52 protein-coding genes and 1 pseudogene (2 of these 53 running past the window's edge) are annotated in these 55,954 nt (G+C 64.3%); 22 read left to right on the forward strand and 31 right to left on the reverse strand.

The features are described 5' to 3' along the window. From F6X37_RS19695 to F6X37_RS19750, 12 genes are all read right to left on the reverse strand, one after another. Positions 1-548: the 5' end (the start) of a CaiB/BaiF CoA transferase family protein gene (locus tag F6X37_RS19695; protein WP_184073037.1), read on the reverse strand. The gene continues 661 nt to the left of window position 1, outside the view; only the first 548 of its 1,209 coding nucleotides appear in the window; its start codon is at positions 546-548; its stop codon lies off the left edge, out of view. 192 nt (positions 549-740) lie between these two features. Next, positions 741-1,643 (reverse strand): LysR family transcriptional regulator, encoded by a 903-nt coding sequence (locus F6X37_RS19700; protein WP_187612470.1) that lies wholly within the window; start codon positions 1,641-1,643, stop codon positions 741-743. 136 nt (positions 1,644-1,779) lie between these two features. After that, positions 1,780-3,087, reverse strand: coding sequence for an MFS transporter (locus tag F6X37_RS19705; RefSeq protein ID WP_187612471.1), 1,308 nt, complete (start codon positions 3,085-3,087; stop codon positions 1,780-1,782). Positions 3,088-3,258: 171 nt separating this feature from the next. Continuing rightward, entirely contained in the window at positions 3,259-4,179 is a 921-nt protein-coding gene (locus tag F6X37_RS19710) for a LysR family transcriptional regulator (RefSeq protein WP_187612472.1), read from the reverse strand. Between the two features lie 49 nt (positions 4,180-4,228). After that, positions 4,229-4,933 (reverse strand): EthD family reductase, encoded by a 705-nt coding sequence (locus F6X37_RS19715; protein WP_187612512.1) that lies wholly within the window; start codon positions 4,931-4,933, stop codon positions 4,229-4,231. A 2-nt stretch (positions 4,934-4,935) separates the two neighbouring features. Further along, positions 4,936-5,457 carry a 4-hydroxyphenylacetate 3-monooxygenase, reductase component gene (hpaC, locus tag F6X37_RS19720; RefSeq protein WP_187612473.1) on the reverse strand — a complete coding sequence of 174 codons (522 nt, stop codon included), beginning with the start codon at positions 5,455-5,457 and terminating at the stop codon, positions 4,936-4,938. Positions 5,458-5,477: 20 nt separating this feature from the next. Then, entirely contained in the window at positions 5,478-6,695 is a 1,218-nt protein-coding gene (locus F6X37_RS19725) for an acyl-CoA dehydrogenase family protein (RefSeq protein ID WP_187612474.1), read from the reverse strand. Positions 6,696-6,730: 35 nt separating this feature from the next. Then, positions 6,731-8,086, reverse strand: a complete 1,356-nt coding sequence (locus F6X37_RS19730) for an MFS transporter (RefSeq protein WP_187612475.1) — start codon at positions 8,084-8,086, stop codon at positions 6,731-6,733. A gap of 321 nt (positions 8,087-8,407) precedes the next feature. After that, entirely contained in the window at positions 8,408-8,584 is a 177-nt protein-coding gene (locus F6X37_RS19735) for a hypothetical protein (protein WP_187612476.1), read from the reverse strand. A gap of 137 nt (positions 8,585-8,721) precedes the next feature. After that, positions 8,722-9,240, reverse strand: a complete 519-nt coding sequence (locus F6X37_RS19740; protein WP_187612477.1) for a hypothetical protein — start codon at positions 9,238-9,240, stop codon at positions 8,722-8,724. A 253-nt stretch (positions 9,241-9,493) separates the two neighbouring features. Continuing rightward, positions 9,494-9,973, reverse strand: a complete 480-nt coding sequence (locus tag F6X37_RS19745; protein ID WP_187612478.1) for a DUF1348 family protein — start codon at positions 9,971-9,973, stop codon at positions 9,494-9,496. Between the two features lie 13 nt (positions 9,974-9,986). Beyond that, complete coding sequence (locus F6X37_RS19750; RefSeq protein ID WP_187612479.1) at positions 9,987-10,652, reverse strand: TetR/AcrR family transcriptional regulator; 666 nt, start codon at positions 10,650-10,652, stop codon at positions 9,987-9,989. Between the two features lie 123 nt (positions 10,653-10,775). Between F6X37_RS19750 and F6X37_RS19755 the strand changes: the two genes are divergently transcribed. Next, positions 10,776-11,426: a YceI family protein gene (locus F6X37_RS19755; protein WP_187612480.1), complete on the forward strand. Its 651-nt coding sequence runs from the start codon at positions 10,776-10,778 to the stop codon at positions 11,424-11,426. 41 nt (positions 11,427-11,467) lie between these two features. On the opposite strand, the gene tdh is transcribed toward F6X37_RS19755, so the two are convergent. Together tdh and F6X37_RS19765 are read right to left on the reverse strand one after the other, a co-directional pair. Further along, positions 11,468-12,499, reverse strand: coding sequence for an L-threonine 3-dehydrogenase (tdh, locus tag F6X37_RS19760; RefSeq protein ID WP_187612481.1), 1,032 nt, complete (start codon positions 12,497-12,499; stop codon positions 11,468-11,470). A gap of 28 nt (positions 12,500-12,527) precedes the next feature. Continuing rightward, positions 12,528-13,733, reverse strand: coding sequence for a glycine C-acetyltransferase (locus F6X37_RS19765; RefSeq protein WP_187612482.1), 1,206 nt, complete (start codon positions 13,731-13,733; stop codon positions 12,528-12,530). Positions 13,734-13,870: 137 nt separating this feature from the next. Here F6X37_RS19765 and F6X37_RS19770 point away from each other — a divergent pair, with 137 nt between their 5' ends. From F6X37_RS19770 to F6X37_RS19780, 3 genes are all read left to right on the forward strand, one after another. After that, entirely contained in the window at positions 13,871-14,518 is a 648-nt protein-coding gene (locus F6X37_RS19770) for a helix-turn-helix domain-containing protein (RefSeq protein ID WP_184052720.1), read from the forward strand. A gap of 67 nt (positions 14,519-14,585) precedes the next feature. Further along, positions 14,586-14,996, forward strand: a complete 411-nt coding sequence (locus tag F6X37_RS19775; RefSeq protein WP_187612483.1) for a DUF2471 family protein — start codon at positions 14,586-14,588, stop codon at positions 14,994-14,996. A gap of 115 nt (positions 14,997-15,111) precedes the next feature. Beyond that, the gene (locus tag F6X37_RS19780; RefSeq protein ID WP_187612484.1) at positions 15,112-16,194 is read left to right on the forward strand and encodes a tyrosine-type recombinase/integrase; all 1,083 of its coding nucleotides are present in this window, start codon (positions 15,112-15,114) and stop codon (positions 16,192-16,194) included. Positions 16,195-16,272: 78 nt separating this feature from the next. Here F6X37_RS19780 and F6X37_RS19785 read toward each other — a convergent pair whose 3' ends face one another. Next, entirely contained in the window at positions 16,273-17,502 is a 1,230-nt protein-coding gene (locus tag F6X37_RS19785; RefSeq protein WP_187612485.1) for a DNA-binding protein, read from the reverse strand. A 2,024-nt stretch (positions 17,503-19,526) separates the two neighbouring features. Here F6X37_RS19785 and F6X37_RS19790 point away from each other — a divergent pair. After that, positions 19,527-20,876 (forward strand): replication initiation protein, encoded by a 1,350-nt coding sequence (locus F6X37_RS19790; protein WP_184057688.1) that lies wholly within the window; start codon positions 19,527-19,529, stop codon positions 20,874-20,876. A gap of 58 nt (positions 20,877-20,934) precedes the next feature. Here F6X37_RS19790 and F6X37_RS19795 read toward each other — a convergent pair whose 3' ends face one another. Next, complete coding sequence (locus F6X37_RS19795) at positions 20,935-21,990, reverse strand: ParB/RepB/Spo0J family partition protein (RefSeq protein WP_187612486.1); 1,056 nt, start codon at positions 21,988-21,990, stop codon at positions 20,935-20,937. Between the two features lie 24 nt (positions 21,991-22,014). Next, positions 22,015-22,677 carry a ParA family partition ATPase gene (gene parA, locus F6X37_RS19800; RefSeq protein WP_013092840.1) on the reverse strand — a complete coding sequence of 221 codons (663 nt, stop codon included), beginning with the start codon at positions 22,675-22,677 and terminating at the stop codon, positions 22,015-22,017. Positions 22,678-23,404: 727 nt separating this feature from the next. Here parA and arsC point away from each other — a divergent pair. Then, the gene (gene arsC / locus F6X37_RS19805; protein WP_187612487.1) at positions 23,405-23,764 is read left to right on the forward strand and encodes an arsenate reductase (glutaredoxin); all 360 of its coding nucleotides are present in this window, start codon (positions 23,405-23,407) and stop codon (positions 23,762-23,764) included. Between the two features lie 54 nt (positions 23,765-23,818). Here arsC and F6X37_RS19810 read toward each other — a convergent pair whose 3' ends face one another. Next, a complete protein-coding gene (locus tag F6X37_RS19810) occupies positions 23,819-24,802 on the reverse strand; it encodes a sulfonate ABC transporter substrate-binding protein (RefSeq protein ID WP_187612488.1) in 984 nt (327 codons plus the stop codon). 246 nt (positions 24,803-25,048) lie between these two features. Between F6X37_RS19810 and F6X37_RS19815 the strand changes: the two are divergent. Next, positions 25,049-26,387: pseudogene (locus tag F6X37_RS19815) on the forward strand (gluconate:H+ symporter). Positions 26,388-26,530: 143 nt separating this feature from the next. Here the strand turns inward: F6X37_RS19815 and F6X37_RS19820 are convergent. Both F6X37_RS19820 and F6X37_RS19825 read right to left on the reverse strand, forming a co-directional pair. Continuing rightward, on the reverse strand, positions 26,531-26,743 hold the full coding sequence (locus F6X37_RS19820; RefSeq protein WP_187612489.1) for a zf-HC2 domain-containing protein: 213 nt from the start codon (positions 26,741-26,743) through the stop codon (positions 26,531-26,533). After that, positions 26,724-27,332, reverse strand: coding sequence for an RNA polymerase factor sigma-70 (locus tag F6X37_RS19825; RefSeq protein WP_184052738.1), 609 nt, complete (start codon positions 27,330-27,332; stop codon positions 26,724-26,726). Before F6X37_RS19825 ends, F6X37_RS19820 begins: the two co-directional genes overlap by 20 nt. A 463-nt stretch (positions 27,333-27,795) precedes the next feature. On the opposite strand from F6X37_RS19825, the gene F6X37_RS36990 reads away from it, so the two are divergent. Then, positions 27,796-27,930, forward strand: coding sequence for a hypothetical protein (locus F6X37_RS36990; RefSeq protein ID WP_018424013.1), 135 nt, complete (start codon positions 27,796-27,798; stop codon positions 27,928-27,930). Positions 27,931-28,085: 155 nt separating this feature from the next. Here F6X37_RS36990 and F6X37_RS19830 read toward each other — a convergent pair whose 3' ends face one another. Further along, complete coding sequence (locus F6X37_RS19830) at positions 28,086-28,301, reverse strand: hypothetical protein (RefSeq protein ID WP_026226445.1); 216 nt, start codon at positions 28,299-28,301, stop codon at positions 28,086-28,088. Positions 28,302-28,592: 291 nt separating this feature from the next. Between F6X37_RS19830 and F6X37_RS19835 the strand changes: the two genes are divergently transcribed. After that, a complete protein-coding gene (locus F6X37_RS19835) occupies positions 28,593-29,147 on the forward strand; it encodes an NADPH-dependent FMN reductase (RefSeq protein ID WP_187612490.1) in 555 nt (184 codons plus the stop codon). A 104-nt stretch (positions 29,148-29,251) separates the two neighbouring features. Here F6X37_RS19835 and F6X37_RS19840 read toward each other — a convergent pair whose 3' ends face one another. Both F6X37_RS19840 and F6X37_RS19845 read right to left on the reverse strand, forming a co-directional pair. Further along, the gene (locus F6X37_RS19840; RefSeq protein ID WP_187612491.1) at positions 29,252-30,421 is read right to left on the reverse strand and encodes a hypothetical protein; all 1,170 of its coding nucleotides are present in this window, start codon (positions 30,419-30,421) and stop codon (positions 29,252-29,254) included. A gap of 225 nt (positions 30,422-30,646) precedes the next feature. After that, a complete protein-coding gene (locus F6X37_RS19845) occupies positions 30,647-32,941 on the reverse strand; it encodes a hybrid sensor histidine kinase/response regulator (protein ID WP_187612492.1) in 2,295 nt (764 codons plus the stop codon). Positions 32,942-33,547: 606 nt separating this feature from the next. Here F6X37_RS19845 and F6X37_RS19850 point away from each other — a divergent pair. The 7 genes from F6X37_RS19850 (at position 33,548) to F6X37_RS19880 (ending at position 40,668) form a co-directional block, all read left to right on the forward strand. After that, positions 33,548-33,913 (forward strand): response regulator, encoded by a 366-nt coding sequence (locus F6X37_RS19850; RefSeq protein ID WP_090808122.1) that lies wholly within the window; start codon positions 33,548-33,550, stop codon positions 33,911-33,913. Beyond that, entirely contained in the window at positions 33,906-34,529 is a 624-nt protein-coding gene (locus tag F6X37_RS19855; RefSeq protein ID WP_184031036.1) for a chemotaxis protein CheC, read from the forward strand. The genes F6X37_RS19850 and F6X37_RS19855 overlap by 8 nt, the downstream gene beginning before the upstream one ends. Then, positions 34,526-35,476: a diguanylate cyclase gene (locus F6X37_RS19860; RefSeq protein ID WP_090808118.1), complete on the forward strand. Its 951-nt coding sequence runs from the start codon at positions 34,526-34,528 to the stop codon at positions 35,474-35,476. Before F6X37_RS19855 ends, F6X37_RS19860 begins: the two co-directional genes overlap by 4 nt. A 233-nt stretch (positions 35,477-35,709) precedes the next feature. After that, the gene (gene hpnD / locus F6X37_RS19865; RefSeq protein ID WP_187612493.1) at positions 35,710-36,558 is read left to right on the forward strand and encodes a presqualene diphosphate synthase HpnD; all 849 of its coding nucleotides are present in this window, start codon (positions 35,710-35,712) and stop codon (positions 36,556-36,558) included. Between the two features lie 4 nt (positions 36,559-36,562). Further along, positions 36,563-37,831, forward strand: a complete 1,269-nt coding sequence (hpnE, locus tag F6X37_RS19870) for a hydroxysqualene dehydroxylase HpnE (RefSeq protein ID WP_187612494.1) — start codon at positions 36,563-36,565, stop codon at positions 37,829-37,831. After that, positions 37,828-39,906 (forward strand): squalene--hopene cyclase, encoded by a 2,079-nt coding sequence (gene shc, locus F6X37_RS19875; protein ID WP_187612495.1) that lies wholly within the window; start codon positions 37,828-37,830, stop codon positions 39,904-39,906. Before hpnE ends, shc begins: the two co-directional genes overlap by 4 nt. Before the next feature lie 3 nt (positions 39,907-39,909). Further along, on the forward strand, positions 39,910-40,668 hold the full coding sequence (locus F6X37_RS19880; protein WP_187612496.1) for a phosphorylase: 759 nt from the start codon (positions 39,910-39,912) through the stop codon (positions 40,666-40,668). Positions 40,669-40,941: 273 nt separating this feature from the next. Here the strand turns inward: F6X37_RS19880 and F6X37_RS19885 are convergent, their stop codons facing one another. Further along, entirely contained in the window at positions 40,942-41,352 is a 411-nt protein-coding gene (locus F6X37_RS19885) for a hypothetical protein (RefSeq protein WP_187612497.1), read from the reverse strand. 343 nt (positions 41,353-41,695) lie between these two features. On the opposite strand from F6X37_RS19885, the gene F6X37_RS19890 reads away from it, so the two are divergent. Next, complete coding sequence (locus F6X37_RS19890) at positions 41,696-42,181, forward strand: acyl-CoA thioesterase (protein ID WP_090808106.1); 486 nt, start codon at positions 41,696-41,698, stop codon at positions 42,179-42,181. 126 nt (positions 42,182-42,307) lie between these two features. Here F6X37_RS19890 and F6X37_RS19895 read toward each other — a convergent pair whose 3' ends face one another. Together F6X37_RS19895 and F6X37_RS19900 are read right to left on the reverse strand one after the other, a co-directional pair. Then, entirely contained in the window at positions 42,308-43,327 is a 1,020-nt protein-coding gene (locus F6X37_RS19895; protein WP_187612498.1) for a VacJ family lipoprotein, read from the reverse strand. 2 nt (positions 43,328-43,329) lie between these two features. Next, positions 43,330-45,945: an MMPL family transporter gene (locus F6X37_RS19900; protein WP_187612499.1), complete on the reverse strand. Its 2,616-nt coding sequence runs from the start codon at positions 45,943-45,945 to the stop codon at positions 43,330-43,332. Between the two features lie 211 nt (positions 45,946-46,156). Between F6X37_RS19900 and F6X37_RS19905 the strand changes: the two genes are divergently transcribed. Continuing rightward, on the forward strand, positions 46,157-46,759 hold the full coding sequence (locus tag F6X37_RS19905) for a phospholipid-binding protein MlaC (protein ID WP_184057725.1): 603 nt from the start codon (positions 46,157-46,159) through the stop codon (positions 46,757-46,759). A 146-nt stretch (positions 46,760-46,905) separates the two neighbouring features. Here the strand turns inward: F6X37_RS19905 and hpnH are convergent, their stop codons facing one another. Together hpnH and ispH are read right to left on the reverse strand one after the other, a co-directional pair. Further along, positions 46,906-48,060 (reverse strand): adenosyl-hopene transferase HpnH, encoded by a 1,155-nt coding sequence (gene hpnH / locus F6X37_RS19910; RefSeq protein WP_018423996.1) that lies wholly within the window; start codon positions 48,058-48,060, stop codon positions 46,906-46,908. A gap of 10 nt (positions 48,061-48,070) precedes the next feature. Beyond that, positions 48,071-49,015, reverse strand: a complete 945-nt coding sequence (ispH, locus tag F6X37_RS19915) for a 4-hydroxy-3-methylbut-2-enyl diphosphate reductase (protein WP_090808097.1) — start codon at positions 49,013-49,015, stop codon at positions 48,071-48,073. A 376-nt stretch (positions 49,016-49,391) separates the two neighbouring features. Between ispH and hpnC the strand changes: the two genes are divergently transcribed. Together hpnC and F6X37_RS19925 are read left to right on the forward strand one after the other, a co-directional pair. Continuing rightward, complete coding sequence (hpnC, locus tag F6X37_RS19920; protein ID WP_187612500.1) at positions 49,392-50,258, forward strand: squalene synthase HpnC; 867 nt, start codon at positions 49,392-49,394, stop codon at positions 50,256-50,258. After that, on the forward strand, positions 50,258-51,430 hold the full coding sequence (locus tag F6X37_RS19925) for a glycosyltransferase (protein ID WP_090808094.1): 1,173 nt from the start codon (positions 50,258-50,260) through the stop codon (positions 51,428-51,430). The genes hpnC and F6X37_RS19925 overlap by 1 nt, the downstream gene beginning before the upstream one ends. A 90-nt stretch (positions 51,431-51,520) precedes the next feature. On the opposite strand, the gene F6X37_RS19930 is transcribed toward F6X37_RS19925, so the two are convergent. Next, a complete protein-coding gene (locus F6X37_RS19930; protein ID WP_187612501.1) occupies positions 51,521-52,087 on the reverse strand; it encodes a hypothetical protein in 567 nt (188 codons plus the stop codon). Positions 52,088-52,221: 134 nt separating this feature from the next. Then, complete coding sequence (gene hpnA / locus F6X37_RS19935; protein WP_187612502.1) at positions 52,222-53,232, reverse strand: hopanoid-associated sugar epimerase; 1,011 nt, start codon at positions 53,230-53,232, stop codon at positions 52,222-52,224. Between the two features lie 138 nt (positions 53,233-53,370). Between hpnA and F6X37_RS19940 the strand changes: the two genes are divergently transcribed. Then, positions 53,371-53,664: an acylphosphatase gene (locus tag F6X37_RS19940; RefSeq protein ID WP_090808088.1), complete on the forward strand. Its 294-nt coding sequence runs from the start codon at positions 53,371-53,373 to the stop codon at positions 53,662-53,664. Positions 53,665-53,767: 103 nt separating this feature from the next. Here the strand turns inward: F6X37_RS19940 and egtD are convergent, their stop codons facing one another. After that, positions 53,768-54,751 (reverse strand): L-histidine N(alpha)-methyltransferase, encoded by a 984-nt coding sequence (egtD, locus tag F6X37_RS19945; protein ID WP_090808087.1) that lies wholly within the window; start codon positions 54,749-54,751, stop codon positions 53,768-53,770. A 560-nt stretch (positions 54,752-55,311) separates the two neighbouring features. Here egtD and rarD point away from each other — a divergent pair. Further along, positions 55,312-55,954 carry the 5' portion of an EamA family transporter RarD gene (gene rarD, locus F6X37_RS19950; RefSeq protein ID WP_184057740.1) on the forward strand. It continues 254 nt past the right edge of the window, so the window shows 643 of its 897 coding nt (coding positions 1-643); it begins with the start codon at positions 55,312-55,314; its stop codon lies beyond the right edge, outside the window.

The following is a 55,954-nucleotide window of genomic DNA, read 5'->3' on the forward strand; positions in this document are numbered from 1 at the left end:
ACGCCGGCCTTCACGGGCTTGCCGCCTTTGTAGCCCGTCACGCTCATGACGCCGGACATGGCCTGCGCCATCAGGTCGAAGCCGGGGCGCTGCGACCACGGGCCGCTCTGACCGAAGCCCGAGATGCTCGCGTAGACGATCTTCGGGTTGATTTCACGGATCGTCTCGTAATCGATCCGCAGCCGCTGAACCACGCCGGGCCGATAGTTCTCGACGATTACGTCGGCGGTCCTGGCCAGCTTGTAGAAAAACTCGCGCCCTTCGTCGGTCTTCAGATCCAGCGCGACCGAGCGCTTGTTGCGGTTCATGTTCAGAAAGCCCATGCTGTCCGGGCCTTTCATCTTGAAGCCCATGGCGCCGCGCGTCTGGTCGCCTTCGAGGGGTTCGACCTTGATGACGTCCGCGCCGAGATCGGCGAGCATCATGCAGGCGAACGGGCCGGCCATCACCTGGCTGACGTCGAGCACACGGATGCCCTGCAGCGGCAACGGCCGGTTGTCCGTATCCGCGTCGTCGCTGGATGGTGTTTGTGCGTGGCTTTGCGTCATGTCGTCTCCTGTTTTTCCTGCCGGGCCGCTGTCGCGCGGCCGGCCGTTGCAGCACCGTGTAGGCGTGCGTCAACTGTCGCGCACGCGAGGGTGCCGCCGCAAGAATGCGACGGTCATACCTGGTTTCGCAAAAGACGAAGGGGGTGCTTTGCAGTCGAGGGCGTCGAGCGCAGGAACTGCTGCGCCCGCGCTTCAGCGGCCGGCCACGCGCCGTCCGGCCGTGAGCGCGGCTTCGACGTTGCGCAGCGTCTGCGCCTGCGCATGTCCTTCCACACAAGACAGTACGTAGCTACGTTGATGCCAGTCACCCGCGAGCTCGACGACGCCGAGGCCGTCCTCGGGATGGAAGCTGCGCAGCACGTCGGGCGGCATCAGACCCACGCCGAGCCCGTGGCGCACGACGGCGAGCATCGTGTCGAAACCATTGACCAGATAGTCGCAATCGAAGCGGCGGCCGCGGCTGTGAAACGCGCGCTGCACGGCGGCAAGGATTGCCGAGCCCTTGCCGAGGCTGACGAGCGGAAGCTCGAGCAAAACGTCGAGCGTGATCGGCTGCGGATCAAGATGGAAATGTGCACGGCTATAAACGAGCACCAGCCGGTCCTCGCGATAGCGCATTTGCGGCAGATCGAGAAAGCCGCTCTTCTTTTCGTAGATGCCGATGTCGATCATCTTGTCGCGCAACATCTGCTGCACGATGCGGCTGTTTTCTTCGACGATCTTCAGCGAGATGCCCGGATAGGCATTCCGGATCGCAGCGATATCCGCGGCGAGAAACTCGATGATCACGGCTTTCGGCGCGCCGATCACGATGCGTCCGTCGAACCCGCTCACGAGTGCCTGCGCCTCGCTCGCGAGCCGGTCCACCAGCGTGTCGACCTGCTGCAGATAGCCGAGCAGCTTGCCACCCGACTCGGTCATTTCCACGCCGTGCGGTACGCGCCTGAAGAGCTTCGTGCCGAGTTGCTCCTCGAGATCCGACACGCGCCGCGACGCCGCCGCCACCGCGAGCCCCAGCCGGTTGGCCGCCCGCGAGATGCTGCCCTCTTCGACCATCGCGACGACGAGACGAACGGTGGTGGTGTCGACTTTCATGCGCTGACATGAGGACCGGGTCTTGGGGGAGTGCCATGTTACCGCACTCCTTTACCTCAGACTGCGCGGGCCAAAGCGAAGCCTTCGCGCGATACACGTCACCGCACGAAGGCTTGCACGCCAGGCAGGCGAAGCATTACGGCTGATGCGTTTCGTGCGTGAACTTCAGCGTGACGACTGTGATGAGACCGAGCACGATCAGGAACACGGCAACCGGCCAGTAGGCCTGATAGTGCGCGAGCAGCGCGGTCGCGATCAGCGGCGACAGGCCGCCCGCGAAGATCGACGCGACTTCGTGACCGAGCGCCACGCCGGAATAGCGGACTTCGGTGCTGAACAGTTCGCCGACGAGCGCGGGCAGCGTGCCGATCATCGCGCCGTGGCAGACGGCCGTGCCGAGCAAAAGCGCGAGCCAGATCAGCGGCGTGGACTGCGTGTTGAGCAGCCAGAAGAACGGAAACGCCATCACCACGAGCGACACCGCGCCGATCATATACACCGGCTTGCGCCCGATGCGGTCCGACAGCTTGCCCCACGCGAGCATCGCGCCCATTTCGACGACCATCGCGAGCATCACGCCGGTCAGCATCACCGAATTCGAAATGCCGACGAACTTGCCGTACACGAGCGAGAACGCGAGAAAGATATAGGCGCCGCCGTTTTCCGCGACCCGCAGACCCATCGCCATCAGGATCTCTTTCGGGTGACGCTTGATCGCTTCGAGCACCGGCATACGCGCGGTCTTGCCGGCTTTCTCCGCGTTCTCGAAGTCGCGGCTCTCCGGCAGGTTGTGACGGATGTACACGCCGAGCGCGAAAATCACGATGCTCGCGAGAAACGGCAGACGCCATCCCCATGACATGAACTGATCGTGCGGCAGCGCTTGCACCGCGAGGAACGCGCCCGCCGACAGCACGAAGCCGCCGCCCACGCCGAGCTGACTCCACGCCGCGAAATAGCCGCGTTTTTCGGGCGGAGCGTTCTCGCTGATCATCAGCACGCCGCCGCCCCATTCGCCACCTGATGCGATGCCTTGCAGCAAGCGCAAGCCCGCGAGCGCCGCGGGGGCGGCCAGACCGACGTGCTCATAGGTCGGCAACAGCCCGATGCCGAAGGTCGCAAAGCCCATGATCAGCAGCGTCCAGACGAGCGACGCGCGGCGTCCATAGCGGTCGCCGATATGCCCGAACACGATGCCGCCCAGCGGACGCGCGACGAAGCCGATCGCAAACGCGGCAAACGCCCCGATCGTGCCGATCAACGGGTCCGCGTGCGCGGGAAAGAACAGTTGCCCGAGCACGAGCGCAGCCGCGGTGCCGTACACGAAAAAGTCGTACCACTCCATCGCGTTGCCGGCCACCGACGCAATGATGATTTTCCTGAGTGCGCGATCCGACTCTGCTGTGGCGCGCCCGGCCGCGATCGGGGATTGAACGGAGGACATGTCTGCTCGCATTTGAATTGGGGAGATGGCGGCCTTTCAGAAAAGGCTTCGCACGATACGCAGTGTCGAGGCGACAGATAGTGGCGTCAAATTAGCCGAAAAGCAGGGCGGGTATCAGTGCAGCTAATATGCCCGGCGTGCCCGGGCACCCGCGGGCAAGCTCACGGGCGCTCAGCGTGCCGGCTGATGAAACATCGTATGGATAGTCTCGCGCAGCCACGCGATGCCGGGGTCCGCCGCGAACTGCGAGTGGGAGTGCACCTGAATTTCGATCGGCGGCAGCGGAAACGGCAGCGGCAGAATCCGGAACGCCTTGCCGCGGTTGAAGCGCTTCGCGATGCTTTTCGGAAAGATCACGGCAAGATCGGTATTCATCACGATCTCGGGCGCGACGACGAAATGCGGCAGCCGCAGCACGACCTCGCGCTTCAGGTTCAGCTCGTCGAGCCATTGCTCGACCATCCGATGCCCGGTCGCATTGGTGCTCGCGTACACGTAGCGTAGCGCGGTCAGATCTTCGCGGCTCGGCCTCGTCTTGCGCAGCGGATGACCGGCGCGCACCACGCACACGTGCTCGTCGACGAACAGCGTCCGGCTCACGCAGCCCGCGTCGAGACCCGGCACATAGCCGAGCGCGAGATCGACTTCGCCGGCGCGCATCGCCGCGCTGACCGACTCGACCGGCACATTGGCAACCTCGATGCGGATGCCGCGCGCTTCGCGATCGAGCAGCGCGGCGAGCGGGGGCAAGAAGTAGAACTCCGACATGTCCGACATCGACACGCGAAACACCCGTCGCGCGGTCGACGGCTCGAACTTCGCCAGCTGCTGCACGGCTTCGTTGATGATCGCGAACGCTTGCGCGAGCGGCGGATAGAGGCGGTACGCGGCATCGGTGGGGACCATGCCATTGGGCGTGCGCGAAAACAGCGGGTCTTCGAACAGAGTGCGCAGACGGCGCAGCGCATGACTGACCGCCGGTTGCGTGAGACCGAGCCGATCGCCGGCCGCCGTCAGACTGCGCAGGTCCCAGATCGCGAGGAACACGCGCAGAAGATTCAGATCGGCGATGCCGGGATTCAGCTTGTTCATGCGCAGCTCTCGCAAACTAAGGCATGTCGCTGGCCGCGCGACGCGCCGGTCAATATGCGGCGAGGTTACCGTAGATGCTGCGCATTGCAAAATGCGGCGTCGCCCCGCTGTACGGCGGCAGCGCGTGGAAGTCGCGGCGCATCGCATCGCGCACCGGCGACGCGAGCGCATCGGTGAGCGCGCTCGCATCGTCGAACACGACCTTGTTGCGTTGCATCGCGCTCGCGCGCGCAAACGGCAAACCGCTGCGGCTGTCGATGCGCGTGTAGATCTCCATTTCGCGCAGCGCGGGCAATTGCAGCATCAACGGCGGATGATGCGCCAGATAGTGCGTAAGCCACGCGTTGAAGTCTTGCGCGACGCCTTCGTATGCGACCAGATAGGTGCAGCGTTGCGCGTTGTCTTCGACCGACGCAGCCTGCGGTGGCGCGAAGATGCGCACGGCCATCACCTGCTGCGAGAAGCTTTGCGGGCTGAATTCGGCGCGCGCGGCCGAATGCAACGCGTGCGCGATCGCGCCGTCAGGTTCGAGCGCGGCTTCGAGCGGCTCGAGTTCGTCGAAGTACCACTGCAGCACGCAAGACGGCGCATCGGCCGCCGGCGCGATACGCGCATCGACCTGTCCCGCGATCGGCTCGTGCACGATCAGCTTGCGCAGCCCCGCGACTTGCGTGGCGGCCCGCAGCAGCGCGCGCGGGTCCGTGAGCGATTGCCGCGCGTCGCTCGTGCCGATCAGAAAGAGACAGACCTGCATCGTCATGCCGCCTCGCAAGCCGCGACACCGGCACGCGCAAGCCGGTGGAACTGCCTGCCGAAGTAGACGAGGCCATCGCCGTCATCGCGCGTGGCGATCCGCTCGATCCGCACGAACATCACCGAGTGCGAGCCCACCGTCTTGCTGTCGACGATCTGTCCTTCGAGGCTCGCGAGCGCGTCGCCAAGCACCGGAGCGCCGAGCGTTCCCGGCTGCCACGCGCATTGATCGAAACGCGCGTCCATCGAGCAACCCGTCATGCCCGCGAACACGCGCGCCAGGTCCTGGCAGTGCGCGCCAAGGATGTTGATGCACAGGTTCGCGTTTTCGTGCATCACGTCATGCACATAGCTCGATTGATTGATGCACACCAGCATGGTCGGTGGCGTATCGGTCACCGAACAGACCGCGCTCGCGGTGATGCCGCAGCGCCCGCGCGGACCATCGGTCGTGATGATGTTGACGGCCGCGCCGAGGCAAGCCATCGCGTCGCGGAAGTGCGTGCGCGTTTCGTCGTGCGTCATGACAGTCGCTCCTACGTCGCTCAGGGATAGGGCGTGACCGGCGGTATGCCGACGAACAGCGCGCCCGACGCGTCGTAGGTGCCTTCGCCGAGAAACGCGTGCTGCGTGACGACGATCGAATCGCGCACCATCCGCTGCATGCGGCTCTCGCGATAGATCGCGCCGATGCCAGCCATCTTGTACGCCTGCATGACCACCTCGGCGCACGTATGCGCGGCATGCGTCGCAGAGAGCCGCAGCAGATTGGCCTCGCTGGGCGACACGGGGTCGCCCGCCATGACCGTGCGCCACGAAGTTTGCGCCGACTCGAAGAAGAACGCGCGCGCGCTGCGCAGATTCGCTTCCGCCTGCGCGAGACCCGAGCGATAGTACGCGCGGTCGGCAAGACGCGGCGCGCCGGTCGTCGTTCTGGTTACGCCGGACATACCGGCCAGCAGGTCGAGCGCCGCGCGCGCGAGCCCGAGGTTCACAGCCGCATGCACCTGTGCCTGATATGCGACGGCGGGGTAGCGGTAGAGCGGCTCGTCGATCAGCGGCGCACCGCCGCGCACGAAGGTCCATTGCTCGTCGACGAACTTGTTTTTCAGGCGCAAATCGTGGCTCCCGGTGCCTTGCATGCCGACCACGTTCCAGTTGTCGACGATCTCCACTTCGCTCGCCGGAAACACGGCCGTGAACGGCTTGCCCGCGTTCGTGTCGCCGACCTTGCCCGGCGCGCCACCGATGCCGACGCCGATCCAGTCCGCGCCCTTGCAGCCGCTCGCGAAACGCCATTGACCCGACACGACGTAGCCGCCGGGCGCACGCTCGGCCGGTTGCAGGGGATACAGGCCGCCCGCGAAAACCTGGTCCGGACCGGACGCGTAGATGCGGGCCTGAGTCTCGACCGGCAGCGACGCAAGATACGTGTTCGCGGAGCCAAAGGCCGCGACCCATGCGGTCGAACCATCGGCGATCGCGATGCGTTCGAGCATCGCCAGAAACTGTGGCGGCGGCAGCGCGTCGCCGCCGAAGCGTTTCGGCGTGCTCGCGCGGAAGATGCCCGCGCGCTTCATCTTCGCGATCATGTCGCGCGGGACGTGTGAAACCGCATCGAACTCGTCGCGGCGACGCTCGACTTCGGTGATCAGGTCATCGAGCGACAGCGGGCCCGTGTATTCGGGGTAGTCCTCCTGCGTGTCGATGATGGGTGCGTCGGCGGTGCAAGCGCGGGCGCTGGCGGTATGAACGGCGTGCATGCGCGTTACCTCTTGATTCGGTGATGTGAACGATGTCATTCGGTTTCCTGATGCGCTTCGATGCGCATCGCTTTCGGATAGGTCTCCCGGGCGAGCAGGGTCGCGATCACGGTGATCAGACCGAGCACGCCGAGATACAGAGCGACCGGCGTCGCGCTGCGATAGTGCGCGAGCAGCGCCGCGGCGATCATCGGCGACAGGCCGCCGCCGAGCACCGAGGAGATTTCGCGCCCGATGCCAAGCCCTGAGAAGCGCAGATGTACCGGCAACAGTTCGCTGATGAACGCGGGCTGCGCGCCTTCGAGGATGCCGAGCGTGAGGCTGTTCGCCAGCACGAGGGCCGTGATCACTTTCCAGTATTCGCCGGAGCCGAGCAGCGCAAAGTACGGCCATGCGACGAGCACCAACGCAATCGCGCCGGCGAGATACACGGGCTTGCGTCCGACCTTGTCGGTCAGGTAGCCGAAGAACAGCGAGAACGGAATCATCAGCAGCATCGAAAGAGTCAGGCCGCCGAGGATCCAGCTCGATTTGATGCCGAGGAACTGGCCATACGCGATCGAGAACGCGAAGAAGATGTACGACGCACCGCCTTCGCCGAAGCGCAAACCGAAGATCGTCAGCACTTCGCGAGGACATTGCCGCAACACTTCGATCACCGGCATGCGGGTGTCGCGACGCGTTGCCTTCGCTCGAGCGAACGCGGCGCTTTCGCCGACCGAGCGGCGCATCCACAAACCCAGTGCGACGAGTGCGGCGCTGCAGAGGAACGGAATGCGCCAGCCCCAGCTCAGGAAATCGGCAGACGACAGGTTCTGCACCAGCAGGAACGCACCGGTCGACAGCACGAAGCCGAGCGCCGCGCCGCACGGACTCCATGCGGCGAGCGCGCCGCGCTTCGATTGCGGCGCGTTCTCATGGATCAGCAGGATGCTGCCGCTCCATTCGCCGCCCGCGGCGAGCCCCTGCACGATGCGCAGACACACGAGCAGCGCCGGCGCGGCGAGGCCGATCTGCTGGTAGGTGGGCAGCACGCCCATCAACATAGTCGCCGTGCCCATCGCGAACAGCGTCAGCATCGTCACGAGCTTGCGCCCGTAGCGGTCACCGAGATGTCCGCACAGCACACCGCCGATCGGCCGCGCGATGAAGCCGACCGTGAAGCCGCCGAACGCGGCGATGGTGCCGGTGAGCGGATCGCTGCCGACGGGGAAGAACAGCTTGCCGAACACCAGCGCGGCGGCCGTTCCATACAGGAAGAAGTCATACCATTCGAGGATTTGACCCAGCACGGCGGTCGTGACCGCGCGTCGTACGCCGCTCGTCGCGGCGGCGGATCGGCGTGATGCGAGCGGGGCGCTCAGATCGGAATTCACGGCGTCAGAGTTCATGGCTCAGGGAGAACGAAGATTGAGGTTCCCGCATGACGATGGCTCTACGCAGCGGGGCGAATCACATCCGGACGACATGGCTGCACGATATGAGCGGCGATGAACGCGGTCAAATTCGGGCCAAAAATGGTCGATATGAATGGCGTGCATGGGCGACGCCCGGATCGAGCGACGCGCGAATGGTGAGGAGTTCCAGGAGGTGGCACTACGGTGAGGGTTTACGGGAGCGGTGGGCAGGATGCGCAACGGCTCACGCGGTGTGCGTCGGAACGGCGATGGGGATGAGGTGCATCGAAGCGCGCAGCGCGTGCTTCGCTGGCTTCAGCGTTGCGGTGAACGATTGCGTTTCGGACCAGCGAGCGCGGAGCGCGTCGGCGTCCAGTGCGCGAAAAACACGCTGGAATGCAGGGCTAAAAGTTGAAGCGAGCCTGTTGAGGTGAGGTCTTCCAGGATGGTGAGGATTTCCAGGAGTCGAGAGAACGACGCTTTGTGCGCCATGGTGAGGAGTTCCAGGAGGTCGGCCCCGCATTCGAGACCTCGCGCTCGCGGCAATTGCTCAATCCGGGTAGAACGGAAGCCTTTGGCTCCCGAAAAACCTCACCTGGGGGCGATCGCCCACGTTGCTTACGGCTCCGTCAGAACTTTACCTTCAGCTGAAAACCAATCGTAAAGGGCAGATTGTCCGATGGGATCGGCGGAATGACGATGAAGTTCGCGCCGACGCGCTTGTATTCGAGCATCACGATCGGCGCGACCACCGGGCCGATCGTGTGATTGCTGCCAAGCCCCCAGTTGCCGTAGTTATAGCCGGAGATGATCCCGCCGATCGCCGCGATCCGCACGATTCCCCAATGCGCGAACTCCGGCGCCCACACGCCGCCGCCGTAGTAGGACGGCCGACGCAGCGAGTTGCGAAAGCCGCCGGCCGTCAGCGCCCACTGGTTGTTCAGCCAGCATTCGACGCCAAGCCCGGGATTGAACTGCTCGAAGTGCGTATCGGGATCGGGGTTGATGTGATACGAGCCGAGCATCGCGTCGACCCATACACCGCCGTCACACCAGTTGCGCGCGTGCGCCGCGGGGAGCGCCGCGAAGCTGGCGAAAAGCGCCACCGCGGCGCGCCGGATATTCTTGTTCATCTGCCTGAAGTGCATTTCTTCTCCGTCACCGGTCGAGCGCCGGTGTCATGGTGTTCTGGCGATCCGCGTGCCGCCCGTCGCGCACTGTACCTGAAGCCGTGCTGTCGATGTCGAGGACTCGCTCGCTCGGCCGGCCGGGCACGCGACGTGCCCCCGCAGCCGGAACCGCCACCATAACGGAGAACCGATGGCGCCGTGATGAACAAGCGGTGAAGAAGTTCGCGGCGCGCATCGGGTGCGCCGCCGGCGATGAATGTGGTGGGAACGTCTACAGACCGAGATCGGACAGGCTGGGGTGATCGTCGGGCCGCCGGCCGAGCGGCCAGCGATACAAGCGGTCGGCTTCGCGGATCGGCAGGTCATTGATGCTTGCGTGACGATGCGCCATCAGACCATGCTCGTTGAACTCCCAGTTCTCGTTGCCATACGAGCGGAACCAGTTGTTCGAATCGTCGTGCCATTCGTACGCGAAGCGCACCGCGATGCGGTTGTCGGTGAACGCCCACAGTTCCTTGATCAGCCGATAGTCGAGCTCCTTCGCCCACTTGCGGCGCAGAAAGCCGACGATCTCCGCGCGGCCATGCACGAATTCGGCGCGGTTGCGCCACACGCTATCCGTCGTGTACGCGAGCGATACGCGCTCGGGTTCGCGGGTGTTCCACGCATCTTCCGCGGCGCGCACTTTCTGGATCGCGGTATCGCGAGTGAATGGCGGCAGCGGCGGGCGGGCTTCGATCGTATCGGCCATGATGGTTCCTCGGTCAGGTGATGGTGCGCCGCGATGGCGGCCGTTTGGTTGCGGCGGGTTTCGCTGCCGCATCGAGCAAGGTCTTGCCAACCGCCTGCGCGTCGAGCGCCGCATCGGCTTCGCCGCTCACGAGCGCCACCGCGATCGCGCCGTCGAGCAGCACGAGCCATTGCCGCGCGAGCGGCGCCGCGCGACGCGCATCGATTTGCGCTTCCGCTACGAACGCGACGCATTCGGCACGCACGAAACCGAGCAGCCGTGCCTTGTGTTTGCGCGCGACGACGCGGATCGGATCGTCGGCGGATTCGATTTCGCCGGCCGCGTTCAGAAACGCGCAGCCATGAAAATCCGCCGCTGCGAACCACTCGCGCAGCACGTCGAACATGCCGAGCAGGCGTCTGCGCGCGCCCTTGCCGCGCCGTTGCGTGCCGGCGATAAACCAGTTCATCCAGCGCTCGTCGCGCCGTTCGAGCGCGGCCGCGATTAGCGCATCTTTCGACTCGAAATGCGTGTAAAAGCTTTTGCGCGCGGTGCCGGACTGCCGCACGATCGCATCGACGCCGGTTGCATGGATGCCGCCGGCGTAGATGAGCGCCTCGGCGGCATCGAGCAGCCGCTCGCGCGCCGTGCCGCACTGGGCCGCGTCATTTGGATCGGTCGGAATCGTTTCGTGTGTCATCGACGAAAAGGTAGAACGATCATTCTCCCTCGTCAAGTTTTTCTTCGAGCTGCGGCGCTGTGGGTGCGCTTGCTGCTATCGTGATGGAGATCGCTTGATCACCGCTCAACCGGAATCGCTTCGATGAAACCATCCTCCGTTCGCACCGCGTGGATGCGCGCGCTGCTCGGCGCAACGCTGCTGGGCGCGGTGGCCTGCACGCCGATCCAGGTGCTCACGCATTCGGTCAGTCAGAACGAGGCGCGCGTGCCGCCCGGACGCTACGACATCGATCAGGACCATACGAGCATCACGTTCGATATCGATCACTTCAAATACACGCGCTTTACGATGCGTTTCGATCGCAAGCAGGGGGAGCTCGACTGGAACGACGGCGGCCTCGAGCGCAGCACGGCGTCGGTCGCGATCGACGCCGCGAGCATCGACACGAACGTGCCGCTGCTCGACAAGATGGTGAAAAGCGACAGCATGCTCGACGTCGCGCGCTATCCGCAGATCCGCTTCGCGAGCACGCGTTTCGAGCACACCGGCGAAGCGCGCGGCACGCTGAGCGGCGATCTGACGATCCGCGGCGTCACGCAGCCGGTCACGCTCGACGTCACGTTCAACGGCTTCGCGCCCGATCCGCTAACGAAGAAAGACACGCTCGGCTTTTCCGCGGACGGTCATTTCAGCCGCGCGAAGTTCGGTCTGTCTACCTGGTATCCGGCCGTCGGCGACGATATTCACGTGCGCATCCAGGCCGAGTTCGTGAAAACGCCCGCAGGCGCGTAAGCGCGCTGCGGGCGTCAGCGTTCAGACGGTGAGGTGCCGACTCAGGCAGAGGTCCAGTCGAGAATCACCTTGCCGCTTTCGCCGGAGAGCATCGTCGCGAAGGCTTCCTGATAGTCGTCGACCTTGAAATGGTGGGTGAGGATCGGCGACAGATCGAGGCCGCTTTGCAGCATCGCCACCATCTTGTACCAGGTCTCGAACATCTCGCGCCCATAAATGCCCTTGATTTCAAGGCCTTTGAAGATCACCTGGGTCCAGTCGATCGCGGTTTGCGCGGGTGGAATGCCGAGCAGCGCGATCTTGCCGCCGTGGTTCATCGCTTCGAGCATGCCCGTAAAAGCACTCGGCACGCCCGACATTTCGAGTCCGACGTCGAAGCCCTCGGTCATGTGCAGATCGTGCATCACGTGGCGCAACGATTCGCGCGACACGTTCACCGCGCGCGTCGCGCCCATCTTGCGCGCGAGTTCGAGGCGATAGTCGTTGACGTCGGTGATCACCACGTTGCGCGCGCCGACGTGCCTGGCGATCGCGACCGCCATGATGCCGATCGGCCCGGCGCCGGTAATCAGCACGTCTTCGCCGACGAGGTTGAACGACAGCGCCGTATGCGTCGCGTTGCCGAACGGATCGAAGATCGCGGCGAGATCGTCGGAGATTTCAGGCGGGATCTTGAACGCGTTGAAGGCCGGAATCACCAGGTATTCGGCGAACGCGCCCTCGCGATTCACGCCGACGCCGATCGTGTTGCGGCACAGATGGCGGCGGCCCGCGCGACAGTTGCGGCAGAAGCCGCAGGTGATGTGTCCTTCGCCCGACACCCGATCGCCGATCGCAAAGCCGCGCACTTCCTGCCCCATCTCGACGATTTCGCCGACGTATTCATGGCCGACGTGCATCGGCACCGGAATCGTCTTCTGCGCCCAGTCGTCCCACTTCCAGATATGAATGTCGGTGCCGCAAATCGCGGTGCGCTTGATGCGGATCATCACGTCGTTATGACCGACTTCGGGCTTCTTCACGTCGGTCAGCGTGAGGCCCGGTCCGCGTTCGAGTTTTGCCAATGCTTTCATCTGCTTCTCCATTCGAATCACGCGGCGATCACGTGGTGATGACGCCGAGCTCGCGGCCGACGCGCGCGAACGCCTCGACGGCACGGTCGATCTGCTCCGGCGTGTGCGCGGCGCTCATCTGCGTGCGGATGCGCGCGCGGCCACGCGGCACCACCGGGAACGAAAAACCAATCACGTAGACGCCTTGCTTCAGCAGCGCATCGGCCATCTTTCCCGCGAGTTGCGCGTCGCCGAGCATCACCGGAATGATCGGATGTTCGCCCGGCACGAGCGTGAAGCCGAGCGCGCTCATCGCGCGGCGGAAATGCGCGCCGTTTTCGCGCACGCGTGCGCGCAGCAGCGCCCCTTCATCGCTGGCGAGCAATTCGAGTACCTTCAGCGACGCCGCCGCGATGCTCGGCGTCAGCGTGTTCGAGAACAGATACGGGCGGGAGCGCTGCCGCAACAGTTCGACGACTTCCTTGCGCGCCGCGACGTAGCCGCCCGATGCGCCGCCGAGCGCCTTGCCGAGCGTGCCAGTAATGATGTCGACGCGCGCCATCACTGCGCAATGCTCGGGCGTGCCGCGACCGTGTTCACCGATGAAGCCGACGGCGTGCGAGTCGTCGACCATCACCAATGCGCCGTACCTGTCGGCCAGATCGCAGATGCCGGCGAGGTTCGCGATGATGCCGTCCATCGAGAACACGCCGTCGGTCGCGATCAGTTTGAAGCGCGCGCCCGCCGCATCGGCTTCCTGCAGGCGCGCTTCGAGTTCGCCGAGGTCGTTGTTCCTGTAGCGAAAACGCTTCGCCTTGGACAGCCGCACACCGTCGATGATGCTCGCGTGATTCAGCTCGTCGCTGATGATCGCGTCGTTTTCGTCGAGCAGCGTTTCGAACAGGCCGCCGTTCGCGTCGAAGCAGCTCGAGTAGAGAATGCAGTCGTCGGTTTGCAGGAACGCGGCGAGCGCCGCTTCGAGTTGCTTGTGCACGGTTTGCGTGCCGCAGATGAAGCGCACCGACGCCATCCCGAAGCCGTCGCTGTCGAGGCCTTGCTTGGCGGCTTCGATCAGCCGCGTGTCGTCGGCGAGACCGAGATAGTTGTTTGCGCAGAAGTTCAGCACGTCGCTGCCGTCGGCAAGACGCACGTCAGCCGACTGCGGACTCGCGATCACGCGCTCGCTCTTGTAGAAGCCGTCGGCGCGGATCTGGTCGAGGGTGCCGCGCAAATGGGCAAGGTATTGGTCACGCATGAACGGGACTCCTGAGAGAGATGGCGCCCGCATTCGCATGCGCGCGGGAAGGGCGGCCTGTTATAGTCGGTTGTCAGCTTTATCGGATATTTTCGTTTTTCCGAACTAAAATCCGGTATATCGAACAACTCTAAACGATGGGTCAGGAAATGGCAAGTTCGGGTACACGCCGCACCGCGTCCAATGCGGCGCCCACCTCCGCCAGCGCGGCATTACCGCCGAGCGCGGCGATTGCGGCGCCGCCGCGCGTCGGCGAACAGATTCAACGGCTGCGCGCCGAGCGGCGCATGACGCTCGATGATCTGTCGCGCGCGGCCGGCGTGTCGAAATCGATGCTCTCGGAAATCGAGCGCGACAAGGCCAATCCGACGATCGCGGTTGCATGGCGGCTGACCAATGCGCTCGGCGTAAGTCTCGATTCGCTGTTTGCGCCGCCGAAGTCGCCTGAGGCAATTGCCGTTTCCGGACCGCGCGATATTCCTACGCTAAGCGGTCACGAAGCGAAATACCAGTTGCGTGTGTGGGGACCGATCGAGCTGGCCGGCAAGTTCGAGTGGTACGAGTTGACGCTGCAGCCAGGCGGGGCTCTCGTGTCGAACGCGCACGAGCCAGGCACGCGCGAGCATCTGACCGTGCTGCACGGCTCGATCGAAATCGAGGCGGCCGGCGCGACGAAGCGGCTCAAGGTCGCGGACACCGCGCGCTACGTCGCGGATGTTCCGCATGCGATCCGCAACGTCGGCAAGAGCGAGGCGAAAGCGCTGCTGGTCGTGATTCACGGTTAGGCCGTTCGGCCAGGTTGCGCCTGGTACTGTATGTTTGTACAGTATCGGGTGTCGATTGGAGCCGAGAATGAACAACCTGAAAGCCGACCCTACCGATCAAACTCTCGCCGCGCTGCGCTTCCAGACCGCCGCGCGCGATCTCGAACATATCGTGCGCAGCATCGCCGCGCGCTACATCGTCAGGCAGGTGCCGCTCACGTGGCGTCTGCTCCATGCCATCGAAGCCGAGGCGCTGGCCGATCTCGGTTTTGCCAGCCGGCACGACGCGCTGATGCTCGGGCTGTTCCAGCGCCCGTCCGATCTGCCTTATCCAGAAACCGATGACGGCGTGGATTTCGGCACCTCCAACGCATTGCCAGCCGTTTTTGCGTTTGCCGTCAATGCGTACGAAGAAGCGGCGCGGCAAGCGGCGCGCCGGGCGGCGCTGCCACGGCCGGCCGATGCGCCCTTAAAGCGCGCCCGGGCGTGGGGCGGCTAATGGCGGCACCACGTCGGGATGGCTCGAATCCTCTTCCATTCCTCGCGGTCGGCCTTGCGGCGCTCAGCGCCTACAATACGCGGACCAAACGGTGCAACTAACGGAAGGATTGCCCATGTCACCTCCTCATCTGTCCGACCCCGTTCCCCGTCCCGCGCCCTCTACCGATCTGTTCGATCAGCAACGCGAAGACTGGCGTCGCGACCCGCAGGTCGCGTTCGATGCGTGGCTCGCGAAGCAGCACTTCCGTCGCTCTTCGGCGTTGGTCTATCAGGCGCAGTGGGGGCAGTTTCTCGATTGGCTCGGCGCGCGGCAACAAAGCCTCGCGACGGTCGACACGCCCGCGATCGCCGAATTCGTCGCCAGCCTCGAGATTCGCAGAACGCAGCGGATCCGCTATTTGCGGCTTATCGAGCGCGTGCTCGATCACGTGCGCGAGATCGAATCGGCGTCGACCAATCCGGCTCGTTTCATCGCTCAGGACGGGGAAGCCGCGTGGCGCAATGCGCGCGACAATGAGCCGACCGGGTTTCTCACGCATGCGGAACGCACTGCGTTGATCGCGCGGCTGTTCGCGCCGTTGCCGGCGTTGTCGACCGCGCAGCGCTGGAGAGAGCGACGCGATCGCGCATTGATCGCGGTGTTTCTGGGCGCAGGACTGAAGACGGGCGAAGCGGGAGCGCTTACGGTTAGTTGCGTGAGAGAGGGCTCGCCGTGGGTCACGATCGAGTCCGCGAATCCAGTGCTGACGCGGCGCACGCGACTCGCGCCGTTCGCAACGGCGATTCTCGACGCCTGGCTAGCCGAACGCCGGCTGACGCAGCTGGCCGGCAAGCTTGTGTTTCCCGCGTCGCCGTCGGGCAGGCCGATGCATAAGGCCACGATGCTGCGCGCGGTGGATGCGCTCGTCGATGCAGCGGGGATTGCCACGTCGCGCCAATCGCGCGCGAGTCCGCAGACCTTGCGCAACACGTTTGCGGCGGAGCTTTTCGAAAGCGAGGTAGAGGCCGAACAGGTCGGTCAATGGCTCGGCTTCGTGCAGGCGGTGTCCGCGAACCGGCTATATCGCGCGTGGCAAACCTGGATTGATCAGCAGGATTCGCCCGCGACAGAGGAGCCGGATCCTGCTGCGGCACCGTTGGCCGAGCCCCGCCGTGACGGGCGTTTGACGAGGGAAACGGGAGCCGGCGAACCCTGAAGAACCTCACCGTTGCGGTCCCGAATTTCCTCACCTTTGACGTTTTTCCCGTTGGATTGGCCGCCTCTGCGCCTCTGGTTAACGTATCGCGTGGACGGAGCGGGACGACGGCGCGGTGGCGCCATCGTTCGACAGGAACTGGTTCACCGCCGCGAGCCTCGATTCGCCGAGGCCGGAAGAGTGCTCGCATTCCGGGCACAACAGTTCGAAACGGTGATCGACCTGCGACAGCTCCGGCTCACCTTCCTCGCATTTCGGGCATCTCGCGGGCAGCGTCACGTGGCCGTCAGCCGCGGTGCCGATCATGCTCAACTCTTTGCTCGTGAGCCGCCCCTCAGTAACCAGCGAGCACAGCAGTACCGCGATGGCCGGATCGATGCCCTGCTGGCCACGCAGGGTGGCGACTTCTTTCGTCAGCGCGTCGACTTCGTCCGACTGCTCGCGCAGCTGCGCGTCGAGCCGATCGGCGCGCGCCTTGGCGGCGGCAATCTGCTGAATGAACTCGAATTCCTTGCGGCTCGCATCACGCACGCCGGACTGATACGTCGCGGCCATGCTACGCAGCGAGTCGAGTTCGACCAGCATCGGCTTGACGCGCCGCTCGGCTTCGGCCACCGCATCCTTGATCTGCTGTGCATAGTGCTCCGTGCTTTGCCGCAATTCGACGTGCAACGCGTCGATCCGGTCCCGCAACGCAGCATTGGCAGTCTGTTCGTTTTCGAGCCGTTGCCGCAGCGCCTCGTTCTCCTGGTCGAGCCGGCGCGTGGTTGCCTGCATGCCTTCGAGGTGAACGCTGCCGTGCGTAGTCGCGCTCGATAACTGGGTTTCAAGTGCGCGAACCCGCTCCCACGCGGCTTCGGCGCGCGCTTCGCTGCGCCTGATGGCGTCGTCGGCCGCATCCCGACGAATTTCCGCCTCGCGTACGCGTAGATCGGCGGCGCTGATCTGCGCGCGGATCTCTTCGCGTTCGCCATCGAGCGACGCTTTGGCCTGCACGACCGCTTCTTCGAATAGCGCGCCCAGCAGTTCGCCGGCGCGATCTTCCAGTGCCTTTGGTATCGCGCCCGCTCCGACCTTGACCCGCGACACGCTGCGGATGCGCTCCCAGAAATGATCGATGTCCTTCGGGATGTCGCTCGCGCTGCCGGTTTGCGTGAGATCGCGCACGGCCGCCATCGATGGCCGGATGCCGAGATCGAAAAAAAGCCGTTTGCATGCATGCAGCGACAGATCCTGGCGGCGCACGCCCTGCGCACGCATCGATTCAAGCTCGTCGCGAATGGCTTGCCGCTCCTGATCCAGATTCATGTTTACCTCGATGTGGCTCGAATTGGATGGATCATAACAATTTACGTAGTGTTTGCTACCGATTTATCGGTGGCGAACGGATTGGCGTATACCGACAGGCTTTTGCGTGCAAATTGCGATAGTAAACACGCGCCTGCCGTTTTTCTCCGTGAAACAAAACGAAGAATAGCTAATAAGCCATTGTATTAGAAGAATTTTATTTGATTTTCGCATGATCGCGCACTGTTTCACGATTGATCGGCAATGGGCGCGGGGTGGTGGGCCTGTGTTTCACGGGGCTCGCGGGTGTAAGGCTTGAGAGTAATAAAAATAAACACCTTTGAACCCTTGTTAAAGACGTTAACGACTCGGCAAACCCTTATCTGGCGGGGCTTTCAGGCCAGCAAGGTGAAGCTTTGCGGGAGACTTGGTGAGGGTCTGCGGGAAACTCGAGTGATGGGGTTCGGGAAGCTCGGTGAGCGGCTCCGGGACGGAACGTGAGCGGGTTCAGGAACCGCCGTATACGTGGGGTTTGGGCAAAGGTGAGGTTTTGCGGGACTTCGCGGCCGCGAAGCGCCCGACACCCCTCGAAAGTGTCTGTTCGGTTTGGTCTGAGCAAGGTGAGGGCTTTCGGGAGGCTCGCGAGCATGGTTTTTTGCCGGTTTTTTGGGGTGGTTAACCGCTTTGGTGAGCCGTAGCGGGAGAAAACGGAAAACGAAGGTGAGATTTTTCGGGGCGCGGGGTCCAGTTTTGCTTTCTTTTTGAGCATCGATACTGCTGAGGTGAGGTTTTACGGGAGCCAGGATGGAATTCGACGCATCGATTGCCCGAAAGACTGGTCGGCGGGAACCGCTGGCGATTGGAAAGGTGAGGGGATTCGGGGAACTGGCTGATCAGCTAGATCCGCGAGCCGATTTGGCCGGCGATTCCGTCAAAGGTGAGGCTTTTCGGGAAGGTCTGGATAGGGTTTTGCGCGTTAAGGTGAGGAGATTCGGGACTGAAACGCGGGCTATCGGCCGGAGATGCCCGGCGGATGGCAATTTGCGAGCGTCGGTATACCTGGTCTCTGATTGCAAAGGTGAGTCTTTTCGGGAGGTCCGCGGGGACGCAATGAAAAGTGCTGCGGTGCGAAAAACTGGCTTAAGGTGAGATTTTACGGGAACACCGATGGTTCGAGCGCTAGATGGGATTATCGCAAGTCACGGAAATCATTGATTTTTTTCCTGTCCTCCAGCAAAGGTGAGAGTTTTCAGGAGTTCTTTGGGAGGGGGCGCCGGGGCCTCCGTAAAGGTGAAAGGTGACGCTTTTCAGGAGGTTGCATTGGGGAAATGCGGTACTGGCGCGGCATGAGCGCGTGTCGTGTTGTGCCGTTCTGCGGTGCTACGGTGAGGTTTTTCGGGAGCATTGGAGCGGTGAGGATTTGCCTGTGGTTGAATCTCCCCTTTTTCGGCGGCTTCGGACCAGGCTCGAAGTCGAAACAGGTGATTAACTCCGGCAGGTTCTCGGTAGTGAGGGCTGAATTGTCAGCGGAGGTACCAAGCAGTCGAATGGCGCGCCCGGCGATAGGAAGCTTGATGCACCGACAACAGGGCTGACGGGGCGCCCGTCGCTGGCCCGCGCCGCGTTGCGGGCCCAATACCGTGCGGGCATTCCATCTATCGATCCGGGACTGTGCGTCGGCCGGCAGCACGCGACGGTCGACGAAACGATCGCGAGGCCGCACGACGAAGTCATCAGCCGCCCCGGACGCCATCCGTTTACACGAGGTTCTCGAAAAAATCCGCGAAAATTTTTGAGGTGAGAAGATTCGGGATCACATGCTCCCCGTTGCCGCACGCGGCGAAACAAGCCGGATTCGCAGACGCCGCGACCGGCAAGGAGAGCCCGATCCTGGCGGCACGCACACGAGGTGAGGGTTTTCGGGAGTTGCTCGAGGTGAGTTGCGCTTCGTAAACTCGCTTCACCGGCAATGGTGAGATGGGCGCTATAGACGCGTATCACCACAGCCGGTATGCTCTCGCGAAATCCCCTCCTCACCTCGACGCATGGCCACGAAGCGCGCGAAAAAGACCGATGTTGTCAGCCCGAGCTCGGCTGAGCTGCGCAAAGCCGTCGAGGCGATCGCGATCCAGCCCAAGAGCGGCAAGATCACGCTGCTCACGCGCAAGCTTTTTAACGTGTTACTCGCAGTGGCCCAGCAAGCGGATGAGTCGGGCGACACCTATCGGGCGCTGCTGTCCGACATCGTCGCCAATTCCGCGTTCGATTCCAATGACACCGCGCTCGTCAAGGAGCATCTGCGCCGCATGGTGTCGGTGCAGGTCGAGTGGAGCACCGGCACGTCGAGTCAGAAGCCTGGCCGCAAATGGGGTATTTCGACGCTGATCGCGGACGCGGAAATTCTCGAAGATCCGACCACGCGTCGCGTCTGGGTCGAGTTTTCGTTTGCGCCGAAGATCAAGAAGAAACTGCTCGATCCGGTTCAGTATGCGCGGCTGAGTCTGCAGTTCCAGAGCCAGCTGCGCAGCAGCGCGGGCCTCGCACTCTACGAGATCTGCGTGCGCTACCTGACCAACCCCAGCCACCTGACGATGCGCGAGACCTGGGAATGGTGGCGGCCGATTCTGTCGGGCACGCCGGACACTGAAGCCGGCGACGAGGCGAAGCGCGAGTACAAGTATTTCAAGCGCGACTACCTGCGCCCGGCCATCGCCGAGGTCAACGCGGTCACGAACATTTTTGTCGAGCTGATCGAGCATCGCGAGGGTCGGCGCGTCGCTGAAATCCAGTTCCGCGTGACCGAGCGCAAGCAGCCGATGCTCGCGCTCGACGAACATCCGAACGTGTTCGACAGCACGCTGGTCGACCGGATGGTGAAGATCGGCATTCCGCTCAAGGAGGCGCAGACGCTTTATGCGGACAGCGAGGAGAACCGGATCCGCGCGGCGCTGCAGATGACCGAGCAGCGTATGCGCAGCACGTCACTGCCGCCGGTGCGCAGTGCGCCGGCGCTGTTCAAGGATGCGTTGAAGAAAGGCTATGCGCCGCCGGTCGAGGCGCTGCCCGCGGGTGGCGGCACCAGCAAGGCCGCGGCGTCGCCGGCCGACGATCTGAAGGCGCGTCTGCTCGGTGAATACTCGGCTTACCGTCGCAAGCAGGCCTACGAGTTGTACAACGAACAGGGCGAGTCGGAGCGCGATATCGCGCGACAGTCGTTCGAGGAAGATGAATTGCCGGGGCTCGGCACGCACATGCGCGACGACTGGCGGCGTCGCGGGCTCGACTCGAAGATCGTCGAAACGGCGTTCTTCGACTGGCTCGCGCGCAGGACCTGGGGCGAACCGACCGACGGCGACCTGCTCGCCTTTACGCTGAGCCAGTCGCGCGCGGCCTGATGGGTCGATAACTGCCTTTGAAATCCAGGCTGCGGTGCATGCGCACCGCCCTCACGTCTTACTTCAGCATCTTCTCGATCTGCCGCAGGATGTCGTCGCGCTTTTCACGCGTGAGGCCTTTCAGGCGCAACTCGAGCCGGTCGTCCCCATACGACTTCAGATCGCCGACCGACACACCACCAAGCTTGATTTCCAGACGTTGCGCGTAGCGCTGCCGGCCCGCCGGTTTGACGCTTTCCTGCGAGGTCGCTCGGCCTTTGACGATGTCGGCGACCTGGCGTGTGCTCAGATCGTCGGAAAGGATCCGGTTGATCAGTCGCAGTGTCGCCTCCGCGCCGCGAGCCGAATGGTAGCGGCCCACCTGATACGCCATGTTCGAGCCGAAGCGGTCAGGGCGCGCGACCATCTCCTGCATCACGGTTTCCGGGAGTTTGGCGATGGACAGCGCGACTGCGACCGTCGATTCGTCGAGGCCGAGATGTTCGGCCAGTTCCTTCTGGCTCTGGAAATGCCGCTCGTCGAGAAAGCGTCGCCACACGACCGCGTTGTCGAACACCGTCTGCGAGTCGCGCTGCACGTTGAGGTCGTAACCGAGCTTGTAGCTCTGGATGCCGATCGGCAGATCGATGACGATCGCTTTCACCGACTCCTTGTTCGCTTCTTTCAGCGCACGCACCCGTCTGCCGCCGTCACTGACGAAGTAGGTGCCAGGGTTGTCATAGTCGGGAATGACGTGAATCGCCTGCTGCTGCCCCTGCTTCGCCAGATTGACGGCAAGCTCCGCAATCGACGACTTCACATAGAAGTACCGTGGATTGAACGGGCTCGGCTTGATCGTCTTGAGCGCCAGTTCGATGATCTGGCCGGGACGATAGCCGTGCTCGAGCCTCCAAGCGCGGTAGGCTGCCGATTCGTTGTCCGGATCAGGAATCTCCGCGTCCTGCAGACGCGACGGCAAGACGGCCGGAATCGGACGCCCGGCGATCGTGGGAGTTTTCGCCTCGTTTCTGACCAGGCCGTCGATCGCATTCAGCCGGTCGAGCGCGGTGCGCTTTTCGCTGCTGGTCGTGTCAGGACGTGCTTGAAAGCCTTTGGCGAACTGGGACGGTTTCATTCAGGGTCCTTTATGCGCATAAATTCACGGGAGCAAGGCGGCGATCTCGTTGGCGCACGCCCGTACTTCGAGCGCGGCGAGCTTCGCGCCGCGGTCGTTCATCTGAAGCACCGTTTGCCCTAACGCCATTGCCTGCTTGTAGGCTTCGCGCGTGGGAATCTGGGTCTTGAGGAGAGGGAAGCCGAGTTCTTCGAGCGCGCGCTTCAGTTCGCGCGTCAGCATCCGTTTCTCTTCAGTCTTGTTGAGCAGGAACACCGCTCGCAGGTCTTCGTTCATGACCTGCGCTTGCTGGACCAGCTTGACGAGGCCGATGCTCGACCAGTAATCGGCTGGGGACGAGGAAGTTGGGATTACCGCGACGCTCGCCGCGAGCAGAACGACGCCCGAGACTTTTTCGGTGATGGAGGGCGGGCAGTCGACGACGATGATGTCGTAGTCAGCCACGAACTTCTTGATCTCGCGATGGATCTGGCTGCCTGCTTCGGACAGGTTGACGACGGCGAATGGAATACCGATGTCGCCGTCGGAGGCAGCACTGGCCCAGTGAATCAGAGTGTTTTGGCCATCCGCGTCGACGACGAGAACGCGTTTGCCTTTCTCGTGAAATGCAGCGCCGAGATGCATCGCGATGGTGCTCTTCCCGACCCCGCCTTTCTGCTGTGTTACCGCGATGATTTCTGCCGCCAAATTTCACCTCCTCTTTTTAGACGCAAATGGATTTTACCTGGTTGAATTGCGATTTCAAATGATTTGCGTAAGCGCAGTTCGGAAATTGGCCATTCGGCAAAGGGTTTATGCGCATAAAGAGGCATCGGACGCGTGTCCGGGGTCTTGCGGGATATCAGGGCAAGCGTGGACTGGGGCTTAAGCGTTGCTGATCGCTGTCCGGCGGCGGCAAAGGGAAAGTAACGAGTGCTCGCGCACTGCGTGCACAGTCGTCGGTGACTGTTCGCGGTTTTCGGGCTGATGTGTAGAGAAAAGGAGCGCACGCATCTGAGCGACCAAAGGGGTGAGAGGTGCCAGACTTTATGCGCATAAAGTTCGCGTGCCAATTGGCCCGGAGGGACCATTCGTCATGAATTCGTCCGACGCCGATTCTGCCCAGACATGGCGGCAAGCGGCAAACGTGCATCCGGCGCCTCATCAGCGGGGGATATAGGTTGTCGTTTGAATCGCGCCCGCGCGAGCAAATCTCAGGTGCGACTAGAACTCAGGGTGCCAGTATTAAACGATTCCCACTCGCCTCGAAGGCAGCGTCGGTTTATGCGCATAAACCGACCCACCTCGCCGATGGTTCAAACAACGCGGATGCCGCGCAGTCATCCCGCGCCACGTCATCAAGTCACCCGCTAAAATTCCCGAATCGTTCTAACCGTCGCAGCAACCTTCAACGGCGTAAGCCCCGAATCCAGCCATGATCACCATCTACCACAACCCGCGCTGCTCCAAATCTCGCACCACCTGCGAACTCGTCGCGAACACCTACAACTCCGCAAACGAAGCGACGGAAATCGTCGAATATCTGAAGAAGCCACTCACCGTCGCAGAGCTTGAGAAGCTCAATGCTCAACTCGGCTGTCCCGTCCGCGAAATGATCCGCGACACCGAGGCTGAATATAAAGAGCTCAATCTTGCCGACACGGCGCTGACGGACGCCCAGCTCTATGAAGCATTGGCGAAGCATCCGATTCTGTTGCAACGACCGATCGTCGTCAGAAACGGACGGGCTGTCATCGGCCGCCCGCCGGAAAATGTCGCCGCGCTTTTCGGCTGATCGCGCGACCGTCGAAGTAAAACGATGTGGGCAATGCGGACTCGAACTGCTGCGCTACGCTTTGCCGGACAGCGCGGCATCCTTGGTCACGATCTTCGTCGGGATCAGATGCAGTTCGGTGAACGTATCCGCGATGCGCTGTTGTTCCGCAAGCACGTTCGCGTCGACGGGCTTGTAGATATGCGCGTAATGCCGCAAGCCTGATTCGATCACGCTCGCGTCGAGCCCTTGAATTGGCGCGAGTTGGGCGGCGGCCTCGCTGTAATGGCCGCGCACCCACTCCCCTTCCTTGCCGACATCATCGATCACGATCGCAAGGACGTCGCCGTTCTGTTGCGCGAAGGGCCGCGCGCTCAGAAAGAACTGGTGGTGACTCACGATACCCTCGGCATCGGCGAGCTGCCGCGCGTTCGTTTGCCGCCTGGCGGCTTCGAGGAACGGATCCCAGATCGCCCACGCATCGACCGCACCGCGCTCGAAGGCCGCGCGTGCATCGGCGGGCGGCAGATACACGGGTTGGATCTCGCTGAACTTCACGCCGTTCTTCTGCAACGCGGCGACGAGAAACCAGTGCACATCCGAGCCCTTGTTCAGCGCAATCTTCTTTCCCTTCAAATCGGCCAAGGTTTTGATTGGCGCGTCCGGATGCACGAGGATGCCTTCGGCGTGCGGCGTCGGAATTTCATACGCCGTGTAGACGAAATTGGCACCGGCGGCCTGCGCGAACACGGGCGGCGCTTCGCCCACATAGCCGAAATCGATCGCGCCGACGTTCAGCCCTTCCAGCAATTGCGGCCCAGCCGGAAACTCGGTCCATTTGACCGTGATGCCGAGTGGCGCAAGCCGCTTTTCGAGCGTGCCGTGCGCCTTCAGCAATACCAGGGTGCTCGCGGCTTTCTGATATCCGATGCGAAGTTCTTTTGCATGTTCATCGGCGGCAAATGCGGCGGCGGAGAAGACCGGCAACGCGGCGGCGGCCAGCGTTGCGCCTACGCCGGCCAGAAACGTACGGCGCGTCAGCACCGAATCACGGGACATGAGAATACTCGTCGAAAAAGAATTTAACGGACGCCAAAAGATGGTCCGATTGGCTCCGACGATAATTCGTCTGCGAGCCTGGACGAACCGATAAATTCGCATAAGCAAATCATGCGGCAGTAGCGAAGCATTGCCCAAAGCCCAACCTGTCCCCTCCCGCTACCATCGACCGGCAAAACAAGCGCCCGCGACCACCAGCTCGCGGCTGCATCGATCGACTGCAAACGAAGAGAGGAAAAAGCCGCCGTGCCTGTAACGACAACACTGACACCGTGGGCCGCCCACGACACCCAACTGATCCTGTCGTGCGCGCTTGGACTAGCACCGATCATCATCTTCATCGGCATGCTCAAGCTCGCGCCGTTCCTGTCGATCCTGGTCGGCACCTTCGCGGCGGGCTTCACGGCCGGCCTGCCGCTCGAAGCAGTCGCGAGCGCGTTCAGCAAAGGCGCCGGCGCGATGCTCGGTGCGTTGATGGCCGAATCGGGCGCCGCCGACCGGCTCGTGTCGACGATCCTCGCGCACTCGACCCCGCGCACGCTGCCGTGGATGATGGCCGTCGTCGCGCTGCTCATCGGCCTGCCGCTGTTCTTCGAAGTCGGCCTCGTGATGATGGTGCCGATCATCTTCGTCATGGCGCGTCGCGCGCAGCAGCCGATTCTGCGCATCGCGATTCCCGCGCTCGCCGGTATGACGACGCTGCATGCGCTGCTGCCGCCGCATCCGGGTCCGCTGATCGCGGTGAGCGCGTTGCACGCCGATCTCGGCTTGACGTTGGGCCTCGGCCTGATCGTGGCGCTTCCCGCGGTGGTCCTCGCCGGTTTGCTGTATGGCATCTGGCTGTCGAAACGCATGCACGTCGTCGAGCCTGAAGAAATGGGCAAGCTGTTCACCGCCGAGCAGAACGGCTTCGAGCCGCCGGGCTTCGCGATCTCTCTGATCACGATCCTGCTGCCCGTCATTCTGATGCTCGGCCGCACGGTCGCGAAGCTGCTGCTCGAGCCCGAAACGTTGCTCTTCGATACGCTGAATTTTCTTGGCGAGCCGCTGATCGCGCTGGGCCTCACCGTGCTGTTCGCGGTGGTCGCGCTCGGCTGGTCGCGCGGCATGGCGCGCGAGCGCGTCGGGGGCATTCTGCGCAAAAGCCTGCCGCCGATCGCCGCGCTGTTGCTGACGATCGGCGCGGGCGGCGGCCCTGAAGCAGGCGCTCGTCGCAGCGGGCATCAGCGCGACGATCGGCAAGATCGCGGTCGGGGCGCATATGCCGCTGATCTTGCTCGCCTGGTTGCTCGCCGTCGCGCTGCGTCAGGCCACCGGCTCGGCGACGGTCGCCACGACGACGACGGCCGGCATCGTCGCGCCGGTCGTCGCGGGCCTCGGCGCGACGCACAATTCGCTGATGGCGCTCGCGATCGACGCCGGCTCGGTGTTCTTCTGCCATGTGAACGACGCCGGCTTCTGGATGGTCCGCGAATATTTCGGACTCCAGCTTAAACAGACTGTGCTGGTGTGGTCGGTCTTGCAGACGATCGTATCGGTCGTCGGTCTCGCGTTGACGCTCGTGCTGTGGAGCGCGTTGACGTGAGCACGGCGCGCGCGACAGCCTCACCCATTTGGGCCGCGTATTGACGCGCGCACAGCGATGAAGCATCGCATGCTCGCTTTTTCGAACGCTATCGCGACGTGCCGATCGGCGAGCGCTGAACTACGGTGTTGCAAAGCGGCAAATCACTCGCCGCCGCTCACCGCTCCATCCACGCTCGCCGCTCCGCTCGCCACATGCGCGGCGACCCGCAGCAGGCGGATCTGTTTGCGATAGTTCCGGCACCCGCTGCAGGTCGGCAGATGCAGGCGGATCGCGAGCCATTCGCCAGTCGACAGGGAGCGGTCGAGCGCATCGGATAGCAGCCGCGTGATGTCCTTACATTTCCCCATTCGCATCCTCGCTGGATAGGCCTTTTTCGCTCAGGCACGTGCGCAGCCGCAGCCGCGCGCGATAGATCAGCACGCTGCAATGATTCGCGTTGATCTGCAGTTCGGCGCAGATCGCCGCGATGTCGAGGTCGAGAAACTCCCGCATCATGAACACGCGTCCAATGTGCTCGGGCAAATGCTCGAGGCACATCTCGAACAGCGTCCAGAATTGCTGCTGGCGCAATGCAGTTTCGGGTGTCGGCCACGGACGCGGTTTGGTCTCGCGCGACCAGTGGCCGTTGTCCTTGAAGAGCTCGCGATCAAGCAGCGCCTCGCCGTCGAGTTCGGCTTCGAGCGCCGACAGATTGACCGTGCGCTGGCGCGCGCGCAGCGTGTCGACGAGCTTATGGCGCAGGATGCCGAACACCCAGGTCTTGTGCTCCGACTGCGCGGCGAAACGCGTGGCCTGAGTCCACGCGGCGGTCAGCGCTTCCTGCACGGCGTCCTCGGCGGCCGCGGCGTCGCGCAATTGCAGACGGGCGAAGCGCACGAGGTCACGCCGCAATTGCGCGAGATAGATGGGATCGTCCAGCGAGGGAGCGCCTGGCTGCGTCACGGCATGCTCCGTCGCTGCGCTGTCGGCCGCGCGCTGCCCTGCGCGTGTCGTCCTGAAACGTCGTGATTCATGAGCGGATGGTCGTCCTCGCACGGTTTGCGGATGCGTGCGCCATTCTCCCTCACGTTCCTGCCCTAGCGAATCGGTATTGAACATATGCCCCTTGGCAATCGATGCCCGAGGAGCTTCGTCGCGCGGCGCGGCCGCTTATGACACCGGAAATTAATTGTTGCAAGAAATGATATTTCGAGCCTGCGCGACAAGGCGGTCGGATCGCCATACGGGCCGATCAATGCGTCGCGGTCGACCACCAATTCAACGCGACCACGCAATAGCGATTATTTCAATTTATAAAATAATGTCTTCTCATCTTCGCTGTTTGTGGACGCGGGCTCCCTCGCTATTCTTCACGCCATCGATCGCATCAGATCGCGCAACCAACAAACAAACGAGGACGCATACCATGAAACGCATTTTCTCCGCCCTGATCGCTTCGGCCGCGCTGTTCGCAGCGGCTTCGGGTGTCGCTCACGCCGACGCTCCGGCTTCGACCTGCAACGGCCCGGCGTCGTACTGCAACGTATTTTTTGGCAACTGACCGGCACGTCGAAATACGCAGCAAGGAAGCATGAGAAAAGGGCGCCGGCAACGGCGCCCTTTCGTATTCCAGTATTCAGCATTCGGCCTGCATGGGAATACGGCGGCGTCAAGCGGCCCCTTCTAGCCACGGCCGACGGACAACCCGCGAGAGTCCTAGCGGCTCGGCGCCTTCCCTCCGCCATCGAGTCCGGCGCCCGTGCGCCACACCTGTTTGCCTCGCTCCGACAACTCGCCGCAGCTATGCGTGGCGTCGGCTTCGACGCCGTCGACGGCCATCTCGCCGCCCGCCGGCTCCTGCGCGCGCTGCCGCGCCTTCTTGCGCGCGGCGACCGCTTCGTCGTGGGATTTTCCTGCATAGTCGAGACTCATGATCCGGTCCTCCAGAATGTCGATGGTGTCCCATTTGCCTCAGATCGCCCTGGCCCGAAGGCATGCTTGATTGGCAAGGCAAAAGTTCCACTTATCCACAAGGTTATTCAGCGAATCTGTGGATAACTTTTCGAGCCGCGAGGTTATCCACCGACAGGTGCCGCAAGAATCCTTCCCGATCCGCTATGAGCTGGCCAAATCCGCCAGGGCCTGGGCGTTTCGCGCGGCTTTTGCCTATGATGGACAGTTCGTACTCTCTGCGCGTCGAGCGCCTTACCCGAGGAAGCGAACATGGCCTATCACATTGCAGTGGTCGTCGGCAGCCTGCGGCGAGATTCGTTCAATCGTCAGCTGGCTCAGGCGGTGATTTCCCTCGCTCCAGCCGATTTCACCTTCGAATACATCGATATCGGCTCCTTGCCGCTGTACTCCCAGGACTACGACGCCGACTATCCCGAAGCCGGCAAGAAGCTCAAGGCGCGCGTGCAAGCCGCGGACGGTCTGCTGTTCGTGACGCCCGAATACAACCGCTCGATACCGGGCGTGCTGAAAAACGCGCTCGACTGGGGCTCGCGGCCGTGGGGCACCAACTCGTGGGCCAACAAGCCCGGCGCGGTGCTCGGCACCTCGGTCGGTGCGACCGGTAGCGCGCTCGCTCAGCAGCATCTGCGCAACGTGCTCGCCTATCTCGACGTCGCGGCGATGGGGCAGCCCGAGGTGTTCATCAAGCACGATCCAGCGGTGATCAACGAAAAAGGCGAGATCGTCAACGACGGCACGCGCAAGTTCCTGCAGACGTTCATGGACCGCTACGTCACGTGGATCAAGCGGCACGGGGCGGTGTAGCCGAGCCTTAGCGCCGCTGACCGCGTCCTGACCATCCGCCGAAGCAACGCGAACACAGCGCGCGCCGCGTAAGGCGGCCGCGCTCGTGTCGCTCGGCGCATCGCCTACACGTGGTGATGGCCGGTCACCCGCTCCCAGCCGTGACGCACCGCGAGCTTGAAGCGCTCCCACGTGTTGTCCGGCGACGTGGTTTCCCAATGGCGGCGTGCTTCGGGCTCGATCTCATCCCACGGACGATTGCGGAATCGCGCGTCGCGAGCGATCTCCGCGCCGTAGCGATAGGCCGGCACATAGTCTTCGTAGCGCGCGTTCGCGGCGGCGTACTGCTCGTCGTAGTGCGCGCGGAAATCTTCTTCGTACTCCAGATATTCGTTCGGCATCTGCGCGCCGGGACCGGTGCCCGGCTGCCCGCCTTCTGGGACGATGTCGGACGGCTGCATCACCGCGCCCGAACCTGGTACCGAGCCGGCGGCGATCGCGCGGCGTCCCGCATCGCCGGCGAGCGGATCGACGATGGGTTCGTTGACCGGATCGCTCAGCGGCCGTTCGCTGATCGGCGGCGGCGCGAACGGCTTGGCGGCGGCGCCGATGTCCGCCGGCGGCATGGCGGTCAGCGGATCAGGGCGCGGGGTGGCGGGAGGGGGCATGGTGTCGGGTGCGGTCGTACCGGTCGCCGAAGTGGCGCCCGTCGCGCCGGCGATTCCGGTCGATTCGGTCATGGCCGCCGCACCCGCTGCGCCGCTGCTCGAACTCACGCCCGCCGCCCCCGGTGTCGCAGTGGTGTCGCGCATCCCGGGCGTCGCACCCGCCTCGGTCGTTACGCTCGACGTGCGCGGCGTTCCCGGCATCACCGCGCCGATGCCCAGCTCATCGAGTATCGAGTGGTCGCGGTCGGTGGCGGCCGGCGTGTCCGCCTCGGGCGGGCGGTCGCCGATATCCGTCGCGCCGAGCCGCACGAGCGTATTGCGCGCCAGCTCCGCATGCGACTCGCTTGCCGCGTGGACGCACACGAGCACCGCGCCGCGCCGCATCGCCTCGGCATAACGCGCGGTGTCCGATGGGCGCGGCCCGGTCGAGAACAGGCTGGCAAGAAAGCGCTCGATATTCGCGAGCACGCCCGCGTTGGCGACTTCGCTGGTGGCCGAGCCAACCGAAGGTTCGGCGTTCGCCTGCAACTCGATTTTCTCGCGCGCAAAGCCGGTTTGCACGAGCGTGTCGCGGGCGGTTTCGGCCTGCATGTAAGTGTCGAATAAACCAATCACGGTATGTTGCATGGTTGTCTCCCGACATGTTCTGCTGGAACGGGCGACGCTCGCAGCGTCGTCCCCTTGCCGTGTGCAGGCAAGCAACCTTCATGCCGCGCGGCGCCGCCGCGTCCCATGCCCAGCCGCGCTGCCCGGCGTGCTACGCATGACGCGGGTTCACGATGAAAAAAGCGCGGCATGTCAGCGCCGCGCTTTTTACAAGGCCCGGTAAATGACGCCGGCACGGCGCGGACATCAGGTATCGGCCGGATGCGTGGCGGCATCGTTGCTCGTTTGCACGGCGTCGTGCTGGATCGTTTCGAGCAGTTGCTCCAGCAGTCCGATATCGAACGGCTTGGACAGCACGCGCACGTTCGCGTGCCGCGCGCGGTCGAGCTCTTCCGCGTAGCCGGTGACGAGGATGACCGGCAGCTGTGGGTCGAACCTGAGCACCGCTTCGGCCAGATCGATGCCATTCATCTTGCCGGGCATGTGGATGTCCGACAGCACCAGATCGAACGGCAGCGGCTCGCCGGTGCTCGCGCGCTTCGCGCGGGCGTCGTCGAGTACATGCAGCGCCGTGTCGGCGTTGAACACGCAGGTGACCTGATGACCCATCATCTGCAGCAGCGCCTCGGTGCCGGCCGCGACTTCTTCGTTGTCCTCGACGAGCAGCACGCGCAGGCCCTGTGGCACGCCGCTTTCGGTCGCTAGCGCTTCTGCAGGCCCGGCCGTGTGCGGCTCGGTCGACGCGCGCGGCAGATAGAGCCGCACCGAGGTGCCCGCGCCGATCGCGCTGTCGATTGCCGCGAGCCCGCCCGAGCCCTCGCAGAACGCGAAGACCTGCGGCAACCCGAGTCCCGTGCCCATGCCTTTGGGCTTGGTCGTGAAAAGCGGCTCGAACGCGCGCGCGAGCACGTCGGGCGCCATGCCGGCGCCGGTGTCCTCGAGCGACAGTTGCACGAACTCGCCGGTCAGCGGAAAGCCGTCCTCGTGACGGAACACGACATTGCTCGCGCGCACCGTGAAGCGCCCGCCGTTGGCCATCGCATCGCGGGCATTGACGGCGACGTTGATCAGCGCGAGCTCGAGCTCGGCGACGTCGACGCGCACCGGCCAGGTATCGACGCCGCTATTGATCACGAGCGACACCTTCGCGCCGAGCGACGCGCGCAGCAGTTCGCGGCACGACGGCAGCCAGCGTTCGAGCGACAGCGTCTCGGTGCGCAGCGGCTGCTTGCGCGCGACGCCGAGCAGTTGCCGCGTCAGCGACTGGCCGCTCTTCAGCGCGCGCTCCATCGCCGACAGTTCGCGCTCCAGTCCGCCGACGCCGCGCCGTCGCACGATCTGCACGTTGGCCGACAGGATCATCAGCAGGTTGTTGAAGTCGTGCGCGACGCTGCCGACCAGCCTGCCGAGCGCTTCCATCTTGCGCGACTGGCGGTACGCGGATTCGATCGAGCGGCGCATCGATGCCTCGGCCTGCCAACGCTGCCACGCTTCCTCTTCGGCGCCGAGGCGGCGCAGCGACAGCCAGATCACGCACCACAGCGCGATCGACGGCGTGAACATCGACAGGACCAGCACGCTCAGGTGCTTGTACCAGGCGGCCCAGATCGCCGACGTGCGATAGCCGCACAGCACGTAGACCGGATACGAGCCGACGTGCCGGAAGGCGACGATCAGGTTGCCGCCGGCGAAGCTCGAGCGCATCCGCACGACGCCGGAGCGCTGCCCCTGCCTGACCGCTTCGGCGAACGGCGAATCGGACGCGAGCGCGGTCGGCTCGCGTGGGCCGCGCGGGTAATGCGCGAGCACCGCGCCGTCGGTGCGCACGAGGCTCATGATGATCGGCGTAGAGTCGCTGCTGCCGAGCAACTCGCGATAGAACGCGTCGAAATAGCTGGGCCGCAGCGCGATCGACACGACGCCCGCGAACGAGCCATTGGGCGCCTGGCGCTCGACGCCCATGTTGAACACCTGCTCGCCGCTCACATGTCCCGTCATCACTTTCGACACGCGTTCCAGCACGTTGCCGTCGCGGATGCCGACGAAATCGTCGCGCTGGCCGACCGAATTTTCCGGCGACGGATACAGGCGGCTGCTCACGAGCAGCGCGCCCTGCTGGCCGAAGATCGACACCGAGGCCACCTGCGGATAGCCGCCGCCCATCGTGCGCAACTTGTCGTGAATCGTGTGTTCGCGCGCGCGAATGCCGTCGTCGTCGAGGCCGTCGGTCAGTTCGACGATGCGCGAGTTCAGCGTCTCGTTCATGTCGAACACCTTCAACGCGTGTTCTTCGGCGACCCGCACCGTGCGCAGCGCCAGATCGGTGGCGTCGGCCTCGCGCGAGCGCAGATCGGCGAATGCCATCGCCGCGACGTAGACGAACGGCAGCACGATCGCCGCGACCAGCAGCGCGATCAGCGTGATGCGACGCACCTGGAAATTCTGTTCCGGCACGGTGGGAAACGACGCGTCGTCCTGCTCGCGGGCAGGACGACGCGAAAGACGGCCCGCGCGCGCGGAGTCGACCCGGTCTGATGTCATTGTCGTTGACGCGAAAAGTCGTTCGGATGTGGCAGCCCCGTATCGGGCCGTTGCCGGCACCATGCCGCCTTCAGAACAAGCATAGACGCAGCACGGAATAATTTGCCGCAACGCGTTGGAGATGGGCGTCCGCCGTGCCGGCCGTTCTTTAAGAGCGGCTTTAAAACAGCGACGAATCGGGAAGCGCAAACGTACACAAAAGGATAAAGATAAAAGAATGTCCGCCCCGACGATAGATCTATTTCTGAAATTCGCCTAGCAGAGAAACAGATCGTTACCGTCAGCGATTCTGGCGAGTTGCTTTTGCGCGACTTTACTTCGACAATCCTCGTCACGATAAAAAGGGCCGTTGCCACCTCTGTGCGACGGATCGTCAAGGTTCGCCAAACGCGTCCTGCTGCATTCGCACCCCCTCTCGCCAAAGGCAATCGCAATTCGACAGGCGCCACTGTACCTGGTCGCGCATCGGTCGGCATCACGCGAAGGTGTGCCGCCCTCCGCTGTCGTGACGAACGAAATACGCACACAACCAGGCGCGGAAAGCGCGCAGACGAACCAGCCGATTCCTTTATCCGACCCGCCCAAACCGCCCGACCCGCCGTTGCCATGCTCCCCATTGTGATCGCCGACGATTCGCTGCTCGCCCGCAAGTTGCTCACGAAGGCACTGCCGCCCGACTGGGCAGTCGACGTGTCCTACGCGACGAACGGGCACGAGGCGCTCACGCTGTATCGCGAGGGCAAGGCATCGGTGATGTTCCTCGACCTGACGATGCCGGACATGACCGGCTACCAGGTCCTCGAAGCGTTGCAGCACGAGGACCTCAACACCTTCGTGATCGTCGTTTCCGCCGACGTGCAGCCGCTCGCCCAGCAGCGCGTGCGCGAGCTCGGCGCGATCGCGTTCATCGCCAAGCCGGTGACGCCGGAGGCGGTCCTGCCCATCCTCAAGGAGTACGGCTTGTATGTCTGAGCCCGCCTTCACCGAAGACCAGCGCGACGCGCTACAGGAAATCGCCAATCTCGCGATGGGCCGGGCCGCGACGCGGCTAGCGGGCCTGCTCGATTCGTTCATCGAACTGTCGGTGCCGCGCGTGCGGATGGTCGCGGTGAGCGATGCGGCGCGCACGCTGCGCGAGATGACCCATATCGACGACACAGTCAGCGCGGTGCGTCAGGGCTTTCGCTCGGACATCAAGGGCGAGGTGCTGGTGATCTGTCGCAGCGACAGCATCGCGCAGCTGTGTTCGCTCGTCCGCGACCCGTACGCGCGTTCGAGCTACGAGGAGGTCGGCGAGCGCGAACTGATGCTCGACGTCGCGAACCTGCTGTCCGGCGCGTGCGTGTCGTCGATACTCGACCAGCTCGGCCGCACGCCGGTGTTTTCCGCGCCGGGCATGCTCGGCGATACGCTGACGCTCGACGAAGTGTTCCAGCCCGGCGTGCTGCAATGGCAGGTGGCGCTGCTCGTCGAAGTGAATTTCGCGCTCGAGCATCAGAGTTTTCGCGCGCATCTGGTGATGCTGATGGCCGAAGAATCAATCCGTCACATGAACGAAGCGCTCGATGCGCTGCTGTCCAGTATATGAACGTCTCCGTGGAATCGTTGAGCGACCTCGTGGTCGAGCGGGTCGGTTTTGGCATCTTCGTGCTCGACCGTGAACTGAACGTGCTGATGTGGAATCGCTTCATGCAGGACCATAGCGGCCTGTCGGCGGAGCAGGTGGTCGGCCACTCGATCTACCAGAACTTTCCGGAGCTGCCGCGCGTGTGGCTGTCGCGCAAGATCGAGAGCGTGTTTCAGCTCGGCAGCTTTGCGTTCAGCTCGTGGGAGCAGCGCCCGTATCTGTTCAAGTTCGATCACGACCGGCCGATCACCGGTGGGGTCGACTTCATGCAGCAGGACTGCACGTTCATGCCGCTGATGCGCGGTCGTGAAGTGGTGGCCGTGTGCGTGACGATCTCCGACGTGACGCATGTGAGCATCGTGCAGCGCGAACGCGAGGAGGCAGTTGCGAAGCTGCAGGAGTACGCGAATCGCGACGGACTGACCGGCATCGCGAACCGGCGCTTTTTCGAAACGCGGCTGCGCGACGAGTTCACGCGCTGGCAGCGCTACGGCGGCGACATCTCGATGTTGCTGTTCGACCTCGATCACTTCAAGAAGATCAACGACCAGTTCGGTCATGGCGTCGGCGATACGGTGCTGCGTGTGATGGCGCAGCGCGTCGCCGGCGTGGTGCGCGCACAGGACACGTTCGGGCGCTTCGGCGGCGAAGAGTTCGCGCTGCTGCTGCCGTGCACGCCGCTCGACGACGCGATGCTGGTGGCCGAGAAGATCCGTCGCGTGATCGAGGAAACGCCGGTGGAGCTGATCGGCACCAGCGTGCCGGTCACGGCGAGCCTCGGCGGCGCGACGGCGCGCGCCGGGGTGCCCGCCTACGACGTGCTGATCAACGAGGCCGACGCGGCGCTCTATAGCGCAAAGCGTCAGGGCCGCAACTGCGCGGTCGCGTTCCGGCTCGCGGGAGCCTGATTCGCCAGCGGGGGCGGCGCGGTCGAGGCCGCCGCGCCCGGCGGCCTTCCTTCCCGTCCCCCTATTGACCGGCGAAACTGCGGTCACCGGCAAAGATTGCTATACTTTTCGCCGTTTCCGGCCGCCCAGCCGGATGTTTCGCGCGTGTCCGCGCGCGCGGGCCCACTGCCCTGCGGGTCGGCATAAAAACCTCTTTGAACGCCTTTCAGCGGGCGCCTCCAGCGGAGATCGTCTTGGCTGTTTCCAATCTTGTCGTGGACGATACTGAAACCGACGCCGCTGCCGCCACGTCCGGCAGCTCGTTTTATCTTGCGATGCGCATCTTGCCGGCGGCGCAGCGCGATGCGATGTACCAGGTCTACGCCTTCTGCCGCGCCGTCGACGACATCGCCGACAGCGACCTGCCGCGCGCCGAGCGCGCGGCCGGGCTCGAGCAATGGCGCGCCGAGATCGACGCTTGCTACGCCGGCCAGCCGCGCGCGTCGCTGCGCGCGCTGACGCGGCACATTCACACGTTTCATCTGCAACGCGAGGATTTTCACGCAATGATCGACGGCATGGCGATGGATGCCGCCGCCGACATCTGCGCGCCCGACGACGCCACGCTCGACCTCTATTGCGACCGCGTCGCGAGCGCGGCCGGCCGTCTGTCGGTGAGGATATTCGGGATGCGTGACGAGCCGGGCCGGCTGCTCGCGCACCACCTCGGCCGCGCGCTGCAGCTCACCAACATCCTGCGCGATATCGACGAAGACGCCGTCATCAACCGCTGCTATCTACCGCGCGAGCTGCTCGCGCGCGAAGGCATCGCGGCCACGGACCCGCGGCAGATCGCTGACGATCCGACGCTGCCGCGCGTCTGCGCGACGCTCGCCGAGCGCGCGAAACAGCACTTCGCCGCGTCCGACGCGATCATGGATCGCGAGCCGCGCGCTCAGGTGCGCGCGCCGCGCATCATGTCGGGCGTCTATCGCGTGCTGCTCGAGCGCGCGCTGGAGCGCGGCTTCGACGTTCCGCGCACGAAGGTCCGCAAGCCGAAGCTGCGCCTGCTGTGGATCGTCGCGCGTTACGCGCTTTTCTGAGCTGATGCCGAAGCTCGTCCACGTGGTCGGCGCGGGCGTGGCCGGGCTCGCCGCCGCCGTGCAACTGCAGCGGCGCGGCGCGCGGGTCGTGCTGCACGAAGCGCAGGATCACGCGGGCGGCCGCTGCCGTTCGTACTACGACGCGAAGCTTGGTGCGACGCTCGACAGCGGCAATCACATCGTGCTGTCGGCCAATGCCGCGACGCTCAACTACGTGCGCGCGATCGGCGCCGCCGACGAACTGGTCGGCCCCACGCAGCCCGAGTATCCGTTCGTCGATCTGGCCACGCGTTCGCGCTGGAGCGTGCGTCTGTCGCCGGGGAGTTTGCCGTGGTGGATTTTCGATGCGCACGCGCGCGTGCCGAACACGGGCCCGACCGATTACCTGTCGCTCGTGCCGCTGCTGTTTGCGAAACCGGGCCGCAGCGTCGCGCAGACGATGCGCTGTCACGGTCCGCTGTGGGAACGGCTGCTGCGGCCGCTGCTGCATGTGCTGCTGAATCTGGAGCCGCGCGACGCGTCGGCCGAACTGACCGGCGCGCTCGTGCGCGAAACGCTGCTCGCGGGCGGGCTCGCGTGCCGGCCGCTGGTCGCGCGTAATGGTCTTGGCAGCGCGTTCGTCGATCCGGCGCTGCGTCTGCTGCAACATGGCGGCGCGACGATCCGGCTCGGTTCGCGTCTGCGCGACATCACGTTCGCGGCCGACGCGGCCCGTGTGCAGGCGCTGCATTTCGACGCTGAGAGCATCGCGCTCGGCGCGAACGAGGCGGTGATTCTCGCGCTGCCGCCCGAAGCCGCAGTGGCTCTCGTGCCGGGCCTGCGCGCGCCGACGCGTTTCGCGGCCGTGCTCAACGTGCATTTCGCGGTCGAGCCGCCGTTCGGCTTGCCGCAGATCACCGCGCTGCTGAACGGAACGGCCGAATGGCTGTTTGCGTTCGACGACCGCCTGTCGGTGACGCTCAACGGCGCCGAGCGGCTCTTCGACACGCCGCATGACGTGCTGGCGGCGACCGTCTGGGCCGAGGTCGCGCAGGCGGTCAATCTGCCGGCCGCGCCGCTGCCGCGCTGGCAGGTGGTGATGGAATCGCGCGCGACGTTTGCCGCGCTGCCCGCGCAGGAGACATTGCGGGCGGGCACGCGCACTCGCTGGAACAATTTGCTGCTCGCGGGCGACTGGACGGCCACCGGCCTGCCCGCGATGCTCGAAGGCGCGGTCCGCTCCGGCCGGAAGGCCGCGGATACGCTGCTGAATCAACCGATGGAACGCAGATGAACGACTTATCTCACACCCCGCCGCTCGACGCGGCGCTGCCCGAAGCCGCCGATGCGGCGCCGGACCTGGCCGAAGCTGCCGTGGTTGCCAACGCGCCCGCCGTGGCGGACGCATTGACAACCGCAACGCCGGCGCCCGTGCGGGGCGCGAGCGCGCTCGACGCATCGATCACGCGCGCGACCGATGCGATCCTGGCCGCGCAGCAGCCGGACGGCCATTGGGTCTACGAACTCGAAGCCGACGCGACGATTCCGGCCGAATACGTGTTGCTGGTCCACTATCTCGGCGAAGCGCCGAACCTCGAACTCGAACAGAAGATCGCGCGTTATCTGCGCCGCATCCAGTTGCCGAACGGCGGCTGGCCGCTCTTCACCGACGGCGCGCTCGACATCAGCGCGAGCGTGAAGGCGTACTTCGCGCTGAAGATGATCGGCGACCCGGTCGATGCCGAGCACATGGTGCGCGCGCGCGATGCGATCCTCGCGCACGGCGGCGCGGAACACGCGAACGTGTTCACGCGAATCCTGCTCGCCCTCTTTGGCGTGGTGTCGTGGCGCGCGGTGCCGATGATGCCGGTCGAGATCATGCTGCTGCCGGTGTGGTTCCCGTTCCATCTGTCGAAGGTGTCGTACTGGGCGCGCACGGTGATCGTGCCGCTGCTGGTGCTCAACGCGAAGCGGCCGCTCGCGCGTAATCCGCGCAAGGTGCGCATCGACGAGCTGTTCCGCGGCGCGCCGGTGAACACCGGCATGAACGAGCGCGCACCGCATCAGCACGCGGGCTGGTTCGGCCTGTTCCGTTGTGTCGATTCGGTGCTGCGCGCGGTCGATGGCCTGTTGCCGAAGGCGACCCGCGAGCGCGCGATCCGCGCGGCGGTCGCGTTCGTCGACGAACGGCTGAACGGCGAGGACGGCCTCGGCGCGATTTTCCCGGCGATGGCCAACTCGGTGATGATGTACGACGTGCTCGGCTATCCGGCCGATCATCCGCATCGCGCGATCGCTCGCAAATCTCTCGACAAGCTGCTCGTCATCAAGGACGACGAAGCGTATTGCCAGCCATGTCTGTCGCCGGTGTGGGATACGTCGCTCGCCGCGCACGCTTTGCTCGAAACCGGCGAAGCGCGCGCCGAACAGGCGGCCGAACGCGGGCTCGCGTGGCTGCGTCCGCTGCAGATTCTCGACGTGCGCGGCGACTGGATTTCGCGCCGCCCCAACGTGCGGCCGGGCGGCTGGGCGTTCCAGTACAACAACGCGCATTTCCCGGATGTCGACGATACCGCGGTGGTCGCGATGGCGATGCACCGCTCGGCGGCGCTCACGCAATCCGATGTCGATCGCGAAGCAATTGCCCGCGCGCGCGAATGGGTGGTCGGCATGCAAAGCAGCGACGGCGGCTGGGGCGCGTTCGAACCGGAAAACACGCAGTACTACCTGAACAACATTCCGTTCTCGGACCACGGCGCGCTGCTCGATCCGCCGACCGCGGACGTGTCGGGCCGCTGTCTGTCGATGTTCGCGCAGATCGGCGAGCTGCCGCAAAGCAGCGAGCCGGCGCGGCGCGCGTTCGACTACATGCTGCAGGAGCAGGAGTCGGACGGCAGCTGGTACGGCCGCTGGGGCCTGAACTACATCTACGGCACATGGACCGCGCTGTGCTCGCTGAACGCGGCCGGCATGCCACACGACGACCCGCGCATGCGGCGCGCGGTGCAATGGCTCGTGTCGATCCAGAACGACGACGGCGGTTGGGGCGAGGGCGGCGAGAGCTACAAGCTCGACTATCGCGGCTACGAGCGTGCGCCGAGCACCGCGTCGCAGACAGCCTGGGCGCTGCTCGGACTGATGGCGGCGGGGGAGGTCGATCACGAGGCGGTGGCGCGCGGTATCGACTATCTGCAGCGTGAGCAGCGCGAGCATGGGCTGTGGGACGAAACCCGGTTTACCGCGACCGGCTTTCCGCGCGTGTTTTATCTGCGCTACCACGGTTATCGCAAGTTCTTCCCGCTGTGGGCGCTCGCGCGCTTCCGTCATCTGAAGCGCAATGGGCTCACGCGCGTCACGGTCGGGATGTGACGGATGTCCGTGTCGATGACGCCGTCCGTGGGAACGGGCGATAGCGGCTTGCCGGTGATCGTCGTGACGGGCATGGCGTTCGAGGCGCGCATCGCACGCGGCGACGGCAGCGTGCGCGTCGAAGTCGTGTACGCGGCGCGCGCCGATCTGCTCGAGCGCGCGCTGAACGCCGCGGTCGCTCGCGGCGCGGCGGGGATCGTCAGTTTCGGCACGGCGGGTGGGCTCGCGCCGGATCTGCAGCCGGGCGCGCTGATCGTCGCGGATGCCGTGCATGGGCCGTTCGGGCGGATCGACACGGATCGGCAATGGGCGGAGCGGATTGCCGCCGCCGTGACCAACGTCAGGACGGCCGAAGGGCTCGCGGGACGTCTGCGCCGTGGCGCGGTGGCGGCGGTCGCCGCGCCGCTGATCACCGCCGAAGACAAACGCGCGCTGCACGAATCGACCGGCGCGCTCGCGGTGGATATGGAATCGCACATCGCTGGCGCGGCCGCTGCCGCGCACGGTCTGCCGTTCGCCGTGTGTCGCGCAGTCGTCGATCCGGCCTGGCGCACGCTGCCGCCGGCCGCGACCGCTGGTTTGCGCGACGACGGCAGCACCGCCCTCGGGCCGATTCTGCGCGAATTGCTGCGGCAGCCGTCGCAACTCGGCGCGCTGCTGCGACTCGCCGGTGATGCGCGCGCCGCGCGGACTACGCTGGTCGAGGCGCGGGAGGCCTTGGGAAAGGGCGGCGCGCTACGGATCGCGGGCGTCAGCAGTTGAGCGACGGGGATGGCGGTTAGCCATCCCGACTGCGTCTGGGGCCGGCAGCAAGTCGCTAGCGTGGGCGTGACCTACCCCTGGAGCGGCGACTCGAGTCTTCGCCCAGGTCCCTTAGGCGGTTGCGCAGCCGCTGGTTATCTGCGTAAAGCCCCGCAAATGCCAGTATGAACAGTAGCAGCGGAAACCACTGGCCGCTGTAGCGAATCAGCGCCCATGCGATCGCCGCACAGGCGATAGCGGCGAGCAGAAGCGCCACTTTATCGACGATCCAATTCATACCAATTCCGCTCGATGGAGCGCCAGACAGGCGTAGTGCCGGCGCGCTGGCCTATTTGTCAGCACTTCCGGATGGCGATGGATGAATGCCAGCATCGACTCTGGAACGACCAATCCGAGGCGGGCCGCTGCAATTCGCGCAGTGACCGCCGCGCTGCTGGTGCCGCACGTTATCGCTGCCTTGGTCGCGACGATCAGCGAACCGATGCATGCACCGACGTAGAACGCTGCACTTAGCGCGCCAGCGACGGATAGCGCCTCCAGTGTCGTTGTTGCGCCGATCAACTCGGCAACCGTTGCGCTAGGTCCCAGTGTCTTCAGCGCGTTGAGCATGGCCGAAATATTGGACGTCGCCGTCTCGAGAGTGCCGAACAGGCTGCTCGGCGAAGGAAGGCCCAACGCGTTCATATTTGCTGCAAATGCACTTCGAAGTTGCCACAAATAACCGAATTCATAAATTGTCTGACTACGCCGTAGTCGGGGATGCCAACTTTAGGTACGGACAGAGCCCGAACCAATCAGCAACTTCTTAAAAATTGCGGGGATAGTGATGGACGTGCCTCCTAGCCATCGCCCGAAGCGGTTGACCACTAGCGGTGGTCCATCGTGGGCCCCCAAGACTATCAGCACGATTAATTATGCAATTTTGAAATATCAGGGAAAACCCTTACTATTGGTACAATGTTAGTGTTAACCCTTAGGTTCCGGCGCATGACGCGCCCTCCCGGGAGCCTCAGACACGGAGTAGCAAATGAATTTCCACACGAGAAAATGGGTCAAGCCCGAAGACCTGAATCCCAACGGGACATTGTTCGGCGGCAGCCTGCTACGCTGGATCGACGAAGAAGCCGCGATCTACGCGATCTCTCAGCTGGACAATCAGCGCGTCGTGACCAAGTTCATGTCAGAGATTAACTTCGTCAGTTCGGCACGCCAGGGCGACATCATCGAACTGGGCATGACCGCCACGCATTTCGGCCGCACGTCGATAACGCTGCGCTGCGAAGTGCGCAACAAGATCACACGCAAGAGCATTCTGACGGTCGAGAAAATGGTATTCGTCAATCTCGACGAAAACGGCGATCCGGTGCCACATGGCCGCACACGTATCCGTTATGCGGACGAGCAGTTCGCTCACTATCGCGCGAACTCCAAGCCAGTGCCGCAAACGGCACCAGTCGCGGCGGTCGAGGAAGATCGGGGCGCGGCGCGCAGCGAGGTCGAGAGCCTGCACTGAGCGGGTTGCAGCGATGCCCGCGGGCTTGGTCGGGCGACGTTTGGCTGTACTTCCACGCGGGGCACCCATCGAGGGCGCCCGCTGTGCCTTGGAGCGCTGGATCGACGTGCCCAGACCCCTGGAGCGCTATTGCGGGGCCGACGCCGGCTCAGCAGGCACGGCTGGCGTAGCGCCCGCGCCACTGTCACCCGGATCGGTGTAGTTCGGCAGATCCCCGCTGGGCGCGTTGGTCGCTCCACCGGAAGCCCCATTGGGCGCCGGCGAGGACTCACCCGGATCGTTGTAATTCGGCAGCGCACCGGGCGCGCCCTTGGCCGCGCCGCCCGCTCCCGAAGCGCCATTGGGCGTCTCGCCCACATCGCCCGGATCGGAGTAATTCGGCAGGCCGCCCGCCGGCGCGCCTGCCGCTGGGGCGGCAGCCGGGCCCGTATCGCCCTGATCGTCGTAGTTCGGCAGCGGCGGAGGGTTATTGCTCGTGCCGCGCAGCCGCGCGAGGCGCTGCTGCACATAGGCATCACGCACGAACGAGTACTTGTCGAGCGCAGCCTGCTCCAGAAGGCTGGTCGCGCCGAGCAGATCCGCACGTGTGCTCACGAACTGCAGCACGTACAGCGGATTGCGGGTCGCGGGTTCGATATAGTTCAGCGGATTGAACTTCACATCGACGACGAGCCCCATGCTGTCGCGCACCGTGCTCGGCCCGAACAGCGGCAGCACCAGATACGGACCCGACGGAATGCCCCAATGCCCGAGCGTCAGACCGAAGTCCTGATGATGCTTAGGCAGACCGGCCGGCGTCGCCCAGTCGAGCAGGCCGCCAATGCCAAACACCGAGTTGAACGCGAAGCGCATGATGTCTTCGGTCGCATCGGTGATCTTCAGTTGCAGCAGCGCGTTTGCGGCGTTGGTGAGGTCGCCGAGGTTCGAGAAGAAATTGCTGACGGCGGTGCGCAGCGGCTGCGGCGTCACTTTCTGGTAGCCCTTCGCGACCGGCACCGCGATATAGCGATCGACTCCGTCATTGAAGTTGAAGATCACCCGGTTCACCGGCTCGAACGGATCGCCCGGCTTGCGATCCGGAGCGGTCGCGCAGCCGGAAATGAGACCCGCGGCGGTGAGCGCCAGCGCGGTGTTACGCAGCTTCATGCTTATATTCCTTTTTGCTTCCCGCGACGTTGACGCGGCTTGCCCATCAGCACCGGCTGGAAAACCACCGCTCCGATCAGCGTGCAGAACAGCGAAAGCACGAGCAGCCTCCCCATGCTGGACGTGCCCGGATGGTGCGACAGCCACAGGCTACCAAACGCGGTGGCCGTTGTGGCGGCGCTGAACAGCACCGCATGCGTGAGGCTCGACTGCAACAGGCCGGTCTGGCCGTGGCGCCACGCCATCACGAAGTAGATCTTGAACGCGACGCCGACGCCGAGCATCAGCGGCAGCGCGATGATGTTCGCGAAGTTCAGCGGCATGCCGAATACCACGCACAGTTCGAGCGTGACGATCGCGGACACCAGCAGCGGCACCAGCGTGCGCAGCACGTCGCCGACACGGCGCAGCGCGATCCACAGCAGCACGGCGATCGACAGCAGCGCATAGACGGCCGCCTCCAGGAACGCCTTGATGATCGTGTTGGCCGAATGCAGGATCGAGATCGGTCCGCCGATCGCGCCCGGCTCCGCCCTCTTCACCGCGTGCGCGAAGCGCGCGAGCATCTGGTCGTCGTTTGGATCGACGCCGGGCGGCACCTTCGGCGCGATATCGACGAGCGCATGACCGCCCTTGCCGATCCACATCGCGGTGATGCCTGGCGGCAGGGTCTGCTGGGTTATTTCGGTCGGCTGCAGAAGGTTCTCAAGCTGCTTCAAGGCGATGCGCAGCGTGTCGGACATCGCGACTTCGGCGCGGTCGCGCGTGGCGGCGTCGGCGGCGGCGAGCTTTTGCAAGGTCGCGGACAGGTGCTGCGCGTCCGCCGCGCCCGGGCCCGGATGGTCCTCGGCCGCGAGCGACAACTGATTCGCCGCGCGCTTCAATGCGGCGACGCGCAACTCGTCGGTGGCCTGCGGCGCGGGCTGCTGTTGCAGCGCCGGCAGCAGCTGTTGCGCGGCGCTTGCGATCAGCATCATCTTCTGCTGCTGGTCGGCCGGCACGAAGGTGCTCAACGTGTTGACGCGGCCCACTTCCGGCAGCTTGCGCAGTCGCTCGGCCATCGCGTCGGCGTCGGCAAGCGACGGCGCCAGCGCCTGCACGTTGTTCACCGCGGCTTCGGGCGAATCCTTCAGCGACAGCAACGTTGCCATCGACTCGGTATGCGGGTCCTTCAGATGCAGCGGATTGAAGTCGAAACGCAGGTGCGTGAGCAGCGGTGTCGCGCCGATCACGACGAGCAGCGTGCCGATCAACACCGGCTTGCGATGGCGGTCGAGGAAGTCGTCGACGGGCTCGAGCTGCTTGAAACCGGGCGAGGCGACTTCGCCCGGCGGATTGAAGAGCTTCAGCAGCGCTGGCAGCAAGGTCATGTTGGTGAAGTACGCGACGAACATGCCGACGCCCGCGATCTGGCCAAGCTCCGACACGCCGCGATAAGCGGTCGGCAGGAACGAGAAGAAGCTCAGCGCGACTGCCACGGCCGCAAGCGTGAGCGGCACGCCGATGCTGTGCGCGGTGTGCATCAGCGCGGCCGACAGCCGGTCGTCGCGGTTGCGCTCCTCGCGATACTTGACGCCGAACTGCACGCCGAAATCGACGCCGAGCCCGACGAACAGCACCATGAACGCGACCGAAATCATGTTGAGCGCGCCGACCATCAACAGGCCGAGCGCGGCCGTGATCGCGAGGCCGACGAACAGCGTGATGAACACGGCCGCGATCATGCGGCCCGAGCGCAGCGCGAGCCACAGAATGATCAGGACGACGATGAAAGTGCCGATGCCGTTCAGCACCGCACCGTCCTGCACTGACGCGAACTCCTCGTCGGCGAGTGGCTGCTCGCCGGTCAGGCGGATCGTCGCACCGTAGCGCTGCTGGAGATGCAGCGAGACCGCGGTTACGCGAATCGCCCTCGACGCGCTCGCGCCCGGCTCCAGCGCGTCGTAGTTGACGACCGGATGCACGACGACAAACGAACGCGCCGGATTGGTGGCGACGCTTTTATCAACGAGAGCGCGCCACGAGAACGCGGCGGGCTGGCCGGCCAGCACGCGATCGAGCGTGTTCGCGCTTTGCGCAAGCAGCCGGCTCATGTCAGGGAGTTTGACCTGGCCGAGTTGCAGCGGCAGCAGCAGGGTCGTAGTCAGCGTGCCGGCGAGACCGGTCAGGCTCGGATCATGCGCAAGTTGATTGACGAGCGGGCGCGACTGCACGAGTTGCGAGGTGGTGGACATCACCTCGTCGGTGGACGGAAACAGCAGGCCGTTGTGTTCGAAGAAGGGGCCGCCGGCGGGCTGCGAGACCGACGTGAACTCCTTCGGATCGGCTCTGAGCGCGGCGGTCAGCGCGTTGGCGGCGGCGTCGGCGAATTCGGGCGCGCGCGCCTCGACCACCACCAGCACGGTGTCGCCACGGTCGGGGAAGGCGGCGTCGAGCGCGTTCTGGACTGCCGCCCATTGCTTGTCGGTCTCGATGAGACGGCTGATGTCCGTGTTGATCTTGAAGTTATGCGCGACGTATATGCCGCTCAGGACAGCGAGCACGATCGACAGCGCGATGATCCTCAGCGGATGACGCACCGAATACGCGACGAGACGGACGATAGATGACTTCAGCATGTAGGCGGACGTGGCCTTATCACGGGTGTTGTTTTTGACGAAGGTGCATAAGTATACAGAGCCCGGGCAAGCAAGCCCGACTTCGGTAGCAAGTACGGCTCCTGACGGCTTCGTCCGGATGGGAACGTAATCCCCGCTATACTGGTGTACCTCTCTTTAGCCGCGGGGCTGCGGCCCGTCGGCGCTACTTCTTTCGAGTCATGACAAGCGTATGAAACGATATCTGACTGCTTTTGTGGCTGCGGCCGTGGTATCCACGGCGGCGTTTGCGCAGAGCGCACCCGACGCGGTGGTAAAAAGTGCAGTCCAGGGCACGGTGGCTGCAATGAAGGCTGACCCGCAGGCGCGCGGCGGCGACATGGCGCAGATCACCCAGGTCGTCCAGACGCACTTCCTGCCCGCCACCGACTTTCAGCGCACCACACGTATCGCGGTAGGCAAGCCGTGGGCGACCGCGACGCCGGAGCAGCAGAAGCAACTGTACGAGCAGTTTACGCTGCTGCTCACGCGTACCTATGCCGCATCGCTGTCGCAACTGCGCGACCAGGACGTGAAGTTCCAGTTTGCGCCGGTCAGCGTGCAAGGCGGCGCGACCGACATCGTCGTGCAATCGCACGTGATCAGCAACGGCGGCGATGACGCGATCGACTACCGGCTCACCAAGGGGCCGTCGGGCTGGAAGATCTATGACATCAACATGATGGGCGCGTGGCTGATCCAGGTGTATCAGACGCAGTTCGCCGACCAGATCGCCAAAGGCGGCATCGACGGGCTGATCAAATTCCTGACCGCGCATAATGCGCGCGGCGCGTAAGCGGGTCGGTCGACAGAAGTTTCAATCGGTAAAAGCAAAGCGCGGTGGCCTTGATTGGCCACCGCGCTTTTTTTCGAGTTGCTTGCGCTAACTAACGATCAGGCGCAATACAGGGGCGGCGCGCGGCCGCTCTCCTGTCGAACGCCTCAGTGCGCGGCCGTCGCGGTCTCCACCTTCTTGCCCTTGCCGGCGCGCGTGATTTCTTCGAGCTTGATCTCGACGTGACGCGAGAACACGTACTCGGCGGGACGCTGCTTGTCGAGCGGAATGTCCTGCGCGAACGCGCCCGTGGTTTTCGGGCCGCGCATGCTGACCTTCAGCGCCTTCAGCGGATGCGCAACCGTGTCCATCACGGCCGTCGCTTCGAAACCGCAGTGGACCATGCAGTCCGCGCACTTCTCGTAGTTGCCGGTGCCGTACTTGTCCCAGTCCGTGGTTTCCATCAGTTCCTTGAAGGTCTTCACGTAGCCTTCGCCGACCAGATAGCACGGTTTTTGCCAGCCGAACACGGTACGCGCCGGGTTGCCCCACGGCGTGCATTCGTAGGTCTGGTTGCCCGCGAGGAAGTCGAGGAACATCGCCGACTGGCTGAACGACCAGTTCTTGCCGTTGTTGCCGCGCTTGAAGATTTCGCGGAACAGCTGCTTGGTCTTGTCGCGGTTCAGGAAGTGCTGCTGATCCGGCGCGCGCTCATACGCATAACCCGGCGATACCGTGATGCCGTCGACGCCCATCGGGCCCAACGTGTCGAAGAACTTCGCCACGCGTTCCGGCTGCGCGTCGTTGAACAGCGTGCAGTTGATGTTGACGCGGAAGCCGCGGCGCTTCGCTTCGCGGATCGCGGCCACGGCCTTCTCGTACACGCCTTCCTGCGACACCGAGTGATCGTGCGCTTCCTTGTCGCCGTCAAGATGAACCGACCACACGAAGTACGGATTCGGCTCGTAGTCGTCCATCTTCTTTTCCATCAGCAGCGCGTTCGTGCACAGGTACACGAACTTCTTGCGCGCCATGATGCCCTTGACGATCTGCGGCATTTCCTTGTGCAGCAGCGGCTCGCCACCCGCGATCGACACGACCGGCGCACCGCATTCGTCGACGGCCTGCAGGCATTCTTCCAGCGACAGACGCTGGTTCAGAATCGGATCCGGATAGTCGATCTTGCCGCAGCCATTGCAGGCGAGATTGCAGCGAAACAGCGGCTCCAGCATCAGGGCGAGCGGATAGCGTTTGTTGCCGGAGAGATGCTGGCGCATGATGTATGCGCCGACGCGGACTTTCTGTAGCAGCGGAATAGACAAGGCGTCCTCCTTAAACTTCGCGTGCAGCGAGAGGTTGCATCAGTTTCGATGGCAACTTGAATTCGACTTTTTCTTCACGGCCCGCCATCGTCGTGACATCGACGGGCCCCAATGCGCGTAGCGCATCGATTACGTTTTCGACCATTTCTTCGGGCGCCGACGCGCCGGCCGTGATGCCGACCGTGTGCACGTTGGCGAACCATTCCGGCTTCACTTCAGAGCCGTCGGCGACGAGGTAGCTCGCCACGCCGCTCTCGCTGCCGATTTCGCGCAGCCGGTTCGAGTTCGAGCTGTTGGTCGCGCCGACCACCAGCAGTACATCGACCTCTTTGCTCAATTCGCGCACCGCCGCCTGGCGGTTCTGCGTTGCATAGCAGATGTCGCGCGTGTCGGGACCGACCATGTCGGTAAAGCGGCGCAGCAGCGCGTCGATGATGCCGCGCGTGTCGTCGACCGACAACGTGGTTTGCGTCACGTAGGCGAGCGGCGCATCGACCGGCAACTCGAGTTTCGCGACTTCTGCCTCGCTCTGCACGAGCAGCACCGTGCCGGGGATCTGGCCGATCGTGCCTTCCACTTCTGGATGGCCGGCGTGGCCGATCAGGATCAGCGTGCGGCCGGCGGCCACGTACTGACGACCTTGTACGTGCACCTTGGTCACGAGCGGGCAGGTTGCGTCGAGCACGTCGAGGCCGCGCGCTTCGGCATCACGTTCGACGGTTTGCGCAACACCATGCGCGCTGAATATCGCGACGGCACCTTGCGGCACTTCATCGAGTTCCTCGACGAAACGCGCGCCCTTCTGGCGCAGATTGTCGACCACGTGACGGTTATGGACAATCTCGTGGCGGACATACACGGGCGCGCCGTGTTGCTGTAACGCACGATCGACGATTTCGATTGCGCGGACAACGCCCGCACAAAAGCCGCGGGGCTGAGCAAGGATGACTCGCATAAGTTGGCGAACTCCGACTAACGCGGGTTTCGAAGAAGTCGTGAAACTGACTTTATCGCCGCGCCCATCTTGATTAGTTGACGTCTTGAGCCCCGGCGACCGGCCGGTACAGCAAAACCAAACGCGCATTCTAACGCTATCGGGGCCACTTTGCTTTTTGCTGCGGCCCGTGTGTTGGCCGCTTGCCGCAGCCGCTGGGACGTGCGGACGACCGGGGCGGCGAGCGTTACAACGATGTAAGGAGTCAGCGCGGGATTGCCTCGTAACGCGCCCGACCATGACCGCACACTGCACCGTCACGGCGGAACCCTTAAACTACCGATCCTTGCCGCGCGGACATCGCGCTGTATTACAGAATGGTTTCGAGGCTCGCTGGATGGACGTCGATCAGCACGAAAACTTTCCGATCGCGAGCGTGTTGCTGCCTAAGGCCCTACGCGCGCCTGTCGGTATTATCTATCAGGTCGTGCGCACTGCGGCCGATATCTCCGCCGAAGGCCAGTGGAGCGCCGCCGAGCGGCATGCCCGGCTGGCCGATTTCCGCGCCGGGCTCGACGCGATCGCGCAACGGCGCGCCGCGCCCGTGCATGCGCTGTTGTTCGGCAAGCTCGCTGGCGTGATCGCGCAATACGAGCTGCCGCTCGAACCGTTCTACGATCTGCTCGAGGGCTGCGCGCAGGACATCGACACGAATCGCTATGCGGATCGCGCCGCGCTCGTCGACTATTGCCGCCGCTCGGCGCATCCGGTCGGGCATCTGCTGCTGCGTCTGGTCGGCGCAGCGACGCCGCACGATCTTGCCGACGCCGACGCGATCTGCACGGCGTCGCAGCTGATCAGCTTCTGGCTCGACGTCGCCGCCGACTGGCAACGACAGCACGTGTACCTGCCGCAAGCCGATTTGCGCCGCTTCGGCGTGACCGAGGCGCAGATTGCCGATGGTGTCGTCGACGATGCGTGGCGCGCGCTGATGGCGTATGAAATCGCGTTCGTGCGCGCCACGCTGGTCCGCGGCGCACCGCTCGCGCTGCGCATGCCGGGGCGGCTCGGCATCGAGCTGTGCGGCGCGGTGCATGCAGGCCTTCGGTTTCTCGAGCGCATCGAGCGCGCGGATTACGATGTGTTCCGCGCGCGCCCGGTCCTCAATCTGTTCGACTGGTGCGTGGTGGCGGCGCGCACCCTGAAAATGCGACTATCCAGACGCGTCGGCATGGCGGCGCGCTCAATCGAGGGTAATGCTTAATGGCGGCGGTCCTGTTCGTTCTTTCGTGTGTTTCCCTGCTGATCTGGTGCGTGCTGCTGTTCGCGCGTGGCGGCTTCTGGCGCGCGCGTCCCGCCGCGCCGCTGGCCATCGCGGCGCGCGACGCATGGCCGGCCGTCGCGGCCGTCGTACCGGCGCGCAATGAAGTCGACGTGATCGCCGAGGCGGTCACGTCGCTGCTCGAGCAGGACTATGCAGGCGCGTTCCACGTGATCGTCGTCGACGATCACAGCACCGACGGCACCGCCGACGCCGCGCGTGCCGCAGCGCTGCGGCTGCAATGTCCGGAGCGCCTCACCGTGCTGAGCGCGAAGCCGTTGCCGCCAGGCTGGTCCGGCAAGGTGTGGGCGCAGTCGCAGGGCATCGAGGCGGTGCGCACGCTCGATCTGCCGGCCGAATTCCTGTTGCTGACCGATGCCGACATCGGCCACCCCGCCGAGGCGTTGACGCAGCTCGTCGCGCGCGCGGATGCCGAAAAGCGCGACCTCGTCTCGCTGATGGTCCGGCTGCGCTGCGATTCGTTCTGGGAAAAGGCGCTGATTCCGGCCTTCGTGTTCTTCTTCGCGAAGCTGTATCCGTTCGCATGGGTCAACAATCCACGCAACCGCACCGCGGCCGCGGCGGGCGGTTGCATGCTGGTGCGCCGCGCGGCGCTCGAGGAAGCGGGCGGCATCGAGTCGATCCGCGCCGAGCTGATCGACGATTGCAGTCTTGCCGCGCGCATCAAGCATCGTGGCACCGGCCGTCATCCGATCCGGCTCGATGTGGCGGCGAAGAGCGTGTCGCTGCGTCCCTACGATAGCTGGCGCGACATCTGGAACATGATCGCGCGCACCGCGTTCACGCAGCTGCGCTACTCGCCGCTACTGCTCGCGGGCACGCTCGTCGGCATGGCGATCATCTATCTGTTGCCGCCGGTCGCGGCGTTGATCCTCGGGCCGCTCGGCTGGCCGGCCTGGATCGCGTGGGCGGCAATGTGCTGCGCCTATGCGCCGATGCTCGTCTACTACCGGCGCTCACCGCTGTGGGCGCCGTTTCTGCCACTCGTGGCGCTGTTCTATGTCGGCGCAACGTTCGCATCGGCGGTGCGCTACTGGCGTGGCAAGGGTGGGCAGTGGAAGGCGCGCGTGCAGGCGCCGGTGCAGGAGCGCTGAAGTCTGTCGATGGCCGATGCGCTCGTCGGATGCAGAACGCAGACGTAAAAAAAGCGGCTCCAGGCCGCTTTTTCTACGTAGCGCGTTTCATCACGCGTTCGTCAGCATCATGTACATCTGGATCACGATGTCCGGCGAGAACGTGAACGGTACCCAGCCGTGGCCGGTGTGGCGCATCACCAGCAAGCGGTCGCCGTTCGACTGCTTCTGCACGGCCATCATCGGATTCTTCGTCGAGACGAATTGCCAGCCCGGCGGGATGCCTTGCGGCTGCTCCGGCGTCATCGACGCCCGTGCGTTCGACAGTTCCTCGATCAGCCGGCTGATCTGGTCCGGGCGTAGTGCGACGGTCTGATCGCCGATCGTCATCGTGATTTCGTCGCGCGCGGGGCGGTTGATTTCGAGCGTCGGCTGCAATTGCGGGGCGGCCGGCGTATCGATCGCTTCGGCGTGCGTTTCTGCGTTTGCTTCGGTGCTCGCGGGCTGTTCCGCCGCTGCTTGCGCCGCTGCTTCGTGCGCGGCATGCTCCACCGCCGCGGGCAATGCCGCAGCGTCAGCGCTTGTCTCGGGAGTGTTCTCGGCCTGCGTGGCCACGACAGCCTGAATGAGCTGGTCGACGCCCATTTCCAGCGCGCCGAGCTGTTCGTGAAGATTCATGCGAGGTTTCTCAGGTAGGACCCGCGATTTTACCTGCTGCGCGCAGGCTTGGACCCGTCGCCGGCGCGGGACTTGTAACAAAATGCTTACGGCCGCTGTTCAGCCCTTCACTTAACCGTTCACTTATCCCTTGATCACCGCTTCAGATACCCCGCCTGCCGGAACCATTCGAGCGCATCGGCGAGCCCCTCGCGATAAGGCCGCGCCCGATACCCCAGCTCGCGTTCCGCCTTCGCCGACGTGAAATACATCTTGTTCTTCGACATCTTCAGTCCGTCGACGGTGACGAAAGGTTCGCGCTTCGTGAATTTGGCGACCGCTTCCGCGCCCATCGCGAGCGGATACAACGGCCAGCGCGGCAGGCTCAGTGTCGGTGCCTTGCGGTCGGTCAATGCCGCGATATCGGCGAGCATCTGCTGCAACGGCAGATTTTCGCCGCCCAGAATATAGCGCTCGCCGATCTTGCCGCGTTCGAGCGCAAGGAAATGACCGGCGGCGACGTCGTCGACGTGCACGAGGTTCAGCCCCGTATCGACGAATGCGGGAATCTTGCCGAGCGCCGCCTCCAGAATGATGCGCCCGGTGGGCGTCGGCTTCACGTCGCGCGGGCCGATCGGCGTCGATGGATTGACGATCACCGCGGGCAGACCGTCCTCGGCGATCATGCGCTCGACCGCGCGCTCGGCGAGCACCTTGCTGCGCTTGTAGACGCCGATCGCCTGGTCGGCGCGAAGCGGCGAGGTTTCGTCGGCGGACTGGCCGGAGCTCGTCACCTTCAGCGTGGCGACGCTGCTCGTATACACGATGCGTTCCACGCCTTCCTTCAACGCCGCGCGCATCGTCGCCTCGGTGCCTTCGAGATTCGCGCGCTCGATCTCGCCGGGGTCCGGCGCCCACAGCCGATAATCGGCGGCCACGTGCAGCAGATAGCGCACGCCGCGCAGCGCGTTGCGCATCGATGCTTCGTCGCGCATGTCGCCGACGACGATTTCCGCGTCGAGCGATTCGACGTTCTTGCGCGGACTCGTCGCGCGCACCAGCACGCGTACGCGAAAGCCCTTGCTCTGCGCGATGCGCGCCACCGACGAGCCGACGAAGCCGGACGCGCCGGTCACGAGCACGAGATCGCGATTCTGTTCGGTCATTCTGTTTCCATTTCCGGCGTGACGGTCGACGGATTGTACGTGGCGCGCGCAAAGGATGGGCGTTGCCGAGCGCGCTCGCCGCGACGCGACTAGAATGCCGGCTTGAAAGATTGTCAGGCATTAAAAGGAGGTAGCGGCATGGCCCCGGATCTGGATGAGCGGATCGAAACGTATTACGCGCGGGTGCGCGGCACCGTGCAGGGCGTTGGTTTTCGCCTTGCGACGGTGCGCCAGGCGCACGCGCTCGGCATCAAGGGATGGGTCGCGAATCTCGACGACGGTTCGGTCGAGGCGATGTTGCAGGGACCGGCCAATCAGATCGACAGGATGTTGTCGTGGCTGCGTCACGGACCGCCGGCGGCGCGCGTGACCGAAGTGAGCGGCGAGGAGCGCGTGACGGACAGGCGTTACGAGCGCTTCGAGCAGCATTGAGCTCGAGCTGCGTGAGTTAAAAAAGCGGCGCGCCGTCCAGAGGAGGGCGCGCCGCTTTTTCGTTTATGACTTTATCGGCCGTGATTGGCCGCGTGGTCAGCGCTTACCGGGCCACCAACAAACTCTCCGCGAATCCCCACTCATCCTCGATCCATTGATGGCTGCACACGAAGCCGGCGCCATCGGCGATCGCGGGCAATTCTTCCGCACGATACTTGTGGCTGCTTTCGGTCCAGATCGTCTCGCCTTCCGTCAGCGACACCGTCAGCTTTGCGGCGCGCACGTGAGCGGTGATATCGCGCTTCGCGCGCAGATGCATCTCGATGCTGCGCGCGTCCGGATTGAAGCGCGCGACGTGCTCGAACTCATCGAGCGGAAAGTCGCCGTCGAGTTCGCGGTTGACGCGCGCGAGCAGGTTCAGATTGAACGACGCGGTCACGCCGATCGCGTCGTCGTAGGCTGCGACCAGCACCGGCGTCGGTTTGATCAGATCGGTGCCGAGCAGCAGCGCGTCGCCGGGCGCGAGCATGTTGCGGATCTCGCGCAGAAAACGCGTCGCCGCGAGCCTGCCGAAGTTGCCGATCGTGCTGCCGAGGAACAGCACGAGCAAGCGGTCGTCGGGCGCGCGCTGCCGGCTCACTTCGGCGAGACCGGCCAGATAGTCGCGCTCATAACCGACGATCGAAATCCGCTCGATGTCACCGAGTTCGCGCCGGCACAACTGCAAAGCACTGCGCGAAATTTCAATCGGGCAGTAGGAAGTAGGGCGTTTTTTACACAGCGCCTCGAGAATGCGCCGCGTTTTACGGCCGCTGCCGCTGCCGAGTTCGGCGACCGTGACGTCATGCGGCAAATGCTCGACGATGTCGGCCGCGTGCTTCGCGAGCAGACGTTCTTCGGCGCGCGTGACGCCATATTCGGGTAATACGGTAATCACTTCAAAAAGTGCGGAACCGACCTCGTCGTACAGATACTTCGACGGCAGCTCTTTTTGCGGCGTATGGGTGAGGCCGGCGTACACGTCGGCGGCGAAGGCGCGACGCAGTTCGGAAGGCGAGTTGCTGAGCGATAGGGCTGGCTGGGTCATGCTGGCTCCAGTAGTCACATTCGATGAGCGGGATTGCTGCCGGGCGGTGGCATGCGCGATGAAACGCAGTTGAGGCATGCCGTGGGCGAGATGCGCGGGCGGTGATTCGTGGCGGCCTGACAGACTGCGCACGAGGCTGCATTCGCCGACCCGGCTCGTGGCTGCTGCTCGTTGCGTGCCGCTGTGGACGTCGTTGTCGCGAGTGGTGCGGCCACAGCGTGCAAAACTTGGGTAGCAAGATTCGCGCGAGGCGAGGACGAACCTGGAATGGCTTCGCCGGCCGCGGCGCACGAAGTTATGTTCTAGTGCATCGACGCGCGACGCGCACGACTAATTGCAGCCGACTGACGAAAAAGCGCAAGCCCGTTGGCGAATAACCCGTCTAGAATGCCCGTTTTCCTACGGTTTTGCACCGCCGCTTCAGAACAACAACGCAGCGTCTGCCGCTTTGCCCGCGTGGCCGCCTGCTCACGAGACATCATATTCATGACGACAACGAACGCCGCGAGCCTGCGTCGCGCGCCGCAAGCCCACGCGTCACACCGAGCCCCGACCGCGCAATGAATCACAACGACTTCAGGCGCGGGATCGCATTGTCGGTCGGCGCGTCGGCGATGTTCGCATTATTGTCCGCTTACGCGACGCTGCTCAAACCGCTGTCGGGCCTCGACATCTTCGCGTGGCGCATCGTGTGGACCGTGCCTGGCGCGCTGCTGCTCGTCGCGGTGCGCAAGCGCCTGCCGATTCTGCGCGCGCTCGTTGTCCAAATGATGACGCAGCCGAAGCTCGGTGCCGCGATGGCCGTGGCTGCGGGCCTGCTCGGCGTACAGCTGTGGCTGTTTTTGTGGGCGCCGCTGCATGGGCGCATGCTCGAAGTGTCGCTCGGCTATTTCCTGCTGCCGCTCGTGATGGTGCTGGTCGGGCGCTTCCACTATCGCGAGCGGCTCGACGCGTTGCAGTGGCTCGCGGTCGCGTGCGCGGCGGTTGGCGTCGCTCACGAACTGTGGGTGACGGGTGCGTTCTCGTGGCCGACGCTCGTCGTCGCGCTCGGTTATCCGCCTTATTTCGTGGTGCGTCGTCAGATCAATCAGGATTCACTTGCAATGTTCACCGTCGAAATGGCGTTGCTGCTGCCGGTGGCCGCCGTGTGCATTCTCGGCGGCGGCTCGCTGCAAGCGATCGCCGGACGCGCCGAAATGTGGT

It is taken from the genome of Paraburkholderia sp. 31.1 (genome assembly GCF_014397645.1).
In the GTDB taxonomy this organism is placed as follows: Bacteria; Pseudomonadota; Gammaproteobacteria; order Burkholderiales; family Burkholderiaceae; genus Paraburkholderia; species Paraburkholderia tuberum.

What these genes read in the sequence shown, in the direction of transcription:
- hpaC (WP_187612473.1), bottom strand. Translation starts at nt 5,457, where the DNA reads ATGACGCACGACGAAACGCGCACGCACTTCCGCGACGCGATGGCTTGC.
- arsC (WP_187612487.1), top strand. Translation starts at nt 23,405, where the DNA reads ATGATCACCATCTACCACAACCCGCGCTGCTCCAAATCTCGCACCACC.
- ispH (WP_090808097.1), bottom strand. Translation starts at nt 49,015, where the DNA reads ATGCGAGTCATCCTTGCTCAGCCCCGCGGCTTTTGTGCGGGCGTTGTC.
- F6X37_RS19775 (WP_187612483.1), top strand. Translation starts at nt 14,586, where the DNA reads ATGAACAACCTGAAAGCCGACCCTACCGATCAAACTCTCGCCGCGCTG.
- F6X37_RS19770 (WP_184052720.1), top strand. Translation starts at nt 13,871, where the DNA reads ATGGGTCAGGAAATGGCAAGTTCGGGTACACGCCGCACCGCGTCCAAT.
- F6X37_RS19725 (WP_187612474.1), bottom strand. Translation starts at nt 6,695, where the DNA reads ATGCACGCCGTTCATACCGCCAGCGCCCGCGCTTGCACCGCCGACGCA.
- hpnC (WP_187612500.1), top strand. Translation starts at nt 49,392, where the DNA reads ATGGACGTCGATCAGCACGAAAACTTTCCGATCGCGAGCGTGTTGCTG.
- F6X37_RS19710 (WP_187612472.1), bottom strand. Translation starts at nt 4,179, where the DNA reads ATGAACAAGCTGAATCCCGGCATCGCCGATCTGAATCTTCTGCGCGTG.
- F6X37_RS19845 (WP_187612492.1), bottom strand. Translation starts at nt 32,941, where the DNA reads ATGACATCAGACCGGGTCGACTCCGCGCGCGCGGGCCGTCTTTCGCGT.
- F6X37_RS19745 (WP_187612478.1), bottom strand. Translation starts at nt 9,973, where the DNA reads ATGGCCGATACGATCGAAGCCCGCCCGCCGCTGCCGCCATTCACTCGC.
- F6X37_RS19705 (WP_187612471.1), bottom strand. Translation starts at nt 3,087, where the DNA reads ATGTCCTCCGTTCAATCCCCGATCGCGGCCGGGCGCGCCACAGCAGAG.
- F6X37_RS19930 (WP_187612501.1), bottom strand. Translation starts at nt 52,087, where the DNA reads ATGAATCTTCACGAACAGCTCGGCGCGCTGGAAATGGGCGTCGACCAG.
- F6X37_RS19780 (WP_187612484.1), top strand. Translation starts at nt 15,112, where the DNA reads ATGTCACCTCCTCATCTGTCCGACCCCGTTCCCCGTCCCGCGCCCTCT.
- F6X37_RS19850 (WP_090808122.1), top strand. Translation starts at nt 33,548, where the DNA reads ATGCTCCCCATTGTGATCGCCGACGATTCGCTGCTCGCCCGCAAGTTG.
- F6X37_RS36990 (WP_018424013.1), top strand. Translation starts at nt 27,796, where the DNA reads ATGAAACGCATTTTCTCCGCCCTGATCGCTTCGGCCGCGCTGTTCGCA.
- F6X37_RS19785 (WP_187612485.1), bottom strand. Translation starts at nt 17,502, where the DNA reads ATGAATCTGGATCAGGAGCGGCAAGCCATTCGCGACGAGCTTGAATCG.
- F6X37_RS19900 (WP_187612499.1), bottom strand. Translation starts at nt 45,945, where the DNA reads ATGCTGAAGTCATCTATCGTCCGTCTCGTCGCGTATTCGGTGCGTCAT.
- shc (WP_187612495.1), top strand. Translation starts at nt 37,828, where the DNA reads ATGAACGACTTATCTCACACCCCGCCGCTCGACGCGGCGCTGCCCGAA.
- F6X37_RS19855 (WP_184031036.1), top strand. Translation starts at nt 33,906, where the DNA reads ATGTCTGAGCCCGCCTTCACCGAAGACCAGCGCGACGCGCTACAGGAA.
- egtD (WP_090808087.1), bottom strand. Translation starts at nt 54,751, where the DNA reads ATGACCCAGCCAGCCCTATCGCTCAGCAACTCGCCTTCCGAACTGCGT.
- F6X37_RS19880 (WP_187612496.1), top strand. Translation starts at nt 39,910, where the DNA reads ATGTCCGTGTCGATGACGCCGTCCGTGGGAACGGGCGATAGCGGCTTG.
- F6X37_RS19700 (WP_187612470.1), bottom strand. Translation starts at nt 1,643, where the DNA reads ATGAAAGTCGACACCACCACCGTTCGTCTCGTCGTCGCGATGGTCGAA.
- F6X37_RS19735 (WP_187612476.1), bottom strand. Translation starts at nt 8,584, where the DNA reads ATGGCGCACAAAGCGTCGTTCTCTCGACTCCTGGAAATCCTCACCATC.
- F6X37_RS19840 (WP_187612491.1), bottom strand. Translation starts at nt 30,421, where the DNA reads ATGCAACATACCGTGATTGGTTTATTCGACACTTACATGCAGGCCGAA.
- F6X37_RS19755 (WP_187612480.1), top strand. Translation starts at nt 10,776, where the DNA reads ATGAAACCATCCTCCGTTCGCACCGCGTGGATGCGCGCGCTGCTCGGC.
- F6X37_RS19730 (WP_187612475.1), bottom strand. Translation starts at nt 8,086, where the DNA reads ATGAACTCTGACGCCGTGAATTCCGATCTGAGCGCCCCGCTCGCATCA.
- F6X37_RS19905 (WP_184057725.1), top strand. Translation starts at nt 46,157, where the DNA reads ATGAAACGATATCTGACTGCTTTTGTGGCTGCGGCCGTGGTATCCACG.
- F6X37_RS19895 (WP_187612498.1), bottom strand. Translation starts at nt 43,327, where the DNA reads ATGAAGCTGCGTAACACCGCGCTGGCGCTCACCGCCGCGGGTCTCATT.
- F6X37_RS19740 (WP_187612477.1), bottom strand. Translation starts at nt 9,240, where the DNA reads ATGCACTTCAGGCAGATGAACAAGAATATCCGGCGCGCCGCGGTGGCG.
- F6X37_RS19835 (WP_187612490.1), top strand. Translation starts at nt 28,593, where the DNA reads ATGGCCTATCACATTGCAGTGGTCGTCGGCAGCCTGCGGCGAGATTCG.
- hpnA (WP_187612502.1), bottom strand. Translation starts at nt 53,232, where the DNA reads ATGACCGAACAGAATCGCGATCTCGTGCTCGTGACCGGCGCGTCCGGC.
- F6X37_RS19810 (WP_187612488.1), bottom strand. Translation starts at nt 24,802, where the DNA reads ATGTCCCGTGATTCGGTGCTGACGCGCCGTACGTTTCTGGCCGGCGTA.
- F6X37_RS19860 (WP_090808118.1), top strand. Translation starts at nt 34,526, where the DNA reads ATGAACGTCTCCGTGGAATCGTTGAGCGACCTCGTGGTCGAGCGGGTC.
- F6X37_RS19790 (WP_184057688.1), top strand. Translation starts at nt 19,527, where the DNA reads ATGGCCACGAAGCGCGCGAAAAAGACCGATGTTGTCAGCCCGAGCTCG.
- F6X37_RS19940 (WP_090808088.1), top strand. Translation starts at nt 53,371, where the DNA reads ATGGCCCCGGATCTGGATGAGCGGATCGAAACGTATTACGCGCGGGTG.
- F6X37_RS19715 (WP_187612512.1), bottom strand. Translation starts at nt 4,933, where the DNA reads ATGCAGGTCTGTCTCTTTCTGATCGGCACGAGCGACGCGCGGCAATCG.
- tdh (WP_187612481.1), bottom strand. Translation starts at nt 12,499, where the DNA reads ATGAAAGCATTGGCAAAACTCGAACGCGGACCGGGCCTCACGCTGACC.
- hpnE (WP_187612494.1), top strand. Translation starts at nt 36,563, where the DNA reads ATGCCGAAGCTCGTCCACGTGGTCGGCGCGGGCGTGGCCGGGCTCGCC.
- F6X37_RS19795 (WP_187612486.1), bottom strand. Translation starts at nt 21,990, where the DNA reads ATGAAACCGTCCCAGTTCGCCAAAGGCTTTCAAGCACGTCCTGACACG.
- F6X37_RS19885 (WP_187612497.1), bottom strand. Translation starts at nt 41,352, where the DNA reads ATGAACGCGTTGGGCCTTCCTTCGCCGAGCAGCCTGTTCGGCACTCTC.
- F6X37_RS19830 (WP_026226445.1), bottom strand. Translation starts at nt 28,301, where the DNA reads ATGAGTCTCGACTATGCAGGAAAATCCCACGACGAAGCGGTCGCCGCG.
- F6X37_RS19820 (WP_187612489.1), bottom strand. Translation starts at nt 26,743, where the DNA reads ATGCGAATGGGGAAATGTAAGGACATCACGCGGCTGCTATCCGATGCG.
- F6X37_RS19765 (WP_187612482.1), bottom strand. Translation starts at nt 13,733, where the DNA reads ATGCGTGACCAATACCTTGCCCATTTGCGCGGCACCCTCGACCAGATC.
- F6X37_RS19925 (WP_090808094.1), top strand. Translation starts at nt 50,258, where the DNA reads ATGGCGGCGGTCCTGTTCGTTCTTTCGTGTGTTTCCCTGCTGATCTGG.
- F6X37_RS19890 (WP_090808106.1), top strand. Translation starts at nt 41,696, where the DNA reads ATGAATTTCCACACGAGAAAATGGGTCAAGCCCGAAGACCTGAATCCC.
- F6X37_RS19750 (WP_187612479.1), bottom strand. Translation starts at nt 10,652, where the DNA reads ATGACACACGAAACGATTCCGACCGATCCAAATGACGCGGCCCAGTGC.